Below are 57,671 nucleotides of genomic sequence, written 5' to 3'. Positions count from 1 at the left end.
ACGTCGCAGCAACTTCGCGAACGGTCGTGGTGGACCGGGCCGGACATCTTCGTGATCGTCGACGATTACGATCTCGTGGCCACCGCGTCGGGAAATCCCCTGACGCCGTTGACGGAATACCTTCCGCACGCGCGAGACATCGGCCTGCACCTCGTCGTCGCGCGGCGGTCCGGCGGAGCCTCGCGGACGATGTACGACCCGGTGATCTCGCGCATCCGCGATCTCGTGTCACCGGGGTTGGTGATGAGCGGCTCTCGTGACGAGGGCAACCTCGTCGGAACGGTCAAACCGTCGCCGATGCCGCCGGGACGGGGAATGTTGGTGGACCGGCGTGGACAGTCGCTCGTGCAACTGGCCTGGTCCCCGGCATGAGGGTGCGGGCCGCAGACTCCGCTGGAACCTACGCCGCAGTTCACCTCGGTGAGGATTGCGTGTCCGTGTTGGTGAGTTCGGCGGCTGGAGTGCAGTGCACCAGGTTCGACATCGCGCTGACGATGGACGAAGGCACCCTGCTCTTCCTGCGTTCCGATCCGCCGGACGTGGCGGCCGAGCATGCAGCGGCCGTCTCCGAGACCGAGCGGCGACCGTGGTCGTTCGTCGACGACGAAGCCGTACTCGTCGGATCGACCGTAGTTCCCACGGCTCGGGTGTTCGGCGGAATCGTGGGCGACGCACTCGCACGGTCCGGCGTCGTGGGTCACGTGGACCTGCTCGAGATCGCGTGTCCGTCGGCGTGGGGTGACGCTCGCCGCGACGTCGCACGGCGAGCCGTCCGTTCCTCGGCCTGTGAGGTGACGGTGATCGACTCCGCGACGGCGGTCGTTCGATCGCTCGGAGAGCGTGCCCCCGAGTCTGCTGTGGTCGTCGAGGTCGACGATCTCAGCTCGGTCGTCGTCGGTCTCGATCGACGGCGAGACGAGCCGGGGGTCGACGGGCAGCCACACGGCTACGTTCGCGATGTGCGCTGGGACGCGGTGGGCAGCAGAGACATCGATGTCGACGCCGCCGCGAGCCGCTCCGTTCTCGACCGTGTGGCTGCTCTCGTCGCGGCCGAACCCAGGCGTGGACGAGTCGACGTTTTCGTCCTCTCGACGACAGGCGACGAACCCGTCCTGCCCGGACTCACCGGACCCGGCGTCGGCGAGCCAGCGTCGGACGACCTGCACGCGTATCGGATTCACCGTGCGACGGGTCCGACCGTCGTTCGATCGATGGCGGCCGCCGTCGGACTGTCGGATCCGGGTGACGCACCCGGGGATTCGTACCGTTCGGCAGACGCGGGCTCGGCGTACGAGCCGGCCGCGGACACCCCCGACTGGGCCAGTCCGTTCGCAGCAGACATCTACGCGGCCGGGGTGCGCGGTGAAGTGGGGGCCGGTGACTTTCGAGCAGATCCCACGGTGCACCCGCCGGTGCCGTTGGGCCGAGCCGCGGCGTGGTTGACCGAGGCGACCGCGCCGTCGCCTCCGACGCGCCGTGTTCCCGCGCCGGCTGTCGGCGCGCTGGCTCTCGTCCTCCTGCTCGGCGGGCTGGTGTTCTTCGTGTTCCGCGCGGAGAAACCTGTACCTTCCGCCCAGCCTGTTTCCGCCCAGCCTGCATCCTCTCGACCCGTCCCGGCAGTGGCGCCGACGTCCGAGCCGCCGGTAGCCGGATCGTCGACGCGGGCCGCCGAGCGCTCGACGCCCGTGTCGACACCGAATTCGACGCCGGACCCGGTCTCACGGTCGGAGTTCGGGAGAGTCAGTATCGCCGGGCCTGCGACCTGGACGACGCGCAGCGAGCAGACGCGACTTCTGTTGATACCGCCGGACTTTCCCGAGCGGCGGATCGTCCTCTCCTCGACGGAACTGACACCGGGTGCATCGTTGGATTCGGTGGCCGAGGATCTGCAGCGACAACTCGACGCGCGCAGCGACGAGGGGTCGATCGTGGAATTCACCGCCGCGACCGATTTCGGTGAGCGAGTGGGCATCTCGTACGTGGAGAACCCGCCCGACGGTTCGACGGTGCAGTGGCACGTCTTCGTCGACGGCGGGCTGCAGGTCAGCATCGGATGCCAGAGTTCTGCGGGCTTCGCGGACGCGTTGATTGACGACTGTGCGCGGGCGGTGTCGAGCTTGTCCGTCTCGCCGGCTCGGTAGATTCGCACATCGCTTCGAAGATTCTTCGGATCCGATGGAACCGAACCACCGGCCGGTTGCGTCCAATCAGATGTAGGGGGAGATCTGCTGGTACGCCATGGCGAACCGGTGCCTCGACCGAGCATTCACCAGAGTGCTCGACACCGATGAACACGAAGGGGTCGACATGGCACAAACCGATATTCAGACCATGCTCGCAGTGTCTGCAAAGGTCGACGGCCTGCGAGGCGAAATTCACGATCTGCTGTCCGCGCTGCGCGGCGATGTGAACCACGCGGCGTCCGGTATCTGGCAGGGTTCGGCATCGACGACATTCGCCCAGGTCATGACCAACTGGGATTCCAGCGCCAACAAGCTGGAGAACGCTCTGTCCGGCATCGGGGAGTCGATCAAGACCAGTGGTGTGCAGTACGACCAGTCGGAGCAGGACAACACGTCTCAGCTCAACTCCGTCGCGAGCAGCTTGAACCTCTGATCGCTCGCGCTCGGCTCTCGAACGTACGGACCAATCAACTCGTCGGCCTGAAGTCGATGGACACGAATGCGAGGAAACGATGACCAGCGGTGAAATCAAGTACAACTTCGGTGCGATCGGCGATCTGGCCGGCGGCATGACCACCAAGTGGTCGCAGCTCAACGAGAAGCTCGACGACGTCAAGTCGTCCATCCAGCCGCTCGTCGCGACGTGGCAGGGTGCCGACTCCGATCAGTACCAGGTCAAGCAGAACGAGTGGAACGCTGCGCAGGCCGAACTCAACGGCGTTCTGCAGAGCCTGATCGGCGCGGTGAACTCCGGCAACCAGCGGATGCAGGAGCAGGAAGCGGCCAACCGCGCGCGCTTCTCCTGATCTTCGTCGTCCATTCGGCCCCGACGTCCTCGCGACTTCGGGGCCGAATTGCGTGTGCGCCGGACTGTCGGTGACGCGGGGGTTTCCATCGGACGCCGCGCGATGTTCACTGGACCGCGTGACGGATCAGCTGGGCAGGATCGAGGAGGCGAGGTCGGTCGTCGCTGCTCGGCTGGAGTCTCTGCGGTCTCAGTTCGCCGCGATCGTCGAGGGCTCACGGCGGTCCACCGACGACGACGAACACGACCCGGAGGGTTCGACCATCGCGTTCGAGCGTGCCACGGTCGCGTCGCTTGCCCGCGATGCGGAATTGGAGTTGCGCGAGCTCGATGCAGCCACGGAACGCGTGGCGTCCGGCACCTACGGGATCTGCGAACGGTGCGGAGAATGCATCGCCGACGCTCGTCTCGACGCATTGCCCGCGGCACGCCGCTGTATCCGGTGCGTCCGTGCACGGTGAGTCGGGCGCACCTTCCGGTCGACGGGCGTTTTGACCTGGGGGCCACGCAGCCGGTATCGTCCATCGTTGGCGTGTATGGGAACGCCGCGCACAATGCTGCGCGGCCGACTCCTTGATCTCGGGTCTCAACTGGCCGCCGAGGTCATCAATACGTCTTGGCCAGCAGCGACATCATGAAGACAGGACTTTTACGTGTCTACATACAGCCCGAAGGCCGGGGACACCACCCGGACTTGGCATGTGATCGACGCCACGGACGTCGTGCTCGGACGCCTTGCCGTCCAGGCCGCGACTCTGCTGCGCGGCAAGCACAAGCCGACCTACGCACCCAACGTCGACGGTGGCGATTTCGTCATCATCGTCAACGCCGAGAAGGTTGCCATCAGTGGCAACAAGCTCGACGGCAAGTTCCACCACCACCACTCCGGCCACCCGGGCGGACTGAAGTCGCGTTCGACTCGTCAGGTGTTGGAGAACAACCCGGACCGTCTCGTGGAGAAGGCCGTCAAGGGCATGATCCCCAAGAACAAGCTCGGTAATGCAATCGCGGGCAAGCTCAAGGTGTACGCGGGACCGAACCACCCGCACGCAGCTCAGCAGCCCGTTCCGTTCGAGATCAAGCAGGTGTCCCAGTGACGGCGCCGGAGGGAAATGACGTGACGTCGCAGGAAATCCCAGAAGAGGCAGTGGAGATCGCCGCGGACGAGTTCGTCTCCGTGGAAGAGCCCGAGGTCGTCGAGGAGATCGAGGCAGCTGCCGCCGCTCCCGCGCCCATCCTGTTCGACCGCCCGGTTCAGACCGTCGGCCGTCGTAAGGAAGCTGTCGCTCGCGTCCGGTTCGCTCCGGGCACCGGCGGATTCAAGCTCAACGGCCGCAGCCTCGAGGACTACTTCCCGAACAAGGTTCACCAGCAGCTCATCAAGGCTCCGCTGGTGCTCGTCGATCGTGCGGAGTCCTTCGACATCGTTGCACTGCTGCACGGTGGCGGACCGTCCGGACAGGCAGGCGCGCTGCGTCTGGCCATCTCTCGCGCCCTGATCGAGGTCACCCCCGAGGATCGCCCGCCGCTGAAGGCTGCCGGCTTCCTCACGCGTGATGCTCGTGCAGTCGAGCGTAAGAAGTACGGCCTGAAGAAGGCACGTAAGGCGTCGCAGTACTCCAAGCGCTGACGCGCCGCACAGTTCTACCCGCGAGGGCAGGCGTCCACGAAGTATCGGATGCCTGCCCTCGCGGCGTTTGTTCGACAGTTCTACATTCGAGCGGAGCCTGCGGAGCGACCGCATGCTCCATTCGAGCGGAGCCTGCGGAGCGACCGCATGCTCCATTCGAGCGGAGCCTGCGGAGCGACCGCATGCTCATTTCGGCGAAGGGGGACATGCCCGCATGACTCGACTGTTCGGTACCGACGGAGTACGGGGGCTGGCCAACGACCTGCTCACCCCCGAGTTGGCGTTGAAGGTGGCCAAGGCTGCGGCCGCGGTTCTCGCGCCCAGCTCGCCGGGTACGACTCCCGTCGCGGTGGTAGGACGTGATCCTCGTGCGAGCGGCGAAATGCTCACCGCTGCAGTCACTGCCGGGCTCACAGCGTCCGGAGTGGACGTCGTCGACGTCGGGGTTCTTCCCACGCCCGCAGTCGCATTCCTCACCGCAGACCTCGGTGCCGCACTCGGTGTGATGATCTCGGCATCGCACAATCCCATGCCGGACAACGGAATCAAGATCTTCGCCGCGGGCGGCCACAAGCTCGACGACGATGTCGAGGATCGAATCGAAGCGCACATCGCAGGCGATTTGCAGGGCGCCGCGCCGACAGGTGCAGGAATCGGCCGCGTCCGCGCATCGTCGGACGCCGCGGGTCGATACGTCGCGCACGTCGGACGTGCGTCGACTCATAGTCTCGACGGGCTGACCGTTGTCGTCGACTGCGCGCACGGGGCGGCCTCGGTGGTTGCACCCGCGATCTATGCGCAGGCAGGTGCCGACGTGATCGCCATCAACGCCGACCCCGACGGTCTGAACATCAACGACGGGTGCGGATCGACTCACATGGAGGACCTGCAGAAGGCCGTCGTGGAGCACGGCGCCGACCTGGGAATCGCACACGACGGCGACGCCGATCGGTGCCTCGCCGTCGACTCGACGGGTGCGATCGTCGACGGCGACGCGATCATGGCCGTCCTTGCCGTCGGTCTCAAGGACGCGGGCGTCCTGACCGACGACACGCTGGTTGCCACCGTGATGAGCAACCTTGGCCTGCACATCGCGATGCGCGAGGCAGGGATCTCGGTCCGTACCACCGCGGTCGGTGACCGGTACGTGCTCGAGGAGCTGCGGTCGGGCGGATACGCGCTCGGTGGCGAACAGAGCGGGCACGTGGTGATTTCGTCGTTCGGTACCACCGGCGACGGCGTTCTGACGGCCTTGCTGTTGATGGGGCGGATGGCCGAGACCGGACGTTCCTTGGCCGACCTGGCATCGGTGATGACGACGCTGCCTCAGGTGCTGATCAACGTGAAGGTGTCGGACAAGCGCGCTGTCGCGTCGGCCCCGGCTGTTCTGGATGCGGTGTCCGAGGCGGAACGGATCCTGGGTGACTCCGGGCGAGTCCTGCTGCGCCCCAGTGGAACCGAGCAGTTGGTGCGGGTGATGGTGGAAGCTGCTGAGGTGGATCTGGCGAACCGGCTCGCCGAGGATCTGGCGAGCCGGGTCGGCCAGGTCTGACCGGTGGTCAGGCCGTCAGTTCCCGTAGCTTGGTCAGCTGCGCGACGCGGCCGGCGGTGTTCTCGGCAAGTGGCGCGACGTTCAGCGTGGTGACCCCGGCTTCGGCGAACGCGGCGACACGCTCCTTGACGTAGCTTTCGGGACCGATCAGGTTGACGGCGCGGACCAGCTCGTCGGGCACAGCCGCCGCGGCCTCCTCCTTCTTTCCCGCGAGGTAGAGGTCCTGGATCTTCTCGGCTTCGGCCTCGTAGCCGTATCGCTGCGCCAGGTCGTTGTAGAAGTTCTTGCCCTTTGCGCCCATTCCGCCGATGTAGAGGGCGAGATGCGGCTTCACCCAGGGCAGGAACTTCTCGGCGTCGTCACCGATGGCGAGCGTCGGGCTCGCGAACACCTGCAGGTCGCCGAGCGACGGATCGCGCTTGGCCTTGCCTGCGGCCAGGGCGTCACCCCAGACCTGCTCTGCCTTCTCGGGGAAGTAGAAGATCGGCTGCCAGCCTTCGGCGATTTCGGCCGTCAACTCCACGTTCTTGGGTCCCAATGCTGCGATGACCACGGGGATGCGTTCGCGCACAGGGTGATTGATCAGCTTGAGTGGCTTTCCGAGACCGGTGCCCTTCTCGGCGGGAAGGGGGATCTGGTAGTACTTGCCCTGGTGTTCGACCTTCTCGCGGCGCCACACCTGGCGGCAGATGTCGATCACTTCCCTGGTCCGAGCGATCGGCGCGTCGTATTTGACGCCGTGGAATCCCTCGACCACCTGAGGTCCCGATGCGCCGAGGCCCAGAACGAACCGGCCGTCGGAGACGTAGTCCAAGCCGGCTGCCGTCATCGCCGTCAGCGACGGCGTGCGGGTGTAGATCTGGAAGATGCCCGACGCGATCTTGATCGTCGACGTCTTGGCGGCGAGGAACCCGAGCTGGCTGACGGCGTCGAACGAGTACGCCTCGGGGACGAAGATGATGTCGACCCCGGCCTTCTCCAGCTCCGCGACCTCGGCGACGGTCTCGTTGAACCCGCCCGAATAATTCAACATGGTTCCGATGTGCATGGGACTCCTCGCAGGTAGGTGCTATCCGATGTCGAGTCTTTCCGCTGGCTCACTGTGACCCGGCGGGTTCTTGTTATCGGACGATACCTGGGCACGGTGGAACCGAATGTTCTCGGGCTGCGTCGAACAGAGAAGGAGCACCGAACGGGTGCCGAGCAGTTCGTCGACATGGGGGAACGTCCGAGTATGGAAATCGACATCGAGAAGGTCGGTCGGGTGGCGGTGGAGTTGGACGCGTCCTCCCGGACGGTGGCGGATGTAGCTCTGGTGGCGACGACACTGTCGTTCGGGCCGGCCGCGGCCGGTCGTGACTACGGCGACGTCGGTCTGCGCATCGCCGCAGGGTACGACGGCGTGGAGACGGGAATTCGGCGGTGGAGCGAGGCCGTCGAGGACAATGCGGTGTCCCTGCGTGCCGTCCTCGACGCCTACCAGGCCGCCGACGGCCGGACGTCGTGGGCGATCGCGACCGCGGAAGGTCTGCGGTGAGTCCCACCGGACGCAGTGTCGACGAGATCCTCGACGCGGGGGCAGTGGGCCTTCTGTACTTCGAGAGGTACCTGCCGATCCTGCACCGACTCACAGCCGACACAGCGTGGGCGTACCCGGCCCTGTGCGCGCGGTACGACCAACAGCGTGGGCTCGACCTGGCGGTACTGTCCGAGGACGCGCGGCTTCTCGGCGACGGCGTCGTGTCGGCTCGGCGAGAGCTCGACAAGCAACGCGCACTCTTGGGCGACCTCGCGCAGGCCTGGGTCGGCTCTGCCGCGGAGTCCGCGGTTGCCGACATCGCATCGGACACGACGTTGGCCGATCAGCGTGTGCTCGCGACCGAACAGCTGGCACAGGTGCTCGGTCAGGCCGCCGAGAGGATTCGCGGAGCGGTGGAGCAGAAGGCGTCGGAGACGGCCCGGTTCGATCCGACCGTCGCGTCCGAGTGGGGAGCGATCGACGGCAAGATGCTGGAGATCGTCGAGCGTATCGACACGGTCGCGACGGTGGACCTTGCGGACCCGACGTCGTTGGATCGCGCGAAACAAGCCGCGGATGCGCTGGTGGACATGCTGCCGGTGTTCGACTGGCCTGCATCCAACGGACCGCTGTCTGCCGACTCCGCACCACGGAAGTTGATGCAGAACGCTCGGGACGTGTGCGACGAGTGGCTGCGCACGGTTCTGGTTCCCGTGGTCTCGGCTGCGTGCCGAACCTTCACGGACATCTGCTCATCCATCGATCAGGCAGTTCGGGACCACCTGACGACCGTGGCACTGGTCGCCGAAGCCGTTCGGTCCGAGCCGTTCCCGTCCGCCCCGCAGCCCCCGTGGGGTTGCGACGGTCCGAACCGACGAGCAGACGGGGGAGGGGGCACCCAGACCCTGCCTCCCGCTCAGCAGAACCCTCCCGATCCTCGGCACGACGGAGTGGTCCTGCCGGCACGCGTGCAGGAGTTCGGGCCGGACGTCGTCGACAGCCAACCGGGATCGGCTCCGATCACCCCTGGAAACGTCGCCGTTCCTGGCGATCCCGCCACCTCCGGTGAGCGCCGGATCGATCCGTCGGAGATACGCGCCGGTCTCGAGTCGCTGCTCGGTGAGGTTCCGAGCGGCAAGGACATCATCGCTGCCATCGAGCGCTCCGGCGCCGAGATGGTCGAACGTACCGAAGTGGCAATCGAGGCTCTCCTCGATCATCTGAACTCACCCGACGACGTCGGTGAAAACCCCTTGCCGCCAGCGGCATCGAACGACGCACCGCAAAGTCCGAGGCCGTCCGATGCGAGCGACCCAGCCGACACGACCGAGCGGAATCGGCCCGACGAACGACCGGATCCATCCGTCGCACAGAATCATCCGGTCTCCCCATTCGTTCCCGGACCGCCCGTCATGCCACCACCCGTTGCGGGCGGCGACGCCGAACGCGGACATGTCGAGGCTGCTTTCGACGGGCACAGTGCTCGATTGTCGTTGGCGCACAATGGGAATGTGGCGTTGCAGCTCGGAACTCCCGACGGCGAGAGTCGTCGTTTCGAACTGAAGCCGGGACCGTTCGGTCTTCCGATCGTCGAGTGCACGACGAACCCGGAGCCTCCCGCTCCCGCACCGGGGCCACCTGCGCTTCCACCGGAATCCACCGCGCTCCCCTCTGAATCCGCCGCGTCCGGAACCGGGCAGGCGCCTGCGCCGGACCTCCCACCAGCACAACTACCGACACCCGAACCGCCGACACCCGAACCACCGACACCCGAACCACCGACACCCGAACCACCGGTTACTTCAGAGCCGGACATGCCCGCACCCGCACCCGCTGGTTCCGGTGCTCGTCTGACCCAGGCGGGTCCCCTGTGACCCAGGCGGGACCGTCATGAATCAGCCCTTTCTGGATTCGGGCCGGTGGTGGCGGGAACGAATGGACCGCGCATCCCTGGAATGCGCGGAATCGATCGAGGCCGCGGGCCGCGGATACGAGGACGTCGTCAGACGTGTCCTGACGCGTGACTTCGAGGCGGACCCGGTCGCGGCGGCAGCTACAGGGCCCTCGCCGGGGTCCGACGTACATCGGCCCGCGTCGTGGGAGGAGGACGAGTACCGTACGGCGTCGTTCCTGACACCAGCGCAGCACGACCGCACTGTCCGGCCGGTGACCGGGCAGGACCGCAGTGACGGACAGAACGGACAGGAAGATCCGCACCAGGCGGAGACCAGGAGTTGGTTGGTCTGACCCGGCGGCGGTTCCGCAGCGAGTTCAGCGGCCGATCACGCCACGGATCGCGGTCAACGGGTTGGGCTTCGGCTGGTCCTGGACCGGCGCGTGCGGATCGACGACTCGCGTTCCCTTCAGCTCACCCGCTCCGGCGAGTTCGGCGTACTGCTCTTCGCCGGTGAGGTGGAACAACAGGAACGCGGTCAGGAGAGCGCGGGTGGTTCGGACGGTCGACTTCTCCGTCCCGCCGACTCCGATGGGGCTCAGCAGTCGCCGGCCCTCGACGATTCCGTCGGACGACGCCTTGTCCAGACGCCGGAACGTCGTGGGGGAACGCAGTGCACCTGCGAGAGACACGGTGTTGTCGTTCAACGAGTCGGCCAGGGCCGCGTCACCGAGGACGATGCTCGGGATGTCGAGCGTCGCTGCCGCGTCCTCGGCGCTCGGTGCCGACGGCGCCGGGTACAGAGCAGCGACGGCCTTGACGTCCGATCGCGCTGCAGCGGTGAGTACCGCGATGCTGGCGCCCATGCCGTGGCCGGCCACCGCCAGTTTGTCCGGGTGAACGCTGATGTCTCCGGTTCCGAGCCGCACTCCGGTGACGATGTCGAGGGTTGTGGCGAGGTCGGCAGCCAGTCCGCGGTGTGACGGAACCGGTCCGCGCTCGGTGTCCGGAGCGGCGGCGACGATGCCCCACGACGCCAGGTGCTTCAGCGTGTCCGCGTACCGTTCGGCACTCAACAGCCAGCCGTGGCCGAACGCGACCGCAGGCAGGTTGTAGCCCGTGGCCGGGGTGAACACGACGCCGGGCTGGCCCGCCAACGCGAGGTTGCCGCGGAGCACTGGGTGAGGACCACGTTTCCCGAGCTGGGCGGCGAGCTTCTTCGATGTCGACACAGCGGCAACGCTATCGGATCAAGGCGGAACTGCGTGGGTACGGGGCAGAGAACGAGCAAGCGCCACGCTGATCGGGGTCCGGTGGCGGGTACCCTGAACCACCATGTGTGGAATCGTGGGATATGTCGGCCACCGCCCGGCGTTGGGTGTTGTCGTCGAAGCGCTCAGGCGCATGGAGTACCGGGGCTACGACTCTGCAGGCATCGCCATTCTGGACGGAAACGGCAACACCGCAGTCGAACGCAAGGCCGGTCGTCTCGCCAATCTCGAAGCTGAGCTCGACGAGGTCGGTGCGGAGAAGTTCGTCGGAACGTCGGGCATGGGCCACACGCGATGGGCAACGCACGGGCGGCCGACGGACCGGAACGCGCATCCGCACCGCGACGTGAGCGGCTCGGTGGCGGTCGTGCACAACGGCATCATCGAGAACTTCGGCCCCCTGCGCGCCGAGCTGGAGTCCACGGGCGTCGAGTTCTCCTCCGACACCGATACCGAGGTGGCGGTTCACCTCGTCGCCGCGGCGTATGCAGACGGCCCGACTGCGGGTGACTTCGTCGAGAGCGCCAAGAGGGTTCTCCGTCGACTCGAGGGCGCGTTCACGCTGGTCTTCACGCACTCCGATCATCCGGACACCATCGTCGCTGCTCGTCGTTCCACTCCGCTCGTCGTCGGTGTCGGCAAGGGTGAGACGTTCCTCGGATCGGATGTCGCGGCGTTCATCGAGCACACGCGTGACGCGGTGGAGCTCGGTCAGGACCAGGTGGTCGTCATCACCGCCGAGGGCTACACGATCACCGATTTCGACGGGAGCCCTGCAGAGGGCCGCCCCTTCCACATCGACTGGGATCTCGCTGCCGCCGAGAAGGGCGGTTACGACTACTTCATGCTCAAGGAGATCCAGGAACAGCCGGCCGCCGTCGCGGACACGTTGCTCGGTCACTTCGAGAATCGTCGGATCGTCCTCGACGAGCAGCGACTGTCCGATCAGGAGTTGCGTGACGTCGACAAGGTGTTCGTGGTCGCCTGCGGAAGCTCGTACCACTCCGGCCTGCTGGCCAAGTACGCGATCGAACACTGGACGAGGCTGCCGGTCGAGGTGGAACTGGCGAGCGAGTTCCGGTACCGGGATCCGGTGCTGGACAGGTCGACGCTGGTGGTGGCCATCTCCCAGTCCGGCGAGACTGCGGACACATTGGAAGCGGTGCGGCACGCGAAGGAGCAGAACGCCAAGGTACTGGCTGTCTGCAACACCAACGGATCGCAGATTCCTCGGGAGGCCGACGCGGTCGTCTACACCCGGACCGGACCCGAGATCGGAGTGGCCTCGACCAAGGCCTTCCTCGCGCAGATCACCGCGAACTACGTCGTCGGACTCGCGCTCGCCCAGGCCCGCGGTACCAAGTACCCCGACGAGGTCGCTCGCGAGTACGCCGACCTCGAATCGATGCCGGAGCTGGTGCAGCGAGTGCTCGACACCGTGGAGCCGGTACGGGTGCTCGCGCGCGAGCTCGCCCACACGCCGACGATCCTGTTCCTCGGCCGGCACGTCGGATATCCTGTGGCACTCGAGGGTGCGCTGAAGCTCAAAGAGCTGGCCTACATGCACGCGGAGGGATTCGCCGCGGGTGAACTCAAGCACGGCCCCATCGCGCTGATCGAGGACGGCGTGCCGGTCATCGTCGTGATGCCGTCGCCGAAGGGCCGCGCGGTCCTACACTCGAAACTGCTGTCCAACATCCGCGAGGTCCAGGCTCGCGGTGCGCTCACCGTCGTCATCGCAGAAGAAGGGGACGAGGCAGTCAGGCCGTTCGCGGACCATCTCATCGAGATCCCCGCCGCTCCGACCCTGCTGCAACCGTTGCTCTCGACGGTTCCGCTGCAGGTGTTCGCAGCCGAGGTGGCACAGGCTCGCGGATACGACGTCGACAAACCTCGGAACCTCGCGAAGTCCGTCACCGTCGAATAGATCCGGCAGGAAGGCATCGTGCGCAGCTACTACACACCCGACCAGGTTCGTGACGCCGAGCGTCCGCTGATGCAGTCACTGCCCGACGGTGCCCTCATGCGGCGTGCCGCGCACGGACTGGCCGGGGTGGTCGCGGCGGAACTGCACAGCAGGACTTCCGGGGTAGTCGGGCGCAACGTGTGCGTGCTCGTCGGATCGGGGGACAACGGCGGCGACGGGCTCTGGGCGGGCGCGATGCTGCGACGTCGGGGCGTGGCGGTCAGCGCTGTGCTGCTCACCCCGGAGCGCACGCACGCAGCCGGTCTCGCCGCGTTCCGCCGCGCGGGCGGGCGGATCGTGGATTCACCCGGTCGGCCGGACGTCGTCGTCGACGCCGTGGTGGGGATCTCCGGTCGTGGACCGCTGCGGCCCGAGGCCGCCGACGTGGTCTCGCGCGTGTCGGCTCCGATAGTGGCGGCCGACATTCCGAGCGGTGTCGATCCGACAACCGGTGCGGTGGACGGCCCGGCTGTCCGAGCCGACGTGACGGTGGCCTTCGGTGCGCGCAAGCCGGCCCACGTGCTGGCCGTCCCATACTGCGGCAGAGTCGACGTCGTCGAACTGGGCCTGAAACTCGGATCGCCGTACCTGCGAGCATTCGAGCCGCCCGACGTCGGTGCTCGATGGCCCGTTCCCGCCGCGACCGACGACAAGTACACGCAGGGAGTCGTCGGGGTCCTCGCGGGCAGCGCGCAGTACCCGGGCGCTGCGATCCTGTGCTCCGGAGCCGCGGTCGCTGCGACATCCGGGATGGTCAGATACGTCGGAAGCGCTGCGGCGGACGTGGTAACGCACTATCCGGAAGTCGTGGCGGCAACCGGAATGAAGGAAGCAGGACGGGTTCAGTCCTGGGTGGTCGGCCCGGGATTCGGCACCGACACCTCGTCCCGTGACGTGTTGTCGCAGGTCCTGACGTCGGACCTGCCCGTCGTCGTCGATGCCGATGCTCTCACGATCCTGTCGTCGTCGCCGGAGCTGGTTCGCGGACGCACCGCGCCGACGCTGCTGACCCCGCATGCCGGTGAGTTCGAGCGTCTGACCGGTGCGGCTCCCGGCTCCGATCGGGTCTCTGCCGTGCGGGAACTCGCGTCGACGTGGGGTGTGAGTGTTCTTCTCAAAGGTCGCGCAACCGTGATCGCGGGTCCCGACGGTGCCGTGGTGGTGAGCGATGCCGGCGGGTCGGCCGCGTCGACGGCGGGCTCGGGCGACGTGCTGGCCGGGATTCTGGGTGCCCTCCTGGCATCCGGACTGGACACGGTCACCGCGGCAGCTTGCGCGGCGCGGGTCCACGCTTTGGCCGCCGCGACAGCGGCACACGGTCGCGGCGGCGAGTTCGCCGCTCCGATCTCCGCGAGTCCGCTGCTGGGGGCAGTGTCCGACGCAATCCGAACTGTTCGTTCGGTCACAGGGCGTGCGTGATCGTTCACAGATCTCCACGGACCCGATGCACGATCGCGTCGCAGTGGTGGCACTATCGGGTGCTGTGGACAACGTGAGTGCGTCAACGGTGGATGCCGAGGAAGCGGACACCGGTGCGGGCGGGTCGGTGACGATCGACCTCGCAGCAATCGCGCACAACGTCGGTGTGCTTCGTGAACACGCGGAGAACGCCGCAACGATGGTCGTGGTGAAGGCGGACGGATACAACCACGGTGCCGTCCAGGTGGCGCGGACTGCACTCGCGGCAGGTGCCTCCGAGTTGGGAGTCACCACGGTGGGAGAGGGCATCGCACTGCGTGATGCCGGGATCACGGCGCCCATCCTGTCCTGGCTGCACCGTTCGGACACCGATTTCGCGCCCGCACTGACGGCCGGGGTCGGCATCGGAGTGTCCTCGCGCGCACAACTCGCCTCGGTCGTCGACGCCGCACGCCGCGTCGGTACCACCGCGGCAATCACGCTCAAGGTGGACACCGGACTCAACCGCAACGGGATCGAACCACAGGACCTCGACGACGTGTTGACCGTCCTCGGCGGCGCGGTCGCCGAGGGGTCCGTTCACTTTCGCGGCATGTTCTCGCACCTCGCGTGCGCCGACGAGCCCGGGCATCCGCTGAACGACCAGCAGGCGATGGTGCTGCAGGAAAGCGTCGTCAGGGCCGCAGCGGCCGGTGTACGACCCGAGATCGTTCACCTGTCCAACTCCGCCGCCACCGTGACACGGCACGATCTCCGCTTCGACATGGTCAGGCCGGGAATTGCGATGTACGGACTGTCGCCGATCCCCGAACTGGGCCAGTTCGACCTGATCCCGGCGATGACGGTGTCCGCGCAGGTGGCGCTGATCAAGAAGGTGCGGGCAGGAGACAGCGTGTCCTACGGCCACACGTGGACGTCACCCGAGGACACCGTCGTGGCGCTGATACCGATGGGCTACGCCGACGGTGTGCGACGCACACTCAGCGGTCGGTTCGACGTCACCATCGACGGCAGACGGTATCCGTCGGTCGGGCGAGTCTGCATGGACCAGTTCGTCGTGAATCTCGGACCCGACGGCGGATCCGTCGTCGAAGGCGACACGGCGGTGCTGTTCGGCGCCGGCGAGAACGACGCCCCCGTAGCGCAGGAATGGGCCGACGTACTGGACACCATTCACTACGAGGTGGTCACCGGGATAGGCGGACGGGCACGCAGACGCTACGTCGGGTCCGACTCGGCGTCGACCGAGCGACATGCCGCCGACACGACCGAGGAGGTTGCTCGGTGAAGTTGGCCGAGAGCTTCGGGATCTTCGGCAGTGTCGGGATCGCGCTGCGCGAGACTTTGCTGAGGTCCAACAAGGACCCGCTCGCAGGCGAGAACCTCGAGCTGATGGACGCCGACCGAGGATCGATCGTCATCGCCGACGACGGAGTTCCGCTGGCCGTGCGGGAAGTCGGGCCCACCGACGCGCCCATCACCGCAGTGTTCGTCCACGGGTACTGCCTGCGGATGGCGTCGTGGCACTTCCAACGTCAGGCGCTCGAGCAGGAGTGGGGCTCGAAGGTGCGCATGGTGTTCTACGACCAGCGAGGACACGGCAAGTCCGGGATCCCGACGCCGGAGAGTTGCACGATCGCCCAGCTCGGCCTCGACCTCGACGCGGTCATCCGCGCTGTCGCGCCGCGAGGACACCTGATGCTGATCGGGCATTCGATGGGTGGGATGACCGTCCTGTCCATGACAAGGCAGAAACCCGAACTGGTCCGTGAGCGGGTCGTCGGGGTCGGATTGATCTCGACGACGGCGGCAGGCCTGGCGGAGACAGGGCTCGGTCGCAGCCTCGACAACCCGGTGGTCGACGCGTTCCGGCTGGCCGTACGCACCTCGCCGGGCGTCGTACAGTTCGGCCGCGGCGCGGCGAAGACGCTCATCGCACCGGTTCTGCGCGCGGCGTCCTACGGAACGCGAGTGAGTCCGCGGCTGGTGGATTTCTCGCAGAAGATGATCGACGACACCTCTGTCGTGACCATCGTGAACTTCCTCGAGACGTTGGAACTGCACGACGAGAGCGATGCGCTCGCCGAGCTGCTGCGCATTCCGACGACGGTCGTGTGCGGCGACGACGATTGGATCATTCCGTTCGACAGTTCGGTTGCGCTCGCCGATGCACTTCCGGAAGCCGAGATGGTGCGGATTCGTCAGGCCGGCCACCTCGTTCAGCTCGAATTCCCGGACAAGGTGAACGCCGCACTGGTGCGGCTCGGAACCCGAGCCATGGAGCTGAGGGCACAGCGTCGATCCGGTAGGAGGGGCATTGTCTGACCTCACGGACCCGGGCGCGGACACCGACACGGACATGTTCGACGGCACCGAGCGCCTTCTCGAGACGGCGACCGACACCGAAGCGTTCGGACAGCAACTCGCCCGGCACCTGACCGCCGGTGACCTCGTTGTTCTCGACGGCCCCCTCGGTGCGGGCAAGACCGCGATGACACGCGGCATCGCGGCGGGTCTCGGCGTCCAGGGACGTGTCAGCTCACCGACGTTCGTCATCGCTCGCGAGCATCGACCGGGCCGGCGGGGCGAGGGCCTCGATCCGGTGACGTTGGTTCACGTCGACGCGTACCGACTGGGGATGACCGGCGAATCCGCGCTCGACGAGTTGGATGCGCTCGACCTCGATTCCGACCTCGCAGACGCCGTGGTCGTCGTCGAGTGGGGAGAGGGATTGGTGGAGAAGTTGGCCGATTCCCACATCTCCGTGCGCATCCGTCGTGATCCGGAGTCCGACACTCGTCGTGTACAGGTGCGGCGGATCGCCCAGCACTGACCCGCCGTGCTCGTGCGGGTACTCTGAGATACCGTGCTCGTTCTCGCCGTCGATACCTCCACGCCCGCTGTGACCTCCGGTGTCGTCCGATTCGAGGGCGGTGTCGCGCACACCCTCGCAGCCCGAGTCGTCGTCGATGCCAGATTGCACGCTGAGGTGTTGACGCCCAACATTCTCGAATGCCTCGCCGAGGCAAACCTGACGCCTGCAGATCTCGACGCCGTCGTCGTCGGCGTCGGCCCTGGTCCGTTCACCGGCCTGCGCGTCGGAATGGCAACCGGCGCGGCATTCGGTGATGCACTCGGCGTCCCGGTGCACGGCGTGTGCAGTCTCGATGCCATCGCGGTGCAGGTCGACACCGTGGCCGAGCTGCTCGTGGTCACCGACGCACGCCGCCGTGAAGTCTATTCGGCGCGGTACCGAGCCGGCGTGCGAGTGTCGGGCCCGGACGTGGGTGCCCCCGCTCTGGTCGATCCCGGTGACGCAACCATGATCGCCGGATCTGCGGGGCATGTCGGATTGTTCGATCTCCCTGCGGCAGAAGCCGAGTCGCCCACACCCGCGAGTCTGGTCCTGACGGCAGCCGACGGTTTGACGTCGGGAATCACCCCCGAGCCGTTGATCCCGCTGTACCTGCGCAGGCCCGATGCCAAGACGATCGCCGAGCGCGAGGCCGCAAAGGCAGCAGGCCGATGAGCGTCGACATCACCCCGATGGTCCGGTCGGATGCGCCGCGGTGCGCCGAACTCGAGGGCATCCTGTTTCCGGGTGACGACCCGTGGACCGAACAGGCGTTTCTCTCCGAACTCGCTGCGCCGCACAATCGTTACTTCGCGGCGCGAGAAGACGGAGAGCTTCTGGGGTACGCCGGAATCGCGTTGCTCGGACACGGCACCTCGGCGGAATCCGAGGTGCACACCATCGGTGTCGACCCGAGCGCGCATCGCCGCGGAATCGGTGGCGCCCTCATGGACCGACTGCTGAGCGAAGCGGATGCTCACGGCGGTTCGGTTTTTCTCGAGGTGCGCACCGACAACACACCCGCGATCGAACTGTACGTCCGAGAAGGCTTCGTGGTGGTCGGCACCCGCCGCAACTATTACCAACCCAGTGGCGCAGATGCTTACACGATGCAACGGCCCGATCCGAGGGCAGGTGCAACCGCATGAACGTGATGGGGATCGAAAGTTCCTGTGACGAAACAGGAGTCGGCATCGTTCGATGGAAGGACTCGGGAGTGTGCGAACTCCTGGCCGACGAGGTCGCCTCCAGTGTCGACGAGCACGCGCGCTACGGCGGCGTCGTTCCAGAGGTGGCGTCCCGCGCGCACCTGGAAGCAATCGTTCCGACGATGCGGCGTGCGCTCGCCGCGGCCGACCTGGATCGACCGGACGCGGTGGCCGTCACCATCGGACCCGGTCTCGCCGGAGCGCTTCTGGTGGGAGTCGCTGCAGCGAAAGCCTATGCGGCTGCCTGGGGTGTGCCGTTCTACGCGGTGAATCACCTCGGTGGACACGTCGCCGTCGACACGCTCGAACACGGGCCGATGCCGTCCTGCGTGGCGCTTCTGGTCTCCGGTGGCCACACACATCTTCTGCACGTGAACGATCTGGGCGAGCCCATCGTCGAGTTGGGGACGACCGTCGACGACGCCGCGGGGGAGGCGTTCGACAAGGTGGCCCGGCTGTTGGGCCTGGGCTACCCGGGTGGTCCGGCTCTGGACGACGCTGCGCGGCAAGGGGATCCGACCGCCATAGCGTTCCCTCGGGGTATGACCGGACCGCGCGATGCTCGATACGACTTCTCGTTCTCCGGGGTCAAGACGGCCGTGGCCCGATTCGTCGAAGCCAGGCAGCGAGCGGGAGACGCCGTTCCTGTCGCCGACGTGGCCGCCTCGTTCCAGGAGTCGGTCGCCGATGTGTTGACGATGAAGGCCGTGCGCGCCGCGACCGACGTCGGTGTCGACACCATCGTCCTCGGTGGTGGCGCCACGGCCAACTCACGCATTCGATCTCTCATCGGGTCGCGCTGTGAGCAAGCAGGTTTGACGCTCAGGATTCCACGACCGCGGCTGTGCACCGACAACGGTGTCATGATCGCGGCGCTCGGCGCCCACCTCGTCGCGCGAGGGGCCGAGCCGTCGGATCTGCGGGTGGCCACCGACCCGGGACTGCCCGTGTCCACCAGTCGGGTCACCGCTGCCCGATAGCGAACTGTCCGGTCACGCAGTCGGCGTCGTCGCTCCGCCGGCCGTATCCGATTGTGTGGTCAACGACGTGCTCGGAGCGCGCGACGGCGTCGGTTGCGCAGTGTCCTCGTCCGAAGCCCCGGCGTTCGGCGGGGGCGACCACACGGTGGTGGGAGGGCTCAAGCCCGGGGTCGTCGGCGTTCCGTTGACATCGGTGGTCGGGATACTCCCCGGAGTCGACGGAGGAGGGCTGAGTTCGGTGGACCCACCCGGTGCCGAGGTGGGCGGCTGAGGTGTTGTCACTGGCGGCGTCGTCACCGGCGGGGTGGTCACCGTCTCGCCCGGATCGTCGGTCGGCGGGGAGTCCACTCCGCCGCCGGGCGGTGATGTCGGAGACTGCGGCGCGGGCCGGGTCGTCGACTGCTCCGGCGGGCTGGCCGGCCACGGTATGACGGGGAGATCGGGAGCCGGACGCAGCGACGGCGTCGTCGATGGTCGGGTGGTGCTGCCCGACGTGTACTGCGTCGAGTCGACGACCGGCGGCCGAGGAGAACCGGTGCTGGGCGCGGCCGAGGAGCCGCGGGTGCCGGTCGGCGGCGCGCCGATCGGGTTGTCGTCTCCGGCGGGAACGTTCACGGCCTCGACGTCCTCGGACGTCGTTGCGGCCGAACCCGCGGGCGAAACGCCGGAATCGTTGCTGGGAGTGAGAGTCTGGATTCCGTAGGCCAAGACGATTCCGCCGACGAGCAAGGCCCCCGCGAGCGCAGTGCCGTAACGGCCGAACGACCGCGCACTCGAACCTCTACCGTCGGTGACGGTAGGAAAACGTCCTGGGGCGGCGTGCAACGCAAGCAGGGCCGCGCCCTGCGCGAGGACGGTGTCCGGGTCGGACGGGAGGATCACCGGAAGATCCAGCACCGACACGAGAACGGCGCGGATGGACGGGATGCGGGCCCCTCCACCGATGAGGACGACCGCCTCTGCATCGGCACCTGCGGATGCCGCGACTCGGCGTGCGAAGTGTCCGACCTTCACCACGTGTGGACGTAGTGCGGTCTCGAACTCGTCCCGGCCGTCGTCGCTTCCACCGCGTTCGAGAAGATCCCACTCCAGACGGTCCGCGAGATCACCGCCGAACTGCGACGTGCGTTCCGCATGGCGAACCTCGCCGGAGGCTGTGTCGATGACCGACGTGGTGGTCCCGGTGGCGCCGACGTCGACGACGGTCACCGTCCGGTAACGCGCGATCGAGCCCGCATCGTCGAGAAACGCATGCGCGGCGGCCGTCTCGGGCACGAGTACGACGGTATGGGTGGAGCGTCCGCACGCCGACCTGATGGATGCGGCGTGGTCCTCGGTGCGGTGGGTGACCGCGATGGCCTCGGGACGAACCCGCTCACCCGTGTGGGCACCGACGCCGTCGGGCGGCGGAGCGAGGGCCAGCACGACATCGATTGCCGACGCGACCAGATCGCCGACGTCGGTGTTGACCTCGCTGTCGGCGGAGACGGTGCGGTATTCGACCGTGCGGGAACCGTTGTCCTCTTCGATGACCAAAGCGGCACAGACGACCTCGGTGCCGGTGGATACGCCGATGGCAGTCCTCACCGTCCACCTCCCGTCCTGTCGGTCCCGTGCTGTGCCTGCGTTCGCTTCTTACGTCCGGTGGACATATCGGAGTCTCGTTATCTTAACGTTACAGAAGCGCCCAAGCGAATGTGAAACGCAGCACCGCCCCTGCGTCGAGGGCGCAGCAGGCCTCCACACGTGCGTACGAAAGTTTCCCCTGGCCTACATTTCCGCTCACAACGGCTGGTGAGTGCCGTGGTCGACGGGGTTTCGCTGCGGGCGTACGACTCGCCGACGGCCTTGCACCCTTAGGGGTTGAGTGCTGGCACTCGCGTGTATAGAGTGCTAGACAGCGATGCGCGAAGTCCCGGAACCCGCGACGACGGGAACAAGCGCAGAGCAGTGAACGTGCAGTACAAACACAGCAGTCCGGGGATCCGACCCCGGACGCGTACCCCATAACAATGGAGGGCTCAACGTGGCGAGCGTGAAAATCAAGCCGCTCGAGGACAAGATCCTCGTCCAGGCCAACGAGGCCGAGACGACGACCGCCTCCGGTCTGGTCATCCCCGACACAGCCAAGGAGAAGCCTCAGGAAGGCACCGTCGTCGCTGTCGGCGAAGGCCGTGTCACCGAGAAGGGCAACCGGATCCCGGTCGACGTCAAAGAAGGCGACACCGTCATCTACAGCAAGTACGGCGGCACCGAGATCAAGTACGCCGGCGAGGAGTACCTGATCCTGTCGGCACGTGACGTGCTGGCTGTCATCGCCAAGTAGGCCGCAAACGCTTCCCGCCCCGGAACCCGATTTCGATTCGGTCCCGGGGCGGAGTGCGTTCAATCGAGTTCACTGACTCGAAGGAGTAATACCGAAACATGGCAAAGCAAATCCAATTCAACGAGGAAGCCCGCCGGGCCCTCGAGCGTGGCGTCGACAAATTGGCCGACGCCGTCAAGGTGACGCTCGGACCGCGCGGACGACACGTGGTGCTCGCCAAGGCATTCGGTGGCCCCACGGTCACCAACGACGGCGTTTCCATCGCCCGCGAGATCGACCTCGAAGACCCGTTCGAGAACCTCGGCGCGCAGCTCGTCAAGAGCGTCGCCACCAAGACCAACGACGTTGCGGGCGACGGCACCACCACGGCCACCGTGTTGGCGCAGGCACTCGTGCGCGGGGGCCTGAAGAACATCGCGGCGGGCGCCAACCCGATCGCACTCGGTTCCGGTATCGCCAAGGCGGCCGACAAGGTTGCCGAGGCACTGCTCGCGGCAGCGACACCCGTCGAGGGCAAGGAAGCAATCGCGCAGGTCGCCACGGTGTCCTCGCGTGACCCGGAGATCGGCGAGCTCGTGGGTGAAGCACTCACTCGCGTCGGCGCCGACGGCGTCGTCACCGTCGAGGAGTCCTCGACGCTGAGCACCGAGCTGTCGGTCACCGAGGGCGTCCGCTTCGACAAGGGCTACCTGTCGCCGTACTTCGTCACCGACGTCGACTCGCAGCAGGCAGTGCTCGAGGACGCCTACGTCCTGCTGCACCGCGACAAGATCACCTCCCTTCCCGACTTCCTTCCCCTGCTGGAGAAGGTCGCCGAGAGCGGAAAGCCTCTGCTGATCATCGCCGAGGACACCGAGGGTGAAGTCCTGTCCACGCTGGTCGTGAACTCGATCCGCAAGACCATCAAGGCAGTTGCAGTCAAGGCACCGTTCTTCGGCGACCGCCGCAAGGCGTTCCTCGACGACCTGGCTGTCGTGACGGCCGGTACGGTCATCACCGCCGATGTCGGCCTCAGCTTGAAGGAAGCAGGCCTCGAGCTGCTCGGAACCGCTCGCCGCGTCGTCGTCACCAAGGACGACACGACGATCGTCGACGGTGCAGGCACGCAGGCGGACATCGACACCCGCGTCGCCCAGCTGCGTCGTGAAATCGAAGCAACCGATTCCGAATGGGACCGCGAGAAGCTCGAAGAGCGTCTGGCGAAGCTGTCCGGCGGAGTTGCCGTCATCAAGGTCGGCGCGGCAACCGAGACCGAGCTGAAGGAACGCAAGTTCCGCGTCGACGACGCCGTGAATGCAGCCAAGGCTGCTGTCGAGGAGGGCATCGTCCCCGGCGGCGGTTCGGCACTGACACAGGCTGCGTTGTCGCTCGCGGACAACCTCGGTCTGACGGGTGACGAAGCGACCGGTGTCGCTGTTGTGCGTACTGCACTCAACGCGCCGCTGTTCTGGATCGCCACCAATGCGGGCATCGACGGATCCGTCGTGGTCAGCAAGGTCGCGGCACTCGACAAGGGCCACGGCTTCAACGCCGCGACCCTGACCTACGGTGACCTGCTCGCCGACGGTGTCGTCGATCCGGTCAAGGTGACCCGTTCTGCGGTCGTCAACGCAGCGTCCGTTGCGCGGATGATTCTCACGACCGAGAGTGCTGTCGTCGAGAAGCCTGCCGAGGAAGAGGAGCCTGCGGCCGGACACGGCCACAGTCACTGATTCTCTGTATCTCGCAGCACGAGAAGCGGGGCCTTTCCTTCGAAGGAAAGGCCCCGCTTCTCGTATGTGGTCCTGCTACACCGCGATTCGTCGACGGTTGTGGCGTGCGTACATCTCCCGCTCGGTCTCGGACATTCCGCCCCAGATTCCATAGGGTTCCGAGACGCTGAGCGCGTGGGACCTGCACTGTGCGAGAACCGGGCAGGTTCGGCACATCTCCTTGGCACGCATCTCACGCTGAGCACGTGCTCGGCCGCGTTCGCCGTCCGGATGGAAGAACATCGACGAGTCGACGCCACGGCACAAACCGTGCATCTGCCAATCCCAGATATCTGCATTGGGCCCAGGGAGGTGATTCGGCTGCGGCATGAGAACTCCTAGGGTGTCTGCTCGCCGCAACGGATGCGGCGACGCTCCTGTGGAAGACAGAAGAAATGCGAATTCGTGGTTTCGTCCGGCGGCGGCGCCGAACTTGTGGTGAACTCGTTCCGCGAGATACTGCAATCGCGGTTGTCGTGAACAACGCCAACGTTATTCGTGGCGATGAAATCGAGTCAATAGGCCATCGCCGTGGCGAGGTGCATAGTCGTATCTCGAGAAATTAACGCGGGCGACATTTACTTCGACACAACTTCATGGGTCGATTCGTTGAGGAGTTCTCGATCGCAGCATGAACAGCGGTCTGACGGACTTCGGTCACGATCGAAAGCAAAGGGCACTGGCCTGCAGGTTCGTGGTCGTGTCGGAAGAAGGATCGCGGAATTCGTCTGCCGGATTCGAACGACTCGATCAGGTCGCGAGCAACACTGGTCCCCGGGTAGTGAATCCCGCGATTAACCTTACGGCTACATTCTCGTCAGAAAGCGCTCATCAAATGCATCCCGGGAGCGCATGTTAATTCCGTGAAACAAACGAGAATGTCGCGCGACGGATTCGACGATATTCGGCGATGGGCACGAAGCGGCCAGGAGTATCCATCCATTCGACGGTGAACCGAGAGGAATGCCGAGCCTCACGGTCGCAGGGGCCGCTCCGGGTCGTAACGTCGACACGATGGACGATCGGCTTCATCGCGCTGCCTGGGGCACCGAACCCGGTATGTGGCCACTGCCCGCTGCATCGACCGTCCGCGAGCGGTGGGACCGCGCCGTCGCACTCGGTGGGCAAGGCAGGTACCTCGCCGCGTCGGCCGAGCTCGATGCGGCTGCGCTGTCGGGCCCTGTTCCACCGTCTCTGCGGTCGCAGATGTATTCGACTCGCGCATCATGGATACGGCAGAGGGGAGTGCACAGTGCAGCGGCGCGGGTGGACGGGACGGCGATCGCTGCGGTCGGGCTCGACGAGCGCAGTTCTCCGTCGGGTGAGGACGGCAATGAGGCTGCTGTCGTTCGTGCGCGAGCGGATGCTCTCGTCGGCCTTGCCGCGGACGCCCTCGGCGTAGGCAGATTCGGCACCGCGGACGCGCTGCTGACTCGATGCGAGCACATCGTGGCGCGAGATGGGCGCGAGGACGTTCTGTGGCGTCAACATCTGAGGCTCGGGTGGGTCCGCGCGGAACTCGCGATGTTCTCGGGAAAAGGGCCCGACGCGGTCCGGCATGCGCTCGACGCGCGCGGGCGTGCCGACGAGATCGATTCGTTACGCCACATCGTCAAGACCGACCTCGTGCTGGCTGCCGCCTACAGCTCCGTGGGAGATCTGTCACGAAGTGGTGACGGCGCCCAGCGTGTACTCGATGCCTGCGAGGTGCACGGACTCCTACCGTTGCGCTGGGCGGCAGCGATGTTGTGGAGCGGCGTCGGGGGAGGAGCGGCCGCGCAGTCGGTCGCGCGGGAGTGCGAGGCGGAGCTGGCTCGGCGCGGTGGTCGGTTCACGGCCGTGTGAAGTCACGGACCGAGTGGTTCGATCGAGTGGGGTGAAGGTCGCTATCCTTACTAGGTTCCACTTCGGGTGGAAGCGCTGTCGAGATGCGGCGGCGTCACTGTAACGCGGGGAATCCTTGAGCGATGAACAACACGGGTGAGGAGTTGGACTCCTTCGTCGCTGCCGCAGCGCAGGGCGAGCGAGCCGCACTCTCCCGAGTTCTGGAAATCATCCGTCCGCTCGTGGTGCGGTACTGCCGCGCACGTGTGGGCTCCGCCGAGCGTGGTCAGCTCTCGGCGGACGACGTGGCTCAGGAGGTCTGCTTGGCAGTCATGACCGCCCTGCCGCGTTATCAGGACCAGGGCCGACCGTTCATGGCCTTCGTGTACGGCATTGCCGCCCACAAGGTCGCCGACGCACATCGAAGCGCCTCCCGTAACAAATCGGACCCGGCCGCCGAAGTACCAGATGTCGTGTCGACGGAACACGGACCGGAGCAGCGAGCTCTGGACTCCGAGTCGAGTAGACAGATGACCGCCCTGCTGGACACCTTGCCCGCCAAGCACCGAGAGATTCTGGTGCTCCGACTCGTCGTCGGATTGTCGGCCGAGGAAACGGCAGCGGCAGTGGGTAGTACCGCAGGTGCCATCCGCGTGGCTCAACACCGAGCCATCGCGAAACTGAAGAACGAAGTTGTGAAAGCGGGTGAAATGTATGGCTAGGAACAACGGCCGTGATGGCATTCCCCGTATCGGCCGCCCGGATGGTTCCACGCCATCCGAGGATTCTCTCGACAGCACCCTCGTGGGTTCGAGTCCGGTGGACATCGCAGCGGTACGCCGAGACGAGGAATTCATCGAGGCAATCCGTGGCGACGGACCGATCGCGACGGACGACGCGGACGAGTACCAGCTCGCTCTGCTCCTCGCCAACTGGCGTGCAGAAATCGTCCACCCCGCGCTCCCCGCAGGTCCCGACCTCGACGAAGTGGCGGCAGCCGTCGATCAGGAGATTGCCGCGACAGGGCTACGCCGCAAGGCGTCGAGCCGCGGACGTCAGCGTCTGCTCCGCCCGGTAGCGGGCGCCGCAGCGGCGATCGCGCTGGTGATGGGCGGCTTGGTCGTCTTCTCCTACAACTCCTCACCGGGCGACGCGCTGTGGAGCGTCAAGTCCGTGGTGTTCTCGCAGCAAGCAGATTCGACCGTCGCGCAGATCGACACGACGTCGAAGCTCGAGCAGGCAGAACAGCTGATCGCAGCAGGCGACGTCGAAGGTGCACAGGCTCTGCTCGACGGTGCGTCGGGTGCGGCCGGCGCGGTCACCGACGACGCGCAGCGCACGGATCTGGAGATCTGGCTGCAGCGGTTGATCGAGCAACTCCAGACGATCATCCCGACGATTCCTCCGCAGTTGCCCCTACCGGTCGATCCGACGTTGCCTGCGCCCGTTCAGAGTGCACCCGAGTTGGGCTCGGTTCCGGTCACCACGGATCCGCTGCCTCCGCCGGTCTCCGGCACGGTCGACCCGTCGCAGGTTCCTTCGACCAGCGATCCGGTTCTCCCGACGACCGAGCCGCCCGCAGTCACCACGACGCCTCCCGGGCCGACGATTCTGAATCAGACCGGTGAGACGACGGCTACGGCCAGCGGTTCGAGTGACGGTACATCTGCTCCCCGGATCGACACGCTGGACACCAACGGAGGCTGATCGCCCTCCGGCCCTGCACCGCATACGACTGATGCCCTACACGAAAATCGTGTAGGGCATCAGTCGTATGATCGGGTGACTAGTTCTCGAAACCGTCGCCGTGCAGAGCGTCGTTCATGGACGCGTCCGCGTATCCGCGGCAGTAGTCCCATGTGACGTACGCATCGGGAACGGGGTCGTACGCAGGCTCGTGGGGACGAACGGTCCCGTCGACCAGGAGCTGGAGAAGGTTGGCTCGCAACATGTCCCAGTCGTGGTAGTGATCCTGCTGGCAGTCCTCGCAGCACACCACGAGTCCGCGAATACCGCGGTGTCCGAGGAGTGCCTCGTACACCGCGAGATCGGCGAGGTCTTCCTCGACGGCGAGCCGCTCCTGGGGGTCCAGAGGCTGGCCGGGCTCGATTGCATCGAGGGCGGCCGAGGGGTCGGCGGGGTCACCGGCGAAGGGATCCGGCGGTAAACCTGGAGGCAGTTGATCGCGCACGCCTCCACGGTACGCAGGACTGGTGGGTCTGCGCCAGCCGTTCACGCTTCGTGTCGACGCGCGACGAGGTCCACCGGGCGGCCGATCGGCCGCAGTCGGGGTGCGGTCGACCTGCTCGAACGACGCCGTCCGGTGCGCGTTCACGAGCGAACGGCGGAGCCGATACCATGTGTGCAGGCGCTGAGCGAGCGTACGCGTCCATGTTTTTTCGTCCGCACTGTCTCCATCCGCTTTCGAACACGCCGTCTTCTCCGGTGCACCGCCCGCGCGCTGCGAGAAGGGCACACAGGCTCTAGGGAGGGCCAGATCCGCATGAGTAGTTCCGGAGCCCACGTCCGTACCGGTGGCGACGACCCCAACAAGGTCGCCATGCTCGGTTTGACCTTCGACGATGTTCTGCTGTTGCCCGCTGCGTCGGACTTGATTCCCAGCGCCGTGGACACCTCCAGTCAACTCACCCGCGAGATCCGTCTGCGCGTCCCACTGGTCAGTTCCGCGATGGACACCGTCACCGAGGCGCGCATGGCCATCGCCATGGCCCGCGCGGGTGGCATGGGCGTCCTGCATCGCAACCTGTCACTGCAGGATCAGGCGTCCCAGGTGGAAACCGTCAAGCGGTCCGAGGCGGGCATGGTCACCGACCCGGTCACCTGCAAGCCCACCGACACACTCGCCGAGGTCGACGCGATGTGCGCACGGTTCCGCATCTCGGGTCTGCCGGTGACCGACGAGACCGGTGCCCTCGTCGGCATCATCACCAACCGTGACATGCGTTTCGAGGTCGACCAGAACCGCCGCGTCGCCGACGTGATGACCAAGGCACCGCTCATCACCGCGCGCGAGGGCGTCACCGCCGAGGCAGCTCTCGGTCTTCTCCGTCGGCACAAGATCGAGAAACTCCCCATCGTCGACGGACAGGGCGCTCTCACCGGACTGATCACGGTCAAGGACTTCGTCAAGACCGAGCAGCACCCCCTCGCCACCAAGGACCGCGACGGGCGCCTGCTGGTCGGAGCGGCAGTGGGTGTCGGGCAGGACGCGTGGTCGCGTTCCATGGCGCTCACCGACGCCGGTGTCGACGTGCTCATCGTCGACACCGCGCACGGGCACAACTCGTCGGTGCTCGAGATGGTCAGCAAGCTGAAAGCCGAAGTAGGAGAACGCGTCCAGGTCGTCGGCGGCAACATCGCGACCCGCGCGGGCGCATTGGCACTCGTCGAGGCAGGCGCGGACGCGGTCAAGGTCGGCGTCGGTCCCGGCTCGATCTGCACCACCCGCGTCGTCGCAGGCGTCGGCGCCCCGCAGATCACCGCGATCCTCGAGGCGGTCGCCGCGTGCAAGGCGCACGGTGTTCCGGTCATCGCCGACGGTGGTCTCCAGTTCTCCGGCGACATCGCCAAGGCGTTGGCTGCGGGCGCGTCGACGGCCATGCTCGGCTCGTTGCTGGCAGGTACGGCCGAGTCGCCGGGCGAGTTGATTCTCGTCGGTGGCAAGCAGTTCAAGAGCTACCGCGGCATGGGTTCGCTCGGGGCGATGCAGGGACGCGGAGCGGCCAAGTCGTTCTCCAAGGACCGTTACTTCCAGGACGACGTCCTCGCCGAGGACAAGCTCGTCCCCGAAGGCATCGAAGGCCGGGTCCCGTACCGCGGACCGCTGTCCCAGGTCATCCATCAGCTGACCGGTGGTCTCCGTGCCGCGATGGGATACACCGGGTCCAACTCCATCGAGGAACTGCAGGAGGCGCAGTTCGTGCAGATCACCGCTGCCGGACTGAAGGAAAGCCACCCGCACGACATCACGATGACCGCGGAAGCTCCCAACTACACCGTGCGCTGACTTCGCTCGCATCGGCCTGAACTCAAGACGAACTCCTAGGGAAAGGGGCGCGCGTGCGCGACCTCGTTGAAATCGGCATGGGCAGAGAAGCCCGTCGCACCTACCAGCTCGACGACATCGACATCGTGCCCTCGCGCCGTACTCGGTCGTCGAAGGAGGTGTCCACGGCCTGGCAGCTCGACGCCTACCGATTCGACATTCCGGTCCTGGCTCATCCGACCGACGCGTTGGTGTCGCCGGAATTCGCGATCGAGCTCGGCAAGCAGGGTGGCCTCGGCGTCATCAACGGCGAGGGGTTGTGGGCTCGCCACACGGACGTCCAGGCCAAGCTCGACGAGCTGGTCGCGATCGCCGAGAACGACTTCGACGCCGACGCTCCCGTCGCATTCCTGCAGAAGCTGCACGCAGCACCGCTGCAACCGGACCTCCTCGCTGCCGCCGTCGCGCAGGTCCGCGCAGCCGGTGTCACCGTCGCGGTCCGCGTCAGCCCGCAGAGCGCCAAGAACCTGACGCCTGCGCTGGTCGCAGCCGGTATCGATCTGCTCGTCATCCAGGGCACCATCATCTCCGCGGAGCACGTGGCGCACGGCGACGAGGAGCCGCTCAACCTCAAGACGTTCATCGCCGAGCTCGACGTACCGGTCATCGCCGGTGGCGTCAGCGATCACCGCACCGCGCTGCACCTGATGCGCACCGGCGCTGCCGGAGTCATCGTCGGCTACGGGTCGGTCGAGGGAGGCACCACCACCGGTGAAGTTCTCGGCATCGGTGTACCCATGGCAACGGCCATCGCGGACGCTGCGGCAGCTCGTCGGGACTACCTCGACGAGACCGGCGGCCGCTATGTTCACGTCATCGCCGACGGCGACATCACCACGTCGGGCGGCCTGGCCAAGGCAATCGCGTGCGGTGCGGACGCCGCCGTGCTCGGTGCTCCTCTCGCGGCGGCAGCAGAGGCGCCCGGTGGCGGTTGGTACTGGCCCTCCGCGGCAGCGCACCCGTCGATGCCGCGAGGCGCACTCCTGCCCGTCGCAGCCGGTGAGCGCCCGAGCCTCGACCAGGTCCTGCACGGTCCGTCGAGCGAGCCCTACGGTTCGATCAACCTCGTCGGAGGTCTGCGCCGGTCCATGGCGAAGTCGGGTTACTCGGATCTCAAGGAATTCCAGAAAGTCGGCCTGAACGTCCGAGCCTGACCCTCTCTGTCCCACGTTCGACAGCGCGCACCCCGAATCGGGGTGCGCGCTTCGTCGTTTGCTGGGGAACTCGGGTGCCGGGTGGGAGCGAACGTGACGTTCGGTCACCTGGGGGCCCGGGAGCGCGGGTTGCAGCGAGTGCGCGGGTTGCAGTGCGCGCGTGGGCTGAAAGCCGCGCGTTCGGGGGCCGAGAGTGAGCGAACGTGACGTTCGGTCACCTGGGGCAGCGCGGAGTGAGCCTTACCTCAGTTGGTGATACTTGGAGTTACAGCTACAGTGGCTTGTGTCAACTGTCACAGGGTTGTTGTCAGTTCGCCGCTGCTGTCATCTAGAGTGTGGTCGCAGTCACATCGAGGTGGTGCGCGGTGCGGCGGAGCTGGCTGAGTAACGCACGAGGCGCGGAGGTCAACAGTGGAGACACGGACAGCTGGGACACAGGCTCGCACGACCGACTACGACGTTCTGATCGTCGGGTCCGGTTTCGGCGGAAGCGTCACGGCGCTGCGCTTGGTCGAGAAGGGCTACAAGGTAGGCATCCTCGAGGCCGGACGGCGCTACGAGGACAAGGATTTCGCCAAGACCAGCTGGGACCTGAAGCGGTTCCTGTGGGCGCCCAAGCTCGGGTGCTACGGCATCCAGCGTGTTCACCTGCTGCGTGACTGCCTCATTCTGGCCGGTGCAGGGGTGGGCGGCGGTTCGCTGAACTACGCGAACACTCTGTACCAGCCGCCGGAGCCGTTCTTCAAGGACAAGCAGTGGGCGCACATCACCGACTGGAGCAGCGAGCTCGGTCCGTTCTACGACCAGGCGACGCGCATGCTCGGTGTCGTGCGTAACCCGCACATGACACCCGCCGACGAGGTCATGAAGTCCGTCGCCGAGGACATGGGCGTCGGGGACACGTTCATTCAGACTCCGGTCGGCGTGTTCTTCGGCGACGAGCCGGGCAAGAAGGTCGGCGACCCGTACTTCGGCGGCGTCGGTCCCGAGCGCACCGGGTGCATCGAGTGTGGTGAGTGCATGACCGGGTGTCGCCACGGCGCCAAGAACACACTGCTGAAGAACTACCTCGCCCTTGCCGAGCGCGCCGGAGCCGAGATCGTCCCGATGACGACGGTGACAGGTCTTCGTGCTCTGCCCGACGGCACGTGGGACGTCGCCACCGAGCGAACCGGCGCGTGGGTTCGCAAGCACCCCAAGACCTACACCGCGTCGCACGTCGTCCTGGCCGCGGGCACGTGGGGTACGCAGAATTTGCTGCACAAGATGAAGGACACCGGGGCACTGCCGCGTCTGTCCGACAAGCTCGGTGAATTGACGCGTACCAACTCCGAATCCATCGTCGGTGCCGCCAAGTTGAAGGTCGACCCGGAGATGGATCTGACCAGGGGAGTGGCGATCACGTCGTCGTTCCACCCGTCGTCGAACACCCACATCGAACCGTGCCGCTACGGCAAGGGTTCCAACGCGATGGGCCTGTTGCAGACGCTGATGACCGACGGGGGTGGGCGCATTCCGCGATGGCTCAAGTTCGTTTTCGCGCTGCTGGCTCATCCGCTCGACTTCCTGAGGGTGGTGAACACCAAGAACTGGAGCGAGCGCACGATCATCGCGCTCGTGATGCAGAACCTCGACAACTCGATCACCACCTTCACCAAGCGTGGGCTGTTCGGTCGCAAGGTGTCCAGCAAGCAGGGACACGGCGAACCGAACCCGACGTGGATCCCTGAGGGCAACGACGCGACGCGGCGTATAGCGAAGAAGATCGGGGGCGTCGCGGGCGGCACATGGGGTGAGCTGTTCAACATTCCGTTGACCGCTCACTTCCTCGGTGGCTGCGCCATCGCGTCCGACGCCGAGCACGGCGTCATCGACCCGTATCACCGCGTCCACGGGTACCCGACGATGTTCGTCGTCGACGGGTCGTCCGTGTCGGCCAACCTCGGCGTGAATCCGTCGCTGACCATCAGTGCTCAGGCGGAGCGTGCAGCGGCGCTGTGGCCCAACAAGGGTGAGCAGGATCTACGGCCGCGCCAGGGTCTCGCTTACGAACGGATCGAGCCGATCGCTCCCAACGCTCCGGTGGTGCCGGTGTCCGCGCCCGCAGCGTTGCGTCTGCCCATCGTCGAGATCCGCTCTCCGAAACCCGCCACCACCGGTGCCGCGTAAGAAGATGCTGCGTGGAACCAGCCTGTCGCGCGCCACTAGACTGTTCCGGTGACCGCATCGCAGCAGCCTGATCCCGCCCTGCCTCGGCCCGTTCTCGTAGTCGACTTCGGTGCCCAGTACGCCCAGCTCATCGCGCGTCGTGTGCGTGAGGCGAACGTGTATTCCGAGGTGATCTCGCATACCGCGACTGTCGAGGAGATTGCAGCCAAGAACCCGGTTGCACTCGTTCTGTCCGGCGGGCCGTCGAGTGTGTACGCCGAGGGTGCGCCTGCTCTCGACGCGAAGGTGTTCGATCTCGATCTTCCGGTCTTCGGTATCTGCTACGGCTTCCAGGCGATGGCGCAGGCACTCGGCGGAACCGTCGCGCACACGGGGACTCGTGAGTACGGCCGGACGCAGCTGTCCGTCGATGGCGGTGTCCTGCACGACGGTCTTCCTGCGACGCAGCCGGTGTGGATGAGTCACGGTGATGCTGTGACGGAGGCTCCGGAAGGGTTCACGGTCACGGCGACGAGCGCCGGTGCTCCCGTGGCTGCGTTCGAGAACGCCGAGCGCAGGCTCGCCGGTGTCCAGTACCACCCCGAGGTGCTGCATTCGCCGCACGGTCAGCAGGTCCTCGGTCGGTTCCTGCACGAGACAGCCGGAATCAAGGCGGAGTGGACGGCGGCCAACATCGCCGACGCATTGATCGAGCAGATCCAGGAGCAGGTCGGGCCGGACGGTCACGCCATCTGCGGACTGTCCGGGGGTGTGGATTCCGCGGTTGCGGCAACCTTGGTGCAGCGTGCGATCGGTGACCGTCTGACGTGTGTGTTCGTCGACCACGGTCTGCTGCGAGAGGGCGAGCGGGAGCAGGTCCAGCAGGACTTCGTCGCGTCGACCGGCGCCAAGCTGGTCACCGTCGATGCGGTCGACACGTTCCTCGGTGCCCTCGACGGCGTCTCCGATCCCGAGGAGAAGCGCAAGATCATCGGCCGCGAATTCATTCGTAGCTTCGAGGGTGCTGTCGCTGAGGTGTTGGGTGACAACGCTGCTCAGGGTGCGGAGGTTCAGTTCTTGGTGCAGGGCACGCTGTACCCGGACGTGGTCGAGTCCGGTGGGGGATCCGGCACCGCCAACATCAAGAGCCACCACAACGTCGGCGGTCTGCCGGACGATCTGCAGTTCGACCTCGTCGAGCCTCTTCGTACCTTGTTCAAGGACGAGGTCCGGGCAGTGGGCCGCGAGTTGGGTCTTCCCGAGGAAATCGTCGGCCGCCAGCCCTTCCCCGGGCCCGGTCTGGCCATTCGCATCGTCGGCGAGATCACGCGAGACCGATTGGCCACGTTGCGCCAGGCCGATTCGATCGTCCGTGAGGAACTGACCGCGGCGGGCTTGGATCAGCAGATCTGGCAGTGCCCCGTGGTCCTGCTCGCGGATGTGCGCAGCGTCGGCGTTCAGGGTGACGGCCGGACGTACGGCCATCCCATCGTCTTGCGCCCGGTATCGAGCGAGGATGCGATGACGGCGGACTGGACGAGGTTGCCGTACGAGGTGTTGGAAACCATTTCGACCCGGGTGACCAACGAGGTTCCGGAGGTCAACCGAGTCGTTCTCGACGTGACGAGCAAGCCGCCGGGCACCATCGAGTGGGAGTGAGAATTCTCTAGTTCTTCTTCCCGCCCCGGCCTGGGGCGAGGAGAAGGGCCAGTCCGACGACGATCGCCGCGACGACGAAGACCCAGCGGAACTGAACGTTGCCGAGGGACTCGAGGGCCGAGGGCCCGATCAGAGCGCTGACGCTGACCAGCAGGGCCACGAGTCCGGAGAGAAACAGCAACGCCGAGGGTCGGGTGCGCGCGTTTCGTTCTTCGGCCGTGTCGGTGTCACTGTCTCCGTACTCGCTGCTATTCATGGATGATCTCCAAGTTTCCGAGACGGACATCTCCGTCGATGGTGAGAACAGGGGCGTCCTCGGCTGCGTCGGTGCCGCGCTGCAGGCCACCGGATCCGCAGGCAGCCGATCCCATGACTGCCACGCAGGTCGGGTCGATTGTCATCGTCGACGGTACCCAGATGGTCGCGTTTCCTCCGGTGACATCGATTGCGACAGTTCGGTTGTCGGTGAGGGCGAGGCCGCGCAAGTCGAGTTGGAGGTCACCGCCGGCGATGCTGTACGACGGTTGGAGTTGCGCGACCGTCGTCGGCCGTGCATCGACCGACCCGCTGGTTGCGCCGTCGAAGTTCACCGGTCCCACGATGGATGCGAGGATCACGAAACCGAGTACAGGGAATGCGACGACCAGCAGGCCGTACCCCTTGCGTAGGAATGCGCCGAGGATCAGTCCGACGGCGAGGACACCGAGAGCTACGGCCCCGATGCGTGCGGGGGAGAGCCACTCCGACCCCGTTGCCGCCGCGATGCCGCCGGTGACGGCTGCGGCGAGCAGTGCCAACCCGATGAAACTCGACGTCCACCGTGAGCGCCGCTTCTTCGGAGTGGTCGACGCCGGAAGGTGAACAGTCGTCGGTTCGGGTAGGTCCCAGGCGAAGGGGGCGACGCCCAACGGATCCCACGACGGTGGTGTCGGGCCGGTGGTCGTGTCCGTCGTCGGCTGGGCCGGCGCCGCGGACTCGTATTTGTTCAGGTTCACCTCGGAACCCGTCGACCGGTCGGTGGGTGGGGGTGTGGACGGAACGTACGTCGTGGGCAGTGTCGTGTACGGCGAGTACGCGGGAGGTGTGTAGCCCGCGGGTCGATAGTTGGGCGGGCGGTAGTTGGCACCTGCCCACGGCGCCGGGGTGTACGGCGTGTTGAACGAGATCGGGAAATCCTGTTGCGCGTAGACCTGTGCACCGCCGGGCAGGAACTCGGGTGGTTGCGGCTGCCTCTGGTGCAGTAGCCACAGTCCGGCGAGAAGCGCGACCATGCTGATGGCGCCGGATCCGCCCAATCCGACACCGACGGGACCCAGGGTGGACACCGCGATGATCAGCGCCACGATCAGGACCACGATCTTGGTGTTGGATTCCGAGCTGGTGCCTCTGCCCATCAGCGACTCGGCGGGAGAGGCTGCATCTCCTGCCTTGCTGAAGAGCAGCCAGGCGGCGAGGTACAGGACGATGCCTGCTCCGCCGAAGATGGTGCCGACGACGAGCGCGACGCGAACGAGGACGGGATCGACGCCGTAGCGGTAGCCGATGCCGGCGGCGACACCCGCGACATGGCCACGCTGTGGCAACCGATACGGGCGCGTACGCCACATCTGCTGTAGCTGTTCGGAGACGGCCAAGTTGCTCATGGAACCATCGTGGCCCGTCGGGTGCACGGAGACCATCGGGGATCGCCCTGATGTTTTCCCTACCTTCACGCACGAGTTGCAGGAATGTTCTCGGCATCCCACGGCTTGCTACTTCGAGAACGACCATTCGCATCACGAAGGAGAAACGCGTGAAGATCGGAATCATCGGGGCCGGGCTCATCGGCGGCACCCTGACCCGCAAGCTGGCCGAACTCGGACACGACGTGCGCGTGTCGAATTCGCGTGCACCGGAGACGTTGGCCGAGTTGGCTGCCGACACCGGCGCCGAGGCAGTGTGGAGCAAGGACGCAGCCGCTGACGCCGATCTCGTTATCGTGAGCATTCCACAGAAGAACACCCCGGACCTGGCGTCGGACATTCTCGATGCGGCCAAGCCAGGCGCGCCGATCATCGAGACCAACAACTACTACCCGCAGCAGCGCGACGGCCTGATCGCCGAGATCGAGAACGGCAAGCCCGAAAGCGTGTGGGTTGCCGAGCATTTCGGTGATCGATCGTCGGATGTGTTCAAGGTGTTCAACGGAATCTGGTGAAAGCATCTTCTCGAGAAGGGCGTTCCCGCCGGAACCGACGCTGCGTCCACCCGGACGAGAATCGCGCTTCCCGTCGCGGGTGCCGACGGGCCGGGCAAGAAGCTCGTCTTCGACGTCGTCGACGCTCTGGGATTCGAGCCGGTGGACGCCGGCACGCTCGAAAAATCGTGGCGTCAGCAGCCTGGTACGCCGGTGTACGGCAAGGACTACGACGCCGACGCCACGAAGAAGGCTCTTGCCGAGGCGACCGCCGACAGAACCGAGGAGTGGCGCGCGATTCCGTCCTGACATCGGTCCGGTGCGGAAATCAGGGGAGACCCTGATGCGGGTGCGGCTCGATTCGTGCCAGGATCGATGACGTGCTCCCTGTCGATGCCGCGTCCTCGTCCCCGGGCGCCGAGCCGGTGAAGTTCTACCGGCGCGGCGGCGGAAGGATCGTGGGCGGAGTCGCAGGTGGACTCTCCGACCATCTGGGTGTCGACGTCTTCAAGGTCCGAGTCGCGTTTGCGTTGCTCGCCGTCATGGCGGGCGCCGGAATCTTCGCCTACGGGTTGCTGTGGGTGTTCACCCCGGCAGGTGACGACGTGGACCGGCCGAGTTCGGCCGAGCGCCAGCGGGCATTGGGTCTCGCGGCCCTCGGCCTCGGGCTCGCGGCCGGCTTGGCGTGGCTGCTGAACGGCACGGCGGCGTCGGTACTCGTTCCTGTCGTCGTGGTGATCGTCGGTGCGGCGCTCGTATGGCGGGAGTTCGACTCCGAAGGTCCGAGGTCTCTGCTCGGGATGCCGAAGAAGCCGACCGTCCTCAGCTGGGCTCGTGTCGTCGGCGGCGCGACGTTGATCATTCTCGGACTCTGCGTCGTGGTGCTGGCCAGGGTGGACATCGCGTCGATCAGGTCCTCGTTGCTCGCGGTCATCGTGACACTGGTCGGGGCCGGTCTGCTGACGGTCCCGGTCTGGTTGCGTCTGTGGCGCACCTTGAACGCCGAGCGGTCGGCTCGTATTCGGAACGACGAGCGCGAGGAGATCGCCTCCCATCTGCACGATTCCGTGCTGCAGACGCTGGCGCTCATCCAGAAACAGTCGGATCAGCCGCAGGAAGTGATGCGTCTGGCCCGTGGGCAGGAGCGAGAGCTGCGGAAGTGGCTGTTCGAGGGCGGGGACACCGATCATTCGTCCCTGTCCGAGGCGCTGAAGACCATCGCAGGCGAGGTCGAGGATCAGCACGGCGTCACGGTTCGGCCGATCACAGTCGGCGACGTGCAACTCTCGGCCGAGAACTCCGACTCCGGGCTTCCACGTGAGCACTTCACCGCTTTGCTCGGCGCGACGCGGGAAGCGCTCGTCAACGCAGCCAAGCACTCCGGCGAGACCAACATCGACCTCTTCGCCGAGACCGAGGCGGACAAGGTGACGGTCTTCGTGCGCGATCGCGGCAGCGGTTTCGACGAGAACCTGGTGCCGACGGATCGGCAAGGACTCGCCAAATCCATCCACGGCAGAATCGAACGTCGAGGTGGTCAGGTGTCGGTACGCTCCACCGTGGGCAGAGGAACCGAAGTGCGCATCCTGATGCCCCGGCACGATTCGGCTCCCGACAGGCAGATTCATGTTGCCGACCACATCACATCCCCTGAATCGCAGACGTCCGACCAACCACTACCGCAGGAGCAGCCCCGGTGACCGACACCTTCCGTGTCTTTCTCGTCGACGACCATGCAGTGTTCCGCTCCGGAGTCAGAGCCGAACTGGCGCGCGAAGGCGATATCGAGGTGGTCGGTGAGGCAGGCGGGGTTGCCGACGCGGTAGCGGGAATCGACTCGACCAAGCCCGACGTGGTCCTCTTGGACGTGCACATGCCCGACGGCGGTGGTGTGGCGGTACTCGGACGTATATCGTCCGGTCCGGTGTGTCTGGCGTTGTCGGTGTCCGACGCAGCCGAGGACGTCATCGCCGTGATCCGAGCCGGTGCACGCGGTTACGTCACCAAGACCATTTCAGGAGCCGAACTGGCCGACGGCGTGCGGCGGGTGGCAGGCGGGGACGCGGTGTTCTCGCCTCGACTCGCCGGGTTCGTTCTCGACTCCTTCACCGGCAATTCGGCCGTTCCGGAGCCGCCGCTGGATCCGGAGCTGGATTCGCTGACACCGCGCGAACTCGAAGTGTTGAGGTTGTTGGCGCGCGGTTACACGTATCGAGAGATCGCGGAGGATCTGTTCATCTCGGTCAAGACCGTAGAGACCCACGCGTCGAACGTGCTGCGGAAGACACAGCAATCCAATCGCAACGCCCTGACCAGGTGGGCCCACAAGCGTCGGATCGATTGACGGCTGGATGCAGGAATAGACTTTCGGAGACTGTCGGATCGACCTTCGGTGCCACTAGCGTCGAGGTCATGAAGGACAAGATCGAATCGGTGCTGTGGCTTCCCACCGCCGACCGGGTGTTTCTGGCGGTGGTCGCGCCCGCGGTCGGTGGCGCCGTCGGATTCTTTCTCCCACGCTGGGCACCGTGGGCAGCGTCGCAGAAGTGGATCCCGTTCCAGGGAGTGTTCGAGTTCGTTGCTTCGTGGTCGCACTGGTGGGTGCAGTATCTGACCACCGGGATCGGTGTCGCACTGGGAGCCGCGTTCGTCGCCTTCGCATTTCACGACAGTCTCCGCGTCGTCGTCTCCGCGTCGGGCCTGCGTCTGACCGAGGAAGGCCGGACGACGTCGGTCGCTCGGGCCGATGCGTCGACGGTGTTCGTCGACGGCAAGGAACTCGTCGTCCTCGACGCGGCGTCGCGTCAGGTCGTTCGCGCACCGATCGAGGAGAAGGAACCCGCGGTGGAGCGTGTGTTCGTCGAACACGGCTACTCCTTCGTGGAGGGCGATCCGTACGAAAGCCTGTATCAGCGTTGGATTCCGGGATCGCCGACGCTTCCCGCCGAGGTCGACGCCGTGATGCGCGCCCGAGAAATGGCGTTGCAGAAGAAGTCTCGCGAGGATGCGTCCGAGCTACGTGAGGCGCTGGACCGGTTGGGAATCGTTGTTCGTGAACGCAAGAGCACGCAGTACTGGCGACCACTGGTGCGCGGATGACCGTGTCGCGTCGGCGTACCGGCGATCTCGGCGCAATGGCGTTCTCGCTGTTCATCGCAGCAATGGTCGTCTTCGACGGGGTGACCGCCGCCGATTTCTCGAACTTGCGTGTGGCGACCGCGGTTGCGATCGGCGTCGTCGCGACTGCATTGCTGTGGTGGCGTCGGCGCCGGCCGGTCGGTATCGCGCTCGTGCTCGCAGCCTTGACGGTGTTCTCCGACGCTGCGGGCGGCGCGGAGTTGGTGGCGATCTACACCGTGGCATCGATGCGAACGTGGAGGGTCACCGCGGCGATCGTTGCGCTGCATCTCGTGGCTTCGCTGGTGTACGCACGCTTCTTCTCGGTCGGTGACTCGGTGGTGTCGACGGGAATTCTGAGCTTGGCGCTGCTCAGTATCCCGATGGCGTGGGGTGCGATCGTCAAGGCGCGGCGAGAGGTCATCGATTCGCTTCGCGAGCGCGCCGAACGAGCGGAGGCTGCGGCGGCGGACCGGGCAGATCGGGTTCGTGGCCAGGAACGTGAGCGGATTGCCAGAGAGATGCACGATGCCCTGGCACACCGGATTTCGATGGTGAGTTTGCATGCCGGTGCGCTCGAGGTGCGGTCCGACGCCGATGCAGCCGACATCGAGAAGATCGCGGGAACCATCAGAACCAGTGCGCACGGTGCGTTGAACGATCTCCGGGAAATCCTGGGCGTACTGCGATCCGACGAGGATTCACCACCGATGAAACCGGGATCGTCGATCGATGACGTACCGGCGCTGATCGACGAGGTTCGCGCAGCCGGAGTCGTGGTCGATTTCGACAGTCGGTTGGACGCGGGCGGCGTTCCTGCGACCATGGGGCGTAACGTCTTTCGTGTCGTTCAGGAGGGCCTGACCAACGCCCGCAAGCATGCGGCGGGCTCTGCAGTGCAGGTGTCGATTCGGCCGGAAGGAGAGGGGATGCTCGTGTCGGTGTCCAACGCGCTGGGCGGGCGCGACTCGGTCGTGCCGGGTTCTCGTACGGGGCTGATCGGTCTGTCCGAGCGGCTGTCCTTGGCCGGCGGTCGGCTCGAACACGGGGTGAAGACCGTCGACGGGTCGGTCGGATACGTACTGGAAGCATGGTTGCCGTGGCCGAGGTGATCGATGTTCTCCTCGTCGACGACGACGCTCTGGTCCGATCGGGTTTGTCGATGATTCTGCAGTCCGACAGTTCGATTCGGGTGGTCGGTGAGGCCGCGGACGGCGCGAGCGGTGTCGACGCGGCTCGACGGCTCGAGCCGGACGTGGTTCTGATGGACATACGAATGCCCGTCATGGACGGTCTGGCCGCAACCGAGATGCTCAGGACTAGCACGGGAGGTCCGGCGATCCTGGTGCTCACGACATTCGACACCGACGAGTACCTCCTTCGAGCACTTCGGCTGGGCGCCAACGGCTTCCTGCTGAAGGACACTCCTCCGCGGGACATCATCGAGGCCGTCAAGCGAGTGCAGGACGGTGAGTCGATGCTGTCGCCGTCGGCCGTCGGAACACTCGTGTCGGCCTGGCGCGAGCAGGATCGACGCACGGCCGGGGCCGACGATGTACTGGACGTGCTGACCGATCGGGAACGTGAAGTGGCAATCGCGGTGGCGCAGGGATTGTCGAATGCCGAGATCAGCGGGTCGCTCTTCATGAGTGTCGCGACCGTCAAGACCTACGTGTCGAGAGTGTTGGCCAAGCTCGGATGCACCAACCGAGTGCAGATCGCCATTGCCGTGTTCGAGAGTCGATAGCTCTCCGGCCTCGGTCGTTCGCCGAGCGTTCTCGCGCAGTTCTTCCGATTCCTGGACGGAGATTCAGAGGAGGACGATCAGCAGCACCACCATCAGTAGGACGACAGCCACTCCCACGCCCAGAATCACCGCAGGCGGGATGTCGACCTTGTCTCCCACGGCGTCGTCGACTGCATCGAGCACCTTGTCCAACGGATTCTTCTTCTTGGGCACGTCGAACGGGGGCGGGGCGTAGGGCTTGGGTGTGGTGTCCGAGAGCCCGGTCGAGCGCACTGCGGGAAGCCCTGCGACAGTGTTGCCGAATTCGCGTGACGGGCGGCGGGTTTCCGCGACGGGCGTGGATCGGTGTGCCCACCCCGGAACGACGCCGTCCGATGTGGTGAGTGGAACACCGCGAAGCGACGCAATGGATCCTTTGCTGCTGACCGCGCTCCGGATGATCTCGTCTCTGGCCTGTGCCATGGTCGGCCTGCGAGACGGGTCCGGCTCGAGCATGTGCAGCAACGCCGGGGTGAGATCTCCTGATCTGCTGGGCGAGATGATCTGGCCGCGAGCGACTCGGTGCAGCAGTGCGATGGAGTCCTCGTCGATGTCGAACGGCGGTCTGCCTTCGATCGCGGTGTACAGCGTCGCGCCGAGGGAGAAGACGTCGCTTGCCTCGGTCGGATCCTGTCCGCGTGCGACCTCGGGAGCGAAGTAGGCGGGAGTTCCGGTGATGACGCTCGAATCCGACTCCTCCACATCACCTTTCGCACGCGAGATCCCGAAGTCGCTGATCTTGACGATCCCGAGCGTCCGGCCACGGTCGGCGATGAGGATGTTGCCCGGTTTGATGTCGCGGTGGACGATACCTGCCTCGTGTGCCTCGGTGAGCGCGTCGGCAACCTGGGCGCCCACCTGCGCTACCTCGTACGGTGGCAGCGTCTCGGCGATGTTCAGTGCCTGCGCCAGCGACCGTGACGGCATGTACTCCATGACGAGCCACGGTTCTCCGTCCTCGATCGCGACGTCGTGCATGGCGATGGCATGTGGGCTGGACAGCCGCGCGGCGATCCGTCCCTCACGCATGGCGCGATTACGGACTTCGCGCGCGGCCTTCTCGCTCAGGTCGATCGTCGAGGTGACCTGTTTGACGGCAACTTTTCTTCCCATCAGCGTGTCCTGCGCAAGCCACACGGCACCCATTCCGCCACCGCCGAGCTTGTAGGCGAGGCGGTATCTGCCGGCGAGGAGATAATCGGGTCCGACGACCCGTGCGGTGCGTTGCTGCTCGGTCACGCCCACAGGTTAGTTGACAGTGAGCATCGCTGCCCGCGACGTCCGGCGTGACGCGCCGCCCCGGCCGTCACCAGCCGGTTCGTCGCTGCCTTGACGGAGGTCGCCGGAACGGCTTAACTTGGGGGTGTTCGAAAGTCTGTTCGAAGGCGGGACTTCCCCATCGTCTTCGGAAGAGGGCCGAGTTCCACGATTCCATCACCATGGGGAGGTAAGCATGTCTGTTTCCGCCGACTCTCGGCACGGTATCTCCCGCGACAACAGAGTTGCTCGTGACGGCAGTGTTGCTCGTGACGGCAGTGTTGCTCATGACGGCAGTGTTGCTCATGACGGCAGTGTTGCTCATGACGGCAGTGTTGCTCATGACAGCAGTGTTGCTCGTGACAGCGGTGTTGCGCTGGAGAGCATGTCGTTGCCGGAGAGGGTGGAACATCTTCGGCGACGCATGGCCGCTGTGCCGTCCAAGGGCGAAACACGCTCGGTCGCCCGTCCCTCGGTTTCACGGTCGAGTGCCCCTGTGTCGGCCGAGCCATCGGCGCCCGACAACCGCCTCGAACAGCAGAAAAGCACACGCGCACCTGCAAAAGAGGTGTTGAGTGTCCCGGAGGCGCTTGCGGCTGTCCTCCCTCACGGAGGCCTGGTTCGAGGGTCGGTGACCGCAGTGTCCGGCGCGGGTTCTCTGATGCTCGGCATGGTCGCGTCGGTCACGGCTGCAGGCGGTCACGTGGCAGTGGTCGGTCAACCGCGCTTCGGGTTGCTCGCAGCGTCCGAGATGGGAGCGCAGTTGCACAGACTGGCCATGGTTCCCGATCCGGGAGAGGACCCGGTGGAAGTGGCCGCGATCCTGCTCGACGGAGTGGACCTGGTCGTGCTCGGTCTCGGTGGTAGGTCGGTGCCGCCGTCGCGAGCACGTGCCGTCGTTGCACGCGCTCGAAGCAAGGGTGCGTCGCTTCTGGTGACGGACGGGCACTGGGACGGGGTGGATCTGCGGCTCGATGCGTCCGTGGCCGGCGTCGACGGTGTCGGAACCGGAGACGGTGCAGGCCGCGGGCGGCTTCGTGGTCTCCGGTTGGAAGTGCGCGCGCAGGGGAAGGCGATGCGCACTCGTTCCACTCGATTCGACCTACGTTCCGAGCGCGGCCGCGTCGAGTGGTTCGAGGTCCCGTCCATTGCGGCCGTCGGTGCCGACAGAGTGGCGGTGCTGGCATGAAATGGGAACAGGCATGAGCCGGGTGCTGGCGCTGTGGTGCCCGGACTGGCCCGCGGTCGCGGCTGCTGCCGTCGCCGATCTTCCGGCGACCAGCCCGGTGGCGGTGGTGTCCGCCAATCGTGTGATCGCATGTTCGGCACCTGCCCGCGCACACGGTGTACGGCGGGGTCTACGCAAACGTGAGGCCCAGGCTCGCTGTCCCGATGTGTATGTGGTGACGGCTGATTCGGATCGCGACGGCCGGATGTTCGAGCCGGTCGCCGCAGCCGTCGACATGGTTGCGCCGGGTGTGGAGGTACTGCGGCCGGGGTTGCTGATCCTCGGTGCCCGAGGTGTCAGCAGGTACTTCGGATCCGAGCACAACGCAGCCGAGCGGTTGATAGATCAGGCGGCCGCGGCCGGCGTCGAATGTCAGATAGGGATCGCCGACGAGTTGTCGACGGCGGTCATCGCAGCCAGGCATGCCGTGATCGTTCCCCGGGGCGGCGGGGCTCGTTATCTCGCCCCGCTGCCGGTGTCGGAACTGGCGGCAGAACCCAGTCTGGCCGCGGCGGACAGGGAAGAGCTGATCGATCTCCTACGACGTCTGGGTCTGCGCACCATCGGTGATTTCGCGGCCCTCACTCCCGGTGATGTGGCGTCCCGTTTCGGAACCGACGCCGTGCTCGCCCATCGGAGCGCGAGGGGTGAGGCGGAGCGTCCACCGTCGGCTCGCGCCCTGCCACCGGACCTGAACGTGGAGTACCAGTGCGATCCGCCGATCGATCGCGTGGATGCAGCGGCCTTCGCGGGCAGGGGGATGGCGGAGAAACTGCACACGAAGTTGGCGGCCGCTGCCGTTGCCTGTACTCGACTGCTCGTCCATGCATCCACCGGCAACGGCGAGAACCTCTCGCGAACATGGCGATGCGCCGAGCCTCTGACCCCGGAAGGAACCGCAGACCGCGTGCGGTGGCAACTCGACGGCTGGCTCACCGGGCGTAGCGTCGCCAAACCGACGTCGGGCATCACGATGCTGCGATTGGAACCGGTCGAGGTGGTCGCAGCCGGTGAGCTCCAACTCGGCCTCTGGGGAAGCGTCGGCGACGAGGAGGAACGCGCCAGACGCGCCCTTGTCCGTGTGCAGGGACTTCTCGGCGGCGACTCTGTGAAGATCGGCGTGCTAAGCGGGGGGCGTGGCCCCGGCGACCGGGTGACTCTGCGCAGTCTGGGCGACGAGTTGGTGCCCCTGTCGGATCCTGCTGCTCCCTGGCCCGGCCGGCTCCCGGCGCCCGCACCGGCAGCAGTGATGGACACGTCTCCTCGGGTGACGCTGGAGGACGCGAATGGCAACGACGTGCACGTCGGCATGCGCGGAAGTTTCGACACCCGCCCGGCCACACTGCGGTGGGGGAGCAAGGCGTGGCCACTACGAGGATGGGCCGGACCATGGCCGATCGACGAACGCTGGTGGGATCCCACCGTGGGTACACAGGGCGCGCGCGTTCAAGTGCTGGTCGAAGAAACCCGTGCCCTGCTGCTTCTCTACGGCGACGACGGGTGGCGAGTGGAAGGTATCTACGAATGATCCGCGGTGAGGATCTACCATCAGTGCATGAGACTGTCGAAGCGAGATGTTCCCTTGATCGCCAGTGCAGCGCTTTTCGTTGTCTCGCAAGCGAATATCGTTCGGCTGCTCGGTCCGGCCGGGCCCCGCGTCCTCGAAGTGCAGACGGCGTGGTCGGCACGACGATATCGAGAGATTCTCGAGAAGATGGACTCTCGAGAGACCGCGCGTTTTCGAAGCCACTACTACCCGGATTTCGTCCACCCTGCGATCTACGCCGTCGCGCTTCGTGCCGGTGCCGAGCGGTTGGGTGAACTGACGCCGATACCGCCCGCCACCGCACGTGTGCTTGCGCTCGCTCCTGTCCTCTCGGCAGCAGGAGATTACGTCGAGAACATCGTCGGCCTGCACCTGCTGGATCGGCCCGATCACATCACCGATTCGGTCGTGCGAGCCACCTCGGCCGTCAGTATCGCCAAATGGACTCTGGCGCTGGGATCTCTGGGGTATCTGACCGCCGGCTTCGGTTCGGTACTGGTGCGCTCGATACGCAGGTGATCGGCACCGGTCTCGTCACCAGTTGGCTCCGGGAACCAGCCTTCCGAGTCGCCTCGCCAGCTTGCCGACCCGCGCCGATGCGCTGGACGCGTCGTAGGTCGAGGTCGGAGGTACCGGGATCGGCTGAGATTCGCCCTGGTCTTCCGTCACTTCGCCTTTGGCCGCAGCCGAATCGGGGAACCGCCGGTAGAACTGATGCATCGTCCGGTCCTTGCCCTTCGGCGTGAAGATGCTGCCGAACTGACCGAGAGTGCCGAGTGGAGTGTCGATGCGCTTCGGCCTGTCGGTCAACGCCCTGATCACCATTGCCGCGGCTTTCTCCGGTGACACCACCGGGCCGACGTTCTTGTCGCCGGTGGGTGTGATCATCGGCGTCGCAACGAGCGGCATATGGATGGTCGTGAACGTTATTCCGTCGGACAGAGTTTCGGCTGCAGCCACGTCGGAGAACGCGTCGAGAGCGGCCTTGCTCGCCACGTACGCGGAGAAACGTGGTGTGTGGCCCTGCACTGCAGCGCTACTGACGTTCACGACATGGCCGAAGCGGCGCTCACGCATGTGCGGAAGTAGCGCCAACACGAGTCGGACGGCACCGAAGTAGTTGACGGCCATCGTTCTTTCGTAATCGTGCAGTCTGTCCGTCGATCGGTAGAGCGAACGCCGGATGGATCGCCCGGCGTTGTTGACGAGCATGTCCACGTGCCCGTGCTCACCGAGAATGGCCTTGACCGTCTGCTCCACCGACTCGGTGTCCGTGACGTCGCAGGGATACCCGTACGCGTCCCCGCCGGAGGAACGGATGTCCGCAACAACGCTTTCCAGCTGCTCGGCGCCGCGCGCCAGCAGAATAACCGTTGCGCCCTTGCGCGCTGCGGACACGGCGCTCGCCTGTCCGATTCCAGAGGAACCCCCGGTGATGACGATGTGACGGCCGACCAGCGGTCCGCGTGGATCCTGCTTGCGCGCGCGGTCCGGGTCGAGGTTGCGCTGCCAGTGCGTCCACAGTTTGTCTGCATAGGACTTCAACGGCGGCGGAACGAGTCCGTTCAGCGCAGTCTGGGTGGCAGTGGACGTGAACACCGTCGGAAGCGTCAGATGATCGAGCATGACGGGTGGAACACCGAACCGTGTGAGCACGGCGTCGCGACCGTTCTTGACCACCCTCGTCCGCGGCGAGACGACAGGAGCAGCAACCGCCCCCGGTATCCCCACGACCTTGGCCTTCGAACCCGCGGCCGCGCCGAACGCGGAATACACCTCGACCATCGACTGAGGCTCGGGGTTGACGAGATGGAACACCCTCTGACCCAGAGGATTCCGCACGATCAGATCGACGATGGCAGTGGCAACGTAGTCCACCGGTACCAGATTGGTCGCACCGATATCAGGCACTGTGACAGGCAGGATCGACGGTAACTTGGCAAGTTCGGCGAAGAACGGAAAGAAGAAGTACGGCCCGTCGATCTTGTCGATCGCGCCGGTCTCGGAATGGCCGACAACCGCGGACGGCCTGTACACGCGCCAATCGGTAGCCGAATCGCGGACGATCGCCTCCGCCTCGAACTTGGTCCGGTGATACGCCGTCGGGAATCCCTGGCCCTTGTCGAAATCGTTCTCGGTGAACGTCCCCACATGGTCACCGGCAATTGCGATCGACGACACGTGGTGCAACCTCGCCCCCGTCGCCACCGCCAGATCGACCACGGCCCGGGTGCCGTCCACATTCGCCCCGGACTGCTCATCACCGGCGGTCAGGTCGTACACCGCGCCGAGATGAACGATGTGATCGACATCCGACGGCACCTCCTTCACCCCGAGCCCCGGTTCGGTGAGGTCTCCCACGAGCGGATGAACCCTGTCGTCACCGGGCAGCCCGGCGACCTGCTGTTCGAGCTTGGCAACCGACTGTTGCCGAACCAGAACATGCACCTCCGCAGCCGAATCGCGCTCCAGTATCAGGGGCAGCACATTCTGCCCGAGAAAACCCGTACCGCCGGTAACGATGTACTTCGCCATCCCTCGAACTTACTTGATAGTAAGTTCCTCGGCCACCCTTGATTTCGGACCGAACGTGGCATTCAGTCACTTGAAGTGACCGAACGTCACGTTTGGTCACTTGAAGTGACCGAACGTCACGTTGGGTCACTCGAGGTGACCGAACGTCACGTTCGGTCCACGAAGACAGGGATGCGGCGAGGTCAGTGACCGATACCGACTTTTTCGTGCACTTTCTTCATCCATGCAGGCGCCCACCAGTTGACTTCGCCCATCAGTTTCACCAATGACGGGACGAGCAGCATTCTGATGATGGTGGCGTCGACGATCAAGGCGAGGATCATTCCGACGCCGAGGAATCTCATGATCGACAGATCGGAGATGGTGAATGCGCCGGTGACGACGATGAGGATGAGGGCGGCGGCGGTGACGATGCGTCCTGTCCGTTGTGCGCCGACGGTCACTGCTTCTTCCGTCGTGGCGCCGCCGGCTCTGGCTTCTACCATTCGGGACATCAGGAAGACCTCGTAGTCGGTGGACAGGCCGAAGACGACGGCGAGGATGAGGACGACAAATGTCGCTTCGAGTGGTGCCGGGGTGACGCCGAGCAGTTCGGCGCCGTGTCCTTCCTGGAAGACCCAGGTCAACACACCGAAGGTGGCTCCGAGGCTCAGCCCTGCCATCAGGACCGCTTTGATGGGGAGGACGATCGAGCCGAAGGCGAGGAACAACAGGATGAGCGTCGAGACGACCATGATCGCGATCATCGCCGGCAGCCACTTGGCGATCGCTGCGTTGCCGTCGTCGACGAGAGCTCTCGAGCCTCCGACGAGGATCTCGGTGCCCTCCGGCGGTGTCATCTGTCGCAGGGAAGCGACGGCGTCACTGGTCGACTCGACTTCGCTCTTGCCTTCACTGGGTTCGCTGAATGTTGCTTGGACGACGACGAAGTCGTCCGCGGACCCGGTGAACTGGACCCGGGCAATTCCGTCGACGGCTTCTGCCTGGCGGGTGATGTCTGCGATCGGGGCGCCCTGGGGTTTCTGCCCGTCGGTGCCGCGGAGAACTACGGTGGCACCTTCGCCCGTGGTCGGGAATTCGGAGTTCAGTGTCTCGACGGCGACGCGAGCCGGATCGTTCTGAGGCAGTGCGGTGTAGTCGACTTCTCCCAGCGTGACCTTGAGAATCGGCGCGGAGAGCACGAGCAGTGCGGCGACGATGACTACAGCGACGATTCCGGGAGTGCGCATCACCCGGGTGACGACGGCTCCCCAGAACTTCTGTGCGCGCGCGTCGCCGCGGTCGGATGCGCTTCGGCTCCAGGTGAGCGAGTTGATGCGATGACCGAGTATCGCGAGCAGGGCAGGAACAGCCGTCAGCGACAGGATTGCCGCGCTGGCGACGGCGGCCATGGCTCCGAATCCGAGCGATTTGACGACCGGTTGCGGAAACACGAGCATTCCCGCGAATGCGCAGATCAGCAGCAGCCCCGAGAAGACGATGGTTCGGCCTGCGGTCAGCACGGTGCGAACTGCGGAGTTCTGCGGGTCGACGCCTGCGCGCATCTCCTCTCGAAATCTACTGACGATGAACAGTCCGTAGTCGATGGCGAGGCCGAGCCCGAGAAGTGAGGCGACGTTGATGGAGAACGAGCTGACCTCGGTGACCACCGTCAGCGCCCGCAGAATTGCCAGTGCGCTGATGACGCTGAGGATGCCCACGAACACCGGCACCGCGGCCGCGACCACGCCGCCGAAGATGAAGATCAACAGCACCAGGGTGATGGGGATCGCGATCGCCTCGGATCGCACGAGGTCGCTCTGCAGCGTGGTGCTGAAGGACACTCCTACCACCGATCCGCCGGCGAACTGCGAAGTCACGCCGGGGACGACGAGTTTCGGCGGCAGGTCGCCGAACGTCGAGAACGTGACGCCTGACTTGGGGCCGAGGGTGACGGTCGCGAGCGCCTTGGTGCCGTCGTTGGACAGGAGGAACTGCTTGGCTGCGGCGTTCGCAGTCCAATAGGACGTGACGTTCTCGACGGAGTATTCGTTCTGGAACTCGTCGAGCACGGCTGTGACATCGGGTGCGATGTCGTCGATCGTCTTGCCTTCGGGTGCGGTGTAGATGGCGACGATGTCCGGTGTCGGTTGCCCGAGGCCGGCGACGAGTGTGCTGACTTCGGCGGCCTCGCTTCCCGGGTCGATGAAGCCGCCTTCGCTGAGCTTGGAGAACACGCCGATTCCCCATGCCCCGCTGAGGGCCACCGCCACGATGGCGATGGTGAGCACCCAGCGTTTACGGGAAACGACGAACGAAGCCCAACGTGTCACGTTCTCACTCCAGCTCTCTAGTTACATGCGATCGCAGAGCGAGCCTAGTGGCTGGAGACGACACGTTGATTTCTGTCGGTGCCGTGCGCTCTAATAGAACACACGTTCGAACGGTGTCTTCCCCTCTGTTCGACCGTGCTGTTCGAGTTCTCGATGAACGAGGGGATGGTCATGGGCTGGAACGATGGTCCGCCGACGTGGTCGGAGATGGAGCGGGTGCTGTCGGGGCGTCCTGCGCGGCCGGACAAGCCCGAGATCGTCGGCGACGGCGGGGACAGTCCTGCCTGGTCGCGTAAACGTGCGGCGTACGAAGGGTCGGTCACTTCGGCACCCGTGACAGGAACTCCGTATGCGGAGTTGCATGCGCATTCCGCGTTCAGTTTCCTCGACGGGGCGAGCCAGCCGGAAACGATGGTGGAGGAGGCCGCGAGGCTCGGGCTGGAGTCGATCGCCCTCACCGATCACGACGGTCTCTACGGGGTCGTGAGGTTCGCCGAGGCCGCCAAGGCGCTGGGTGTGGGGACTGTCTTCGGTGCCGAACTGTCGCTGGGAACGGACAAGTCGCGGGCAGGTGAGCTCGACCCGGACGGTACGCATCTTCTCGTGCTCGCTCGCGGCCAGGAGGGGTATCGCAGACTGTCGAGGGAGATCGCGGCGGCGCATCTGGCCGGTGGCGTCAAGGGAAAGCCTCGGTACGACTTCGACGCGTTGTCCGATGCCGCGGGTGGGCATTGGCAGATCCTCACCGGGTGCAGAAAGGGGCACGTGCGGCGTGCCCTGCGCAACGGCGGGCGGGACGCGATGGATGCTGCCGTCCGGGACCTGGTCGACAGATTCGGCGCCGACCGTGTCACCGTCGAGCTCACTCATCACGGATTGCCGGAGGACGACGAGCGCAACGACGCGCTGTTCGACGCCGCCGCCCGCTTCCGCCTTCCGGTGATCGCCACGACTGCGGCGCATTACGCGACGCCGGAGAACCGCCGTCTTGCCATGGCGATGGCTGCGGTGCGCGCCAGAAGCAGCTTGGACGAGGCATCGGGATGGCTCGCACCGACCGGTGGTACCCATCTTCGGTCCGGTGCGGAGATGGCTGCGCTGTTCCGACATCATCCCGGCGTGGTCGACGCCGCAGCCCGGCTCGGTCGTGAGTGTGCGTTCGATCTTCACTTGATCGCGCCGAAGCTTCCGCCGTTCGATGTGCCTCCCGGACATACCGAGATCAGTCACCTGCGTGATCTCGCGGTGCGTGGTGCGCGTCTCAGGTACGGCTCGCCGACGGAACATCCTGCGGCGCACGCTCAGATCGAGTACGAACTGGACATCATCGAGCGGTTGGGTTTTCCCGGGTACTTTCTCGTCGTCCACGACATCGTGAAATTCTGCAAGGACAACGACATTCTGTGCCAGGGGCGGGGTTCGGCAGCGAACTCCGCCGTCTGCTATGCCATCGGCATCACCAATGTGGACCCTGTTGCCAACAAGCTGCTCTTCGAGCGGTTCCTTGCGCCCGAGCGGGACGGTCCACCCGATATCGACGTCGACATCGAATCGGACAGGCGTGAGGAAGCTATTCAGCACGTCTACTCCAAGTACGGGCGCACGTATGCCGCGCAGGTCGCGAACGTGATCACCTATCGAGGTAAATCCTCGGTGCGTGACATGGCTCGCGCGTTGGGATTCTCCCAGGGGCAACAGGATGCGTGGAGCAAGCAGGTCACCCGTTGGTCCAACATCGGTGACCAGGAGGGAAGCGACATACCTGCTCCGGTACTGGATCTGGCGCGGCAGATCGAAGGGTTTCCGCGTCATCTCGGTATTCACTCGGGCGGCATGGTGATCTGCGATCGCCCCATTGCGGACGTGTGTCCGGTGGAGTGGGCAACGATGGCCGACCGCAGTGTTCTCCAGTGGGACAAGGACGATTGCGCTGCGGTGGGTTTGGTCAAGTTCGACATGTTGGGACTCGGGATGTTGTCGGCCTTGCATTACATGATCGATCTGATCGACGAGCACAAAGGCATCCGGATCGACCTCGCGGACATCGATCTGAGCGAGAAGGCTGTCTACGACATGCTGCAGCGAGCGGATTCGATCGGCGTGTTCCAGGTGGAGTCGCGCGCGCAGATGGCGACGCTGCCTCGCCTGAAGCCGAGTGAGTTCTACGACTTGGTCGTGGAAGTGGCACTGATCAGGCCGGGGCCCATTCAGGGTGGATCCGTTCACCCGTACATCAAGCGCCGCAACGGGCTCGAACCGGTCACGTTCGATCATCCGTCGTTGAAGAAGGCTCTGGATCGGACGCTCGGAGTTCCGCTGTTCCAGGAACAGCTCATGCAGATGGCGATCGATGTCGCGGGTTTCAGCGCTGCGGATGCCGATCAACTCCGCCGAGCCATGGGTTCCAAACGGTCCCCGGAGCGCATGAACGAACTGCGCGGAAAGTTCTACGACGGTATGCGTGAGCTGCACGGAATCGTCGGGGATGCGGCCGATCGTATCTACGAGAAACTGTCCGCCTTCGCCAACTTCGGTTTTCCCGAGAGTCATTCGCAGAGTTTTGCATCGCTCGTGTTCTATTCGTCGTGGTTCAAACTGCACCATCCGGCAGCGTTCTGCGCGGGACTGCTGCGGGCACAGCCGATGGGCTTCTACTCCCCGCAGTCGTTGGTCGCCGATGCACGGCGTCACGGTGTGCAGGTGCACGGACCGGATGTCAACGCCAGCTCCTGGTACGCGGACTTGTGCGGTGGTGGACTCGAGATTCGTATGGGTCTGGCCGATGTTCGTCACATCGGTCAGGCGCTCGCGGAGAAGATCGTCGAAGCTCGGGTACTGGGGGGCCCGTACACCTCGTTCCTCGATCTGACCGGACGGGTGGAGCTGTCCACCGCCCAGGCCGAATCATTGGCGACAGCAGGCGCTCTCGGCTGTTTCGGGACCACTCGTCGCCAAGCGTTGTGGGCTGCCGGTGCTGCGGCAGGGGAGCGGCCGCATCTGCTTCCCGGTCTCGGGGCGTCGACCCACGCCCCCGTGCTTCCCGGTATGAGCGATCTCGATCTGGCGTCCGCGGACGTATGGGCAACGGGGGTATCACCGAATTCGTATCCCACTCAGTTCTTTCGAGATCGACTCGACCGCCTCGGGGTGGTTCCGGCGCATCGGCTGTTGGCGATTCCCGATGGGGACCGGGTGCTCGTCGGGGGAGCGGTGACGCATCGTCAACGGCCTGCGACAGCGGGCGGAGTCACGTTCGTCAATCTGGAGGACGAGACGGGAATGGTCAATGTCGTCTGTTCGGTCGGACTGTGGGCGAAGTATCGAAAGCTCGCGCTCACCGCTCCCGCATTGCTGATCCGAGGCAAGGTGCAGAACGCCGAAGGAGCCGCCACCGTGGTGGCGGATCATCTGCAACTGCTGGATCTGCGGGTGCAATCCAAGTCGAGGGATTTCCGGTGAACCCCGCGCATCGTCCGATCCGGATCCCCCGCCCGCGACCGCCGAGCGTGCACACTGGAGTGCGTGAAACTTCTGTTGCTGGCGGACACTCATGTGCCGAAGCGGGCAAGGTCACTGCCCCAGCAAGTCTGGGATGCCGTCCGAGATGCGGATGTCGTCGTCCACGCCGGCGACTGGGTCGAGGTCGACCTGTTCGACGCGCTGCAGGCCGCGTCGACACGGTTGATCGCATGCTGGGGGAACAACGACGGGGAAGACTTACGCGCACGCATGCCCGAGCGGGCAGACGTCGCACTCGACGGCGTCCGACTCACCATCGTCCACGAGACAGGTCAGGCCACCGGACGTGAGAAACGCATGGCGGCGGCCTATCCCGACACGGATGTACTCGTGTTCGGGCACAGTCACATTCCGTGGGACACCACGGCCGACAACGGGCTGCGCCTGCTCAATCCAGGATCTCCCACCGACCGCCGTCGGCAACCGTTCTGTACGTTCATGACCGCCGACATCGAGGATTCGACGCTCGTAAACGTTCGCCTGCATCGAATCGAACGGTAGTGGCGTCGATCAGGAGTGCGACGCCTCCGACTGGACGCGGGCCTGATCGACCAGATCGTGGACCAGTCGGATGATCACGTCCATGTCGGTCATGACACCCGCGCGAAGCGCGTCCTGCTCCTCGGGGGACAGCGCGGGCGGGTCGTCCGAGTCCAGCGCCATCACGGTGTCGATCTTCGCTCGCAGCGTCTGCAACGGTTCCATCAACTCCTCGCCGGCGTCGGTGACGAGCTTGTTCTGCCGGCGGCCGGAGACGGTGAGCGCGGCGAGCATCTCGTTGTAGCTGGTGGCCAGCGATGCGAGTTCGTCGTCTCCGCTGACGACGATGGGTTCCAAGTCGCCGGTGCGCGCCACCTGCTCGGTGGCGTTGCGCAGACGTTTGACCGGTCGCAGCCCTGTTCGAGCCACCGCAGAACCGGCGATTCCGGCCAGGGCGACCAGGAATGCTCCGATCATCACGAGAGCGAGCGTCAACTTCCCCAGCAGCGGATCGTTGGACTCGAGCGACTCGGCGACCATGACGGTTTCGCCGGTGGTCGTCCGCTCGGCCGCGACCATGTATCCGCGCACCTCGCGGAGGGAATCAGGCGCCGTCCCGTCGACGACTGCCTGCTCCTGGGAGTCGAGCACACCCGCCGAGTTCGTGAACGGCTTGGACTCGGTGTTGAACGTGACGAGTTCCCCGGTCGACGAGACCAGCGCTACCTTGATCGCGGGGCCATCGGGGCTGCTGACGCCGAAACCGTACGCGTTCGGCGGGACGCCCAACTGTGCTCCGGTGATGAGTGCTTTGGCGTTGCGAGACACTCGGTCACCGAGCTGATCACGAAGAGCCTGGTCCGCGACGACGTAGATGGCGAGCGCACTGACCGCGACGGCGAGAGCCGCAACACTGATCGTGAGAACACGGATGCGGCCGTGCAGCGTCAACGCTGTGGGGCGATGGGCTGCGCGGGGGATCACTGGACGAGTATGACCGTGACTGCTGAGAGCGTTCTGAGAAACGGGATTACTCGGTCGGTGACGCGTGAAAATGCGCTGGGCGACCGCGTTGTCGATGTAGTACTCTGGCGATCTTCGCGCATGCGGAGTAGTCCACGTACTCGGCGTGGTGAAAGAATCGTGACTCCCACATGACATCAGAAGTGCACGAAAGCCTGTCCGGTGAACCGGAATCCGTCCGTCGCACCGTCGCCGCGATAGCGAACCTGCTCCTCGGCGCCTCGCGTTCGGCCACCACGGCAGACGCATTCGTCTCGACCTCACTGGGAGTGTCGAGCGACGACGTCGTCTGCGCCACCGAACTCCTCACGGTCTCCACGCGTCCGGCAGTGGCTGCGATCCTCGCGGACGAGATGTCGATATGGAACCCTCCGGTCGGTCCCGCAGAGGATTCGTGTCCTCCGACGTGGGAGCGAACGGACATCGACGGCACGTCGATCTCGCTGCCCAAGGAACTTGCCGTGTTCTTCGTCGGTGGCTCGTTCGCGCCGATCGACGTCGTGGTGTGCCTGAGGGAAGCGTCGTTCATGAACGACGAATTCGAGCTTCGCATCTACACCCGCACGGTCGACGCCGAGGCGGGCAGGGCACTGCTCGCGCAGACGATGACCGCGGCGCGCGGTCCTCGAAACTTTTTCCGAGGACGTGTTCTTCAGGCGACCGCAAAACCTGTACTCGGCCTGTCGATCGTCGACCTTCCCCGTCAGGACCGCTCGAATCTGGTGTTGCCAGCCGAAGTGTGGAACGAACTGGACACCAATATCGCTGCAGTGACCACTCGCGCCGACCTGATGCGTCAGCTCGGCCTCGGCACCAGCCGAGGAGTGCTTCTGACCGGTCCTCCCGGTGTGGGCAAGAGTGCCGTCAGCCGTGTCGTGGCCGGGGAGTTGATGGGAGACGCCACCGTCATCATCGTCGACGCCCTCGCTGGATCTCGTGCGCTGAGGTCCATCTACGAGGAGACCAGATATCTCGGACGCACCGTCGTCATCCTCGAGGATCTCGATCTGATCATCGGCACGAGGGGAAGCGGGGGTCGGGACGAGCCGTTGGCGGAGTTTCTGACCGTCCTCGACGGCACCCGGCAGTACGACGACGTTCTGACCATCGCGTCGACCAACGATCCGAAGTCTCTCGATTCCGCGGCAACGCGGTCGGCTCGGTTCGATGCGATCATCGAGATCGACTACCCGGACACCGCCGCGACAGCCGAGATCCTGCGTCGGATACTGACGTCGATACCCGGCGCCGACGCTGTGGACTGCCATGCCGTGGCGCGGTCCTTCGCTACTGCGGTCTCCGGGGCGGATGTGCGAGAAACGGTGCGACGCGCAGTGCTGGAACACGGAACTGCGGTGACCACACAGGTACTGCTCCGCACCATCGCCGACGGACGCTGGCGCGCAGCCGAATTGACGGGGCAGTACCTGTGATTCGGCGCTGCCGGTTCAGTCGCCCGAATGCTCGTCGTCGCCGGTGGCCAGTGGTTCTCGACGCGCCTTCTCGAGGACTTCGGTGGTGTGTCCGCCGTGGGCACCTGGTCCGACGTGGGCTTCGGCGCGGAGGCGTTCGACCATGTGCGGGTAGTGCAGTTCGAACGCGGGACGCTCGGACCGGATCCGGGGCAGTTCGGTGAAGTTGTGCCGCGGCGGCGGGCAGGAGGTCGCCCATTCCAACGAGTTGCCGTAGCCCCACGGATCGTCGACGGTGACCACTTCGCCGTACCGGTAGGACTTGAAGACGTTCCACACGAACGGCAACGTCGACGCACCGAGCACGAACGCCCCGATCGTGGAAATGATGTTGAGTGTGGTGAACCCGTCCGACGCCAGGTAATCGGCGTACCGACGCGGCATACCCTCGTTCCCGAGCCAGTGCTGCACCAGGAACGTGCCGTGGAACCCGAAGAACGTCAACCAGAAATGCCACTTGCCGAGCGTCTCGTCCATCATCCGGCCCGTCATCTTCGGGAACCAGAAATAGATACCGGCATACGTCGCGAACACCACCGTCCCGAACACCACATAGTGGAAGTGCGCGATCACGAAGTAGGTGTCGGTGACATGGAAATCGATCGGCGGGCTGGCGAGCAACACACCCGAGAGACCACCGAAGAGGAACGTGATCAAGAACCCGATGGAGAACAACATCGGCGTCTCGAGCGTCACCTGACCACGCCACATCGTGCCGATCCAGTTGAAGATCTTCACACCCGTGGGCACCGCGATCAAGAACGTCATGAACGAGAAGAACGGAAGCAACACCGCACCGGTGGCATACATGTGATGCGCCCACACCGCGATCGACAATGCCGCGATCGCGATCGTCGCGTAGATCAATGTGGTGTATCCGAACATCGGCTTACGCGAGAACACCGGGAAGATCTCCGAGACGATCCCGAAGAACGGCAACGCGATGATGTACACCTCGGGATGACCGAAGAACCAGAACAAGTGCTGCCACAGCAACACACCACCGGTCGC

51 protein-coding genes and 1 pseudogene (1 of these 52 running past the window's edge) are annotated in these 57,671 nt (G+C 65.5%); 40 read left to right on the top strand and 12 right to left on the bottom strand.

From position 1 onward, the window contains the following. The 8 genes from eccCa to glmM form a co-directional block, all read left to right on the top strand. A protein-coding gene (eccCa, locus tag H292_RS0108740) for a type VII secretion protein EccCa (RefSeq protein WP_027498696.1) crosses the window boundary here: on the top strand, positions 1 to 372 show its final stretch. The gene continues 3,648 nt to the left of window position 1, outside the view; 372 of the gene's 4,020 nt are visible here — the last part of the coding sequence; its start codon lies beyond the left edge, outside the window; the stop codon is at positions 370 to 372. After that, on the top strand, positions 369 to 2,141 hold the full coding sequence (locus H292_RS0108735; RefSeq protein ID WP_020111146.1) for a type VII secretion-associated protein: 1,773 nt from the start codon (positions 369 to 371) through the stop codon (positions 2,139 to 2,141). The genes eccCa and H292_RS0108735 overlap by 4 nt, the downstream gene beginning before the upstream one ends. Before the next feature lie 166 nt (positions 2,142 to 2,307). Further along, positions 2,308 to 2,616, top strand: a complete 309-nt coding sequence (locus H292_RS0108730) for a WXG100 family type VII secretion target (protein ID WP_230593817.1) — start codon at positions 2,308 to 2,310, stop codon at positions 2,614 to 2,616. Between the two features lie 79 nt (positions 2,617 to 2,695). Then, positions 2,696 to 2,989, top strand: a complete 294-nt coding sequence (locus H292_RS0108725) for a WXG100 family type VII secretion target (protein ID WP_019663588.1) — start codon at positions 2,696 to 2,698, stop codon at positions 2,987 to 2,989. Between the two features lie 118 nt (positions 2,990 to 3,107). Next, a complete protein-coding gene (locus H292_RS0108720) occupies positions 3,108 to 3,449 on the top strand; it encodes a TraR/DksA family transcriptional regulator (protein WP_020111145.1) in 342 nt (113 codons plus the stop codon). A 192-nt stretch (positions 3,450 to 3,641) separates the two neighbouring features. After that, a complete protein-coding gene (rplM, locus tag H292_RS0108715; RefSeq protein WP_019663590.1) occupies positions 3,642 to 4,085 on the top strand; it encodes a 50S ribosomal protein L13 in 444 nt (147 codons plus the stop codon). Next, a complete protein-coding gene (gene rpsI / locus H292_RS0108710) occupies positions 4,082 to 4,618 on the top strand; it encodes a 30S ribosomal protein S9 (RefSeq protein WP_019663591.1) in 537 nt (178 codons plus the stop codon). Before rplM ends, rpsI begins: the two co-directional genes overlap by 4 nt. A 214-nt stretch (positions 4,619 to 4,832) precedes the next feature. Beyond that, positions 4,833 to 6,170: a phosphoglucosamine mutase gene (gene glmM / locus H292_RS0108705; RefSeq protein WP_020111144.1), complete on the top strand. Its 1,338-nt coding sequence runs from the start codon at positions 4,833 to 4,835 to the stop codon at positions 6,168 to 6,170. A 7-nt stretch (positions 6,171 to 6,177) separates the two neighbouring features. On the opposite strand, the gene H292_RS0108700 is transcribed toward glmM, so the two are convergent. Continuing rightward, positions 6,178 to 7,218 (bottom strand): LLM class F420-dependent oxidoreductase, encoded by a 1,041-nt coding sequence (locus H292_RS0108700; RefSeq protein WP_020111143.1) that lies wholly within the window; start codon positions 7,216 to 7,218, stop codon positions 6,178 to 6,180. Positions 7,219 to 7,314: 96 nt separating this feature from the next. On the opposite strand from H292_RS0108700, the gene H292_RS0108695 reads away from it, so the two are divergent. Genes H292_RS0108695 through H292_RS0108685 form a run of 3 tightly spaced genes read left to right on the top strand, consistent with a single transcriptional unit; the run spans position 7,315 to position 9,936 of the window. Beyond that, on the top strand, positions 7,315 to 7,707 hold the full coding sequence (locus H292_RS0108695; RefSeq protein WP_020111142.1) for a hypothetical protein: 393 nt from the start codon (positions 7,315 to 7,317) through the stop codon (positions 7,705 to 7,707). Next, entirely contained in the window at positions 7,704 to 9,563 is a 1,860-nt protein-coding gene (locus H292_RS0108690) for a hypothetical protein (RefSeq protein WP_231383796.1), read from the top strand. Before H292_RS0108695 ends, H292_RS0108690 begins: the two co-directional genes overlap by 4 nt. A gap of 16 nt (positions 9,564 to 9,579) precedes the next feature. After that, positions 9,580 to 9,936: a hypothetical protein gene (locus tag H292_RS0108685; protein ID WP_231383795.1), complete on the top strand. Its 357-nt coding sequence runs from the start codon at positions 9,580 to 9,582 to the stop codon at positions 9,934 to 9,936. Positions 9,937 to 9,960: 24 nt separating this feature from the next. Here the strand turns inward: H292_RS0108685 and H292_RS0108680 are convergent, their stop codons facing one another. Then, the gene (locus H292_RS0108680) at positions 9,961 to 10,815 is read right to left on the bottom strand and encodes a dienelactone hydrolase family protein (protein WP_020111139.1); all 855 of its coding nucleotides are present in this window, start codon (positions 10,813 to 10,815) and stop codon (positions 9,961 to 9,963) included. A gap of 103 nt (positions 10,816 to 10,918) precedes the next feature. Between H292_RS0108680 and glmS the strand changes: the two genes are divergently transcribed. Genes glmS through tsaD form a run of 8 tightly spaced genes read left to right on the top strand, consistent with a single transcriptional unit; the run spans position 10,919 to position 19,281 of the window. Beyond that, the gene (gene glmS, locus H292_RS0108675) at positions 10,919 to 12,781 is read left to right on the top strand and encodes a glutamine--fructose-6-phosphate transaminase (isomerizing) (protein WP_026347516.1); all 1,863 of its coding nucleotides are present in this window, start codon (positions 10,919 to 10,921) and stop codon (positions 12,779 to 12,781) included. Between the two features lie 18 nt (positions 12,782 to 12,799). Then, positions 12,800 to 14,239 (top strand): bifunctional ADP-dependent NAD(P)H-hydrate dehydratase/NAD(P)H-hydrate epimerase, encoded by a 1,440-nt coding sequence (locus H292_RS0108670; RefSeq protein WP_020111138.1) that lies wholly within the window; start codon positions 12,800 to 12,802, stop codon positions 14,237 to 14,239. Then, positions 14,232 to 15,527 carry an alanine racemase gene (gene alr, locus H292_RS0108665; protein WP_020111137.1) on the top strand — a complete coding sequence of 432 codons (1,296 nt, stop codon included), beginning with the start codon at positions 14,232 to 14,234 and terminating at the stop codon, positions 15,525 to 15,527. The genes H292_RS0108670 and alr overlap by 8 nt, the downstream gene beginning before the upstream one ends. Next, positions 15,524 to 16,564 (top strand): alpha/beta fold hydrolase, encoded by a 1,041-nt coding sequence (locus tag H292_RS0108660; protein ID WP_019663601.1) that lies wholly within the window; start codon positions 15,524 to 15,526, stop codon positions 16,562 to 16,564. The genes alr and H292_RS0108660 overlap by 4 nt, the downstream gene beginning before the upstream one ends. A 34-nt stretch (positions 16,565 to 16,598) precedes the next feature. Next, positions 16,599 to 17,072 carry a tRNA (adenosine(37)-N6)-threonylcarbamoyltransferase complex ATPase subunit type 1 TsaE gene (gene tsaE / locus H292_RS0108655; RefSeq protein ID WP_026347517.1) on the top strand — a complete coding sequence of 158 codons (474 nt, stop codon included), beginning with the start codon at positions 16,599 to 16,601 and terminating at the stop codon, positions 17,070 to 17,072. A gap of 33 nt (positions 17,073 to 17,105) precedes the next feature. Continuing rightward, positions 17,106 to 17,768 (top strand): tRNA (adenosine(37)-N6)-threonylcarbamoyltransferase complex dimerization subunit type 1 TsaB, encoded by a 663-nt coding sequence (tsaB, locus tag H292_RS0108650; protein ID WP_020111136.1) that lies wholly within the window; start codon positions 17,106 to 17,108, stop codon positions 17,766 to 17,768. Continuing rightward, on the top strand, positions 17,765 to 18,241 hold the full coding sequence (rimI, locus tag H292_RS0108645) for a ribosomal protein S18-alanine N-acetyltransferase (protein ID WP_019663604.1): 477 nt from the start codon (positions 17,765 to 17,767) through the stop codon (positions 18,239 to 18,241). The genes tsaB and rimI overlap by 4 nt, the downstream gene beginning before the upstream one ends. Further along, a complete protein-coding gene (gene tsaD / locus H292_RS0108640; RefSeq protein ID WP_019663605.1) occupies positions 18,238 to 19,281 on the top strand; it encodes a tRNA (adenosine(37)-N6)-threonylcarbamoyltransferase complex transferase subunit TsaD in 1,044 nt (347 codons plus the stop codon). The genes rimI and tsaD overlap by 4 nt, the downstream gene beginning before the upstream one ends. A 12-nt stretch (positions 19,282 to 19,293) precedes the next feature. On the opposite strand, the gene H292_RS0108635 is transcribed toward tsaD, so the two are convergent. Next, positions 19,294 to 20,868 carry an Hsp70 family protein gene (locus tag H292_RS0108635; protein WP_020111135.1) on the bottom strand — a complete coding sequence of 525 codons (1,575 nt, stop codon included), beginning with the start codon at positions 20,866 to 20,868 and terminating at the stop codon, positions 19,294 to 19,296. A gap of 439 nt (positions 20,869 to 21,307) precedes the next feature. Here H292_RS0108635 and groES point away from each other — a divergent pair, with 439 nt between their 5' ends. Both groES and groL read left to right on the top strand, forming a co-directional pair. Then, positions 21,308 to 21,607, top strand: coding sequence for a co-chaperone GroES (gene groES, locus H292_RS0108630; RefSeq protein WP_008718149.1), 300 nt, complete (start codon positions 21,308 to 21,310; stop codon positions 21,605 to 21,607). Positions 21,608 to 21,705: 98 nt separating this feature from the next. After that, positions 21,706 to 23,319 (top strand): chaperonin GroEL, encoded by a 1,614-nt coding sequence (groL, locus tag H292_RS0108625; protein ID WP_019663607.1) that lies wholly within the window; start codon positions 21,706 to 21,708, stop codon positions 23,317 to 23,319. Between the two features lie 75 nt (positions 23,320 to 23,394). Here groL and H292_RS0108620 read toward each other — a convergent pair whose 3' ends face one another. Next, complete coding sequence (locus tag H292_RS0108620; RefSeq protein WP_026347518.1) at positions 23,395 to 23,688, bottom strand: WhiB family transcriptional regulator; 294 nt, start codon at positions 23,686 to 23,688, stop codon at positions 23,395 to 23,397. A gap of 684 nt (positions 23,689 to 24,372) precedes the next feature. On the opposite strand from H292_RS0108620, the gene H292_RS0108615 reads away from it, so the two are divergent. The 3 genes from H292_RS0108615 to H292_RS0108605 all read left to right on the top strand — a co-directional run bounded on the left by H292_RS0108615 (position 24,373) and on the right by H292_RS0108605 (position 26,889). Continuing rightward, positions 24,373 to 25,203, top strand: coding sequence for a hypothetical protein (locus tag H292_RS0108615; protein WP_026347519.1), 831 nt, complete (start codon positions 24,373 to 24,375; stop codon positions 25,201 to 25,203). Between the two features lie 122 nt (positions 25,204 to 25,325). Next, the gene (locus tag H292_RS0108610; protein WP_019663610.1) at positions 25,326 to 25,904 is read left to right on the top strand and encodes a sigma-70 family RNA polymerase sigma factor; all 579 of its coding nucleotides are present in this window, start codon (positions 25,326 to 25,328) and stop codon (positions 25,902 to 25,904) included. After that, on the top strand, positions 25,897 to 26,889 hold the full coding sequence (locus H292_RS0108605) for an anti-sigma-D factor RsdA (RefSeq protein WP_020111134.1): 993 nt from the start codon (positions 25,897 to 25,899) through the stop codon (positions 26,887 to 26,889). The genes H292_RS0108610 and H292_RS0108605 overlap by 8 nt, the downstream gene beginning before the upstream one ends. Positions 26,890 to 26,968: 79 nt before the next feature. Here H292_RS0108605 and H292_RS0108600 read toward each other — a convergent pair whose 3' ends face one another. Then, positions 26,969 to 27,373 (bottom strand): DUF5319 domain-containing protein, encoded by a 405-nt coding sequence (locus H292_RS0108600; RefSeq protein WP_026347520.1) that lies wholly within the window; start codon positions 27,371 to 27,373, stop codon positions 26,969 to 26,971. A 312-nt stretch (positions 27,374 to 27,685) separates the two neighbouring features. On the opposite strand from H292_RS0108600, the gene guaB reads away from it, so the two are divergent. From guaB to guaA, 4 genes are all read left to right on the top strand, one after another. Beyond that, positions 27,686 to 29,209, top strand: coding sequence for an IMP dehydrogenase (guaB, locus tag H292_RS0108595; protein WP_170945130.1), 1,524 nt, complete (start codon positions 27,686 to 27,688; stop codon positions 29,207 to 29,209). A gap of 53 nt (positions 29,210 to 29,262) precedes the next feature. Continuing rightward, the gene (locus H292_RS0108590) at positions 29,263 to 30,402 is read left to right on the top strand and encodes a GuaB3 family IMP dehydrogenase-related protein (protein ID WP_019663614.1); all 1,140 of its coding nucleotides are present in this window, start codon (positions 29,263 to 29,265) and stop codon (positions 30,400 to 30,402) included. A 411-nt stretch (positions 30,403 to 30,813) separates the two neighbouring features. Continuing rightward, the gene (locus tag H292_RS0108585) at positions 30,814 to 32,571 is read left to right on the top strand and encodes a GMC oxidoreductase (protein ID WP_019663615.1); all 1,758 of its coding nucleotides are present in this window, start codon (positions 30,814 to 30,816) and stop codon (positions 32,569 to 32,571) included. A gap of 48 nt (positions 32,572 to 32,619) precedes the next feature. Then, positions 32,620 to 34,209, top strand: a complete 1,590-nt coding sequence (guaA, locus tag H292_RS0108580) for a glutamine-hydrolyzing GMP synthase (protein WP_020111133.1) — start codon at positions 32,620 to 32,622, stop codon at positions 34,207 to 34,209. A gap of 7 nt (positions 34,210 to 34,216) precedes the next feature. Here guaA and H292_RS0108575 read toward each other — a convergent pair whose 3' ends face one another. Together H292_RS0108575 and H292_RS0108570 are read right to left on the bottom strand one after the other, a co-directional pair. After that, on the bottom strand, positions 34,217 to 34,465 hold the full coding sequence (locus H292_RS0108575) for a hypothetical protein (protein WP_019663617.1): 249 nt from the start codon (positions 34,463 to 34,465) through the stop codon (positions 34,217 to 34,219). Continuing rightward, complete coding sequence (locus H292_RS0108570) at positions 34,458 to 35,888, bottom strand: PspC domain-containing protein (protein WP_020111132.1); 1,431 nt, start codon at positions 35,886 to 35,888, stop codon at positions 34,458 to 34,460. Before H292_RS0108570 ends, H292_RS0108575 begins: the two co-directional genes overlap by 8 nt. Positions 35,889 to 35,902: 14 nt before the next feature. Here H292_RS0108570 and H292_RS26920 point away from each other — a divergent pair. From H292_RS26920 to H292_RS0108540, 6 genes and pseudogenes are all read left to right on the top strand, one after another. Then, positions 35,903 to 36,694: pseudogene (locus tag H292_RS26920) on the top strand (NADPH-dependent F420 reductase). 71 nt (positions 36,695 to 36,765) lie between these two features. Next, positions 36,766 to 38,085: an ATP-binding protein gene (locus H292_RS0108560; RefSeq protein WP_020111129.1), complete on the top strand. Its 1,320-nt coding sequence runs from the start codon at positions 36,766 to 36,768 to the stop codon at positions 38,083 to 38,085. Then, a complete protein-coding gene (locus H292_RS0108555) occupies positions 38,082 to 38,729 on the top strand; it encodes a response regulator (protein ID WP_019663621.1) in 648 nt (215 codons plus the stop codon). The genes H292_RS0108560 and H292_RS0108555 overlap by 4 nt, the downstream gene beginning before the upstream one ends. Before the next feature lie 68 nt (positions 38,730 to 38,797). After that, positions 38,798 to 39,484, top strand: a complete 687-nt coding sequence (locus H292_RS0108550; RefSeq protein ID WP_020111128.1) for a YqeB family protein — start codon at positions 38,798 to 38,800, stop codon at positions 39,482 to 39,484. After that, positions 39,481 to 40,614, top strand: coding sequence for a sensor histidine kinase (locus H292_RS0108545; protein WP_019663623.1), 1,134 nt, complete (start codon positions 39,481 to 39,483; stop codon positions 40,612 to 40,614). The genes H292_RS0108550 and H292_RS0108545 overlap by 4 nt, the downstream gene beginning before the upstream one ends. Continuing rightward, on the top strand, positions 40,593 to 41,249 hold the full coding sequence (locus H292_RS0108540; protein ID WP_019663624.1) for a response regulator: 657 nt from the start codon (positions 40,593 to 40,595) through the stop codon (positions 41,247 to 41,249). Before H292_RS0108545 ends, H292_RS0108540 begins: the two co-directional genes overlap by 22 nt. Before the next feature lie 63 nt (positions 41,250 to 41,312). Here the strand turns inward: H292_RS0108540 and H292_RS0108535 are convergent, their stop codons facing one another. Then, a complete protein-coding gene (locus tag H292_RS0108535; protein ID WP_019663625.1) occupies positions 41,313 to 42,533 on the bottom strand; it encodes a serine/threonine-protein kinase in 1,221 nt (406 codons plus the stop codon). Positions 42,534 to 42,930: 397 nt separating this feature from the next. On the opposite strand from H292_RS0108535, the gene H292_RS0108530 reads away from it, so the two are divergent. Genes H292_RS0108530 through H292_RS0108520 form a run of 3 tightly spaced genes read left to right on the top strand, consistent with a single transcriptional unit; the run spans position 42,931 to position 45,838 of the window. After that, a complete protein-coding gene (locus tag H292_RS0108530; RefSeq protein ID WP_230594067.1) occupies positions 42,931 to 43,734 on the top strand; it encodes a hypothetical protein in 804 nt (267 codons plus the stop codon). A gap of 13 nt (positions 43,735 to 43,747) precedes the next feature. After that, entirely contained in the window at positions 43,748 to 45,301 is a 1,554-nt protein-coding gene (locus tag H292_RS0108525; protein ID WP_027498694.1) for a DNA polymerase Y family protein, read from the top strand. 27 nt (positions 45,302 to 45,328) lie between these two features. Beyond that, the gene (locus H292_RS0108520) at positions 45,329 to 45,838 is read left to right on the top strand and encodes a hypothetical protein (protein ID WP_019663628.1); all 510 of its coding nucleotides are present in this window, start codon (positions 45,329 to 45,331) and stop codon (positions 45,836 to 45,838) included. A 15-nt stretch (positions 45,839 to 45,853) separates the two neighbouring features. Here the strand turns inward: H292_RS0108520 and H292_RS0108515 are convergent, their stop codons facing one another. Both H292_RS0108515 and H292_RS0108510 read right to left on the bottom strand, forming a co-directional pair. Further along, complete coding sequence (locus H292_RS0108515; RefSeq protein WP_020111126.1) at positions 45,854 to 47,854, bottom strand: SDR family oxidoreductase; 2,001 nt, start codon at positions 47,852 to 47,854, stop codon at positions 45,854 to 45,856. A gap of 182 nt (positions 47,855 to 48,036) precedes the next feature. Then, positions 48,037 to 50,166, bottom strand: coding sequence for an MMPL family transporter (locus H292_RS0108510; RefSeq protein WP_027498693.1), 2,130 nt, complete (start codon positions 50,164 to 50,166; stop codon positions 48,037 to 48,039). A 171-nt stretch (positions 50,167 to 50,337) separates the two neighbouring features. Between H292_RS0108510 and H292_RS0108505 the strand changes: the two genes are divergently transcribed. Together H292_RS0108505 and H292_RS0108500 are read left to right on the top strand one after the other, a co-directional pair. Then, positions 50,338 to 53,625 (top strand): error-prone DNA polymerase, encoded by a 3,288-nt coding sequence (locus H292_RS0108505; RefSeq protein WP_027498692.1) that lies wholly within the window; start codon positions 50,338 to 50,340, stop codon positions 53,623 to 53,625. Positions 53,626 to 53,688: 63 nt separating this feature from the next. Further along, on the top strand, positions 53,689 to 54,186 hold the full coding sequence (locus H292_RS0108500) for a metallophosphoesterase family protein (RefSeq protein WP_020111123.1): 498 nt from the start codon (positions 53,689 to 53,691) through the stop codon (positions 54,184 to 54,186). Positions 54,187 to 54,195: 9 nt separating this feature from the next. Here H292_RS0108500 and H292_RS0108495 read toward each other — a convergent pair whose 3' ends face one another. Continuing rightward, positions 54,196 to 55,149 carry a HAMP domain-containing protein gene (locus H292_RS0108495; RefSeq protein ID WP_020111122.1) on the bottom strand — a complete coding sequence of 318 codons (954 nt, stop codon included), beginning with the start codon at positions 55,147 to 55,149 and terminating at the stop codon, positions 54,196 to 54,198. A 170-nt stretch (positions 55,150 to 55,319) separates the two neighbouring features. Between H292_RS0108495 and H292_RS0108490 the strand changes: the two genes are divergently transcribed. Beyond that, a complete protein-coding gene (locus tag H292_RS0108490; protein WP_231383794.1) occupies positions 55,320 to 56,621 on the top strand; it encodes an ATP-binding protein in 1,302 nt (433 codons plus the stop codon). 15 nt (positions 56,622 to 56,636) lie between these two features. On the opposite strand, the gene H292_RS0108485 is transcribed toward H292_RS0108490, so the two are convergent. Further along, the coding region (locus tag H292_RS0108485) for a cytochrome c oxidase subunit I (RefSeq protein WP_020111120.1) at positions 56,637 to 57,671 on the bottom strand (1,035 nt) is incomplete at its 5' end.

Source organism: Rhodococcus sp. 114MFTsu3.1 (genome assembly GCF_000383555.1).
Classification (GTDB): domain Bacteria; phylum Actinomycetota; class Actinomycetes; order Mycobacteriales; family Mycobacteriaceae; genus Rhodococcoides; species Rhodococcoides fascians_E.
Note: the sequence above shows the minus strand (reverse complement) of the source record. Positions and strands in the feature narration are given on the sequence as shown.

Coding starts and splice junctions, on each gene's coding strand:
- H292_RS0108725 (WP_019663588.1), top strand. CDS start 2,696: ATGACCAGCGGTGAAATCAAGTACAACTTCGGTGCGATCGGCGATCTG.
- H292_RS0108575 (WP_019663617.1), bottom strand. CDS start 34,465: ATGAATAGCAGCGAGTACGGAGACAGTGACACCGACACGGCCGAAGAA.
- rimI (WP_019663604.1), top strand. CDS start 17,765: ATGAGCGTCGACATCACCCCGATGGTCCGGTCGGATGCGCCGCGGTGC.
- H292_RS0108520 (WP_019663628.1), top strand. CDS start 45,329: ATGAGACTGTCGAAGCGAGATGTTCCCTTGATCGCCAGTGCAGCGCTT.
- H292_RS0108545 (WP_019663623.1), top strand. CDS start 39,481: ATGACCGTGTCGCGTCGGCGTACCGGCGATCTCGGCGCAATGGCGTTC.
- guaB (WP_170945130.1), top strand. CDS start 27,686: ATGAGTAGTTCCGGAGCCCACGTCCGTACCGGTGGCGACGACCCCAAC.
- glmM (WP_020111144.1), top strand. CDS start 4,833: ATGACTCGACTGTTCGGTACCGACGGAGTACGGGGGCTGGCCAACGAC.
- H292_RS0108620 (WP_026347518.1), bottom strand. CDS start 23,688: ATGCCGCAGCCGAATCACCTCCCTGGGCCCAATGCAGATATCTGGGAT.
- tsaD (WP_019663605.1), top strand. CDS start 18,238: ATGAACGTGATGGGGATCGAAAGTTCCTGTGACGAAACAGGAGTCGGC.
- H292_RS0108605 (WP_020111134.1), top strand. CDS start 25,897: ATGGCTAGGAACAACGGCCGTGATGGCATTCCCCGTATCGGCCGCCCG.
- tsaE (WP_026347517.1), top strand. CDS start 16,599: ATGTTCGACGGCACCGAGCGCCTTCTCGAGACGGCGACCGACACCGAA.
- H292_RS0108490 (WP_231383794.1), top strand. CDS start 55,320: ATGACATCAGAAGTGCACGAAAGCCTGTCCGGTGAACCGGAATCCGTC.
- H292_RS0108730 (WP_230593817.1), top strand. CDS start 2,308: ATGGCACAAACCGATATTCAGACCATGCTCGCAGTGTCTGCAAAGGTC.
- H292_RS0108700 (WP_020111143.1), bottom strand. CDS start 7,218: ATGCACATCGGAACCATGTTGAATTATTCGGGCGGGTTCAACGAGACC.
- groL (WP_019663607.1), top strand. CDS start 21,706: ATGGCAAAGCAAATCCAATTCAACGAGGAAGCCCGCCGGGCCCTCGAG.
- H292_RS0108615 (WP_026347519.1), top strand. CDS start 24,373: ATGGACGATCGGCTTCATCGCGCTGCCTGGGGCACCGAACCCGGTATG.
- H292_RS0108570 (WP_020111132.1), bottom strand. CDS start 35,888: ATGGTCTCCGTGCACCCGACGGGCCACGATGGTTCCATGAGCAACTTG.
- H292_RS0108540 (WP_019663624.1), top strand. CDS start 40,593: ATGGTTGCCGTGGCCGAGGTGATCGATGTTCTCCTCGTCGACGACGAC.
- H292_RS0108685 (WP_231383795.1), top strand. CDS start 9,580: ATGAATCAGCCCTTTCTGGATTCGGGCCGGTGGTGGCGGGAACGAATG.
- H292_RS0108525 (WP_027498694.1), top strand. CDS start 43,748: ATGAGCCGGGTGCTGGCGCTGTGGTGCCCGGACTGGCCCGCGGTCGCG.
- H292_RS0108735 (WP_020111146.1), top strand. CDS start 369: ATGAGGGTGCGGGCCGCAGACTCCGCTGGAACCTACGCCGCAGTTCAC.
- H292_RS0108530 (WP_230594067.1), top strand. CDS start 42,931: ATGTCGTTGCCGGAGAGGGTGGAACATCTTCGGCGACGCATGGCCGCT.
- H292_RS0108550 (WP_020111128.1), top strand. CDS start 38,798: ATGAAGGACAAGATCGAATCGGTGCTGTGGCTTCCCACCGCCGACCGG.
- H292_RS0108505 (WP_027498692.1), top strand. CDS start 50,338: ATGGGCTGGAACGATGGTCCGCCGACGTGGTCGGAGATGGAGCGGGTG.
- H292_RS0108610 (WP_019663610.1), top strand. CDS start 25,326: ATGAACAACACGGGTGAGGAGTTGGACTCCTTCGTCGCTGCCGCAGCG.
- H292_RS0108515 (WP_020111126.1), bottom strand. CDS start 47,854: ATGGCGAAGTACATCGTTACCGGCGGTACGGGTTTTCTCGGGCAGAAT.
- glmS (WP_026347516.1), top strand. CDS start 10,919: ATGTGTGGAATCGTGGGATATGTCGGCCACCGCCCGGCGTTGGGTGTT.